The organism is Haloarcula mannanilytica (assembly GCF_005406125.1).
Lineage (GTDB): Archaea > Halobacteriota > Halobacteria > Halobacteriales > Haloarculaceae > Haloarcula > Haloarcula mannanilytica.
This window is the reverse complement of sequence record NZ_BIXZ01000002.1, coordinates 496,664-551,904: the sequence shown is the minus strand read 5'-3', so window position 1 is coordinate 551,904 and position 55,241 is coordinate 496,664. Positions and strand designations below refer to the sequence as shown.

The following is a 55,241-nucleotide window of genomic DNA, read 5'->3' as shown; positions in this document are numbered from 1 at the left end:
TGGTGGTGTTCAGCAGGTCAAGGTCGTCGTTGTCGATGAATGAGCAACAGTGGTATGAAATCCGACAGCACGGCAGACGGTTCTCTCAGAGATGGGTTCTCTGTGTTAGAAATGGGCCCTGCCGGTTTCGCGGTACTGTCTTGCGGTTACTAAAAGTAAGTCGGTAAGTCATTGTTACACCTCTGGGAGATAATCACGGCGCTGTTCGGACTTCTCACGCTCGCCGCGTCGGTCGTAGTGCTTGTCGAGAATCTGGTCGCTCGCGTCCAGCCGGTCTGACACCACACGGCGTGGGACATCCTCCCGCCGATACGCCGTCACTCTGCCACTCCGAACGTCGTGTGGTGACCGAGCGGATGGACACGTCGAAGCCTTCACCGTCTCCGTTGCTTCGCACTCTTCCGGATCACGGTCATGCGGGCACTCCGCTCCCCGCCAACATGGGCGGGAAACCCTGTACATTGTCGTTCGGAACGTCGACGTGGAGGCACGACCCTGTTGAGTCGTGATGAGTGGACGGCGGCCGTGTTCGTCGAAAACCGACTCACGGGGGCCGTTGATGTAGTCCTGTACGACGTTGGCAACGTGTTCGCTGATAGCGTTCCAGCGTTGCCCCTTCTCGCCGTTCTTCAGCGGCGTATCTGACTGTGGACGATGGACGAACTCGATACCCGGATCGCTCCCTTCGAGTTTGCAATCATCGATATCCAGCCCACGGATCGCGCCCATGCGCGCCCCGGTATGCCACAACAGAAGGACGATGACATGCGTTCTTGACGCGTACTGGTACAGCTGAAGGTAGTCGAGAATCGTATCGGCACGCTCCGGGTCGAGCGTAGACGCACTCACCTCGCCAGCGCCGTTGATAGTCGGCAGCGGGACTTTAGTCCGAAGATCTTCCGGAACTGCATCCACTTCGGCAGCGAAGCGAAGGAACGAGCGGACTGTCGCCAGCTGGCCTCGAAGAGTGATGGGCTCGATACTCTCGCGTTCCTTCCCGTTCCCCTCTCGTCGCCAGACGCGATAGGCGTACAGATCCCGCCCCGATAGGTCATTCAGGTTCTCAATCCCTTCTTCGCGGCAGAACTGTTCGAAAGCTTCCAGACGATACTCCTGTGACTGTATCGTCGATTCGGTCAGTTCGTCTTGCCGGGCCTTGAGGTACATATCGATGGCTCTGCCCGGTTCCAGCGGTTGGAGACTATCACTCACGCTTTCTCACCCCACGCTCCGACCGGCCACCGTCAGAGCGGCGGGTCGCGCACTCCGCGCAACTCGGCTCGCGGGTTCGTGCATCGATCCCGTCAGCATCACCTCGACAGGTGGCACAACTGCCGTCGTCAGAACTATTCGATTGCGATGCTTCGGTGTTTGTGCGGGGCTGTAGCCCCGTAATGGTGGATTCGCTCATCTTCCCATAGAGCGCGAAGCCACCTTTTCGGGCGGTGTTCCAGCACCGCCCGTTCGTCACAAACCAAGGAGAGTCATCTTCGACCGAATCGGGTGCTTCGCATACTTACCAATTAGCTACTGTTGCATAAATGCAACGCTGTCTCAAGAACAGTATTTTATGGTAGAATCGTAACATTGCCAGCACAAACAATATGCTATCCCATACGGGAAACCAATGAGACAGTCTGGCTCGTGGATGACCATTTGGGATGATAGAATCCTTGAAATCATCCACGAGGAAGGAAACGGCTCGCCGAAGGAACTGGAAGATCGCGACGAGGTACGGATCTCGAAGTCGTCAGTCTCTCGAAGACTGAAGAAACTCGCCGATCACGACCTACTCCAACCCTTAGCGAATGGAGTGTACATAATCACTGAGGAAGGGGAGGCATATCTAAACGGAGAGTACGACGCAGGTAAAGAGCGGTACATCAACCGTGGAAATTCCGCTGATGAGGAGAATGGAACTGACGCCCATGACGGTCCCGGTATCAACAGTTGACGACGTTGCCCTGAATCATGTCACGTAAGCCCGCCAAATGGATGGTCCCGCTCGATGAACGAATCCTCGAAATACTGAAAGCCGAAGGCTGGTCATCACCGCGATACATCGCACAGAAAGTATCGCTCCGTGCCTCTGTGGGCCGCGTGCGTGAGCGCTGCAAGATGCTCACCTACGCACAGATGATCGAACCCTTGACTCAACAGTTCCAGAACTACGACATCACGGGCTATGGACTGCGGTACCTGGAAGGACGGTTAGATGCCAATAACCAGCCGAGGCCGTCGGCGAAGAAAGTTCTGAGAGGTTAGTGCCACGGAAGCCTATATAATCTCTATTATCAACCCGAAATAAGGGTACTAACTATTTATCAACCAATAATAAGCAAATATTTTATTCGTTATTGTTTTGTTAGATGTGAGCTTTAATATAAGTATATCTGGTCAGATACCCATGGTGCATATCACCCAGAAGCAAAAGAGCATGAAGGAAATGATAGTACACATCGGTAGTGAATAGAATGACCGAGCATATGTTTTTAGAAATGTTGGTGTTTGTTTATGTGTCATTTATTCTAATTTGCCTTTATTTCATCATAAAAGATGGTCAGGAAACGCGTTTGATGAGTTTTATTAACTATCGTGGCAAGATGCTCGGTATTACATTCTTGTTTAAACAGATCTTAGTTCTCTCTTTTTTACCATTTATTACTATTGGATATATTTGCTGGGTTGTAATACCCCCTATCGTTAGCTGGTTATTTTCTCGGTCTGATGAAAGTTAGTTCAATTTTTGTTCTGTTATTATTGACCGCTCGTGAACACGAGGTCAAAAGAGAGATACTCTCGACTAACTCGAAGCCGATTACTGATAAATATTGCCGCGGACCATGGCAATCGCTCGCCGATAGCTTCCACTCAGCCCATGACACTCACCGAATATGCACACGGTTAGATCCACCTCGTGTGCATATCGCGTCGAGTGCGATCTTCGAGTTGCGACCCCATGGTTGCACGCAAAAATCGAATTTGTAGCGTCGAAATCGAGTTCAAGGCCACCTTGTAGCATTTTGAAATCGGAATTAATATTAGAGAATCTGTCGAGGAAACGTATGCGGGTTGGTTCCCGCTGAAATCTAAAGGATAATACTGGTCTCCAGACCAGGGGGTCAAATCCAGGCCCCCCTTTTGGCGCACACTTTCAATTCGGTCTATACCGGTTTCAAGTCAAGTTTGAAGGATAAAATGTTAACTTAACATTGAATTGGTTTTAATGTAGTCTCTCGTTACTGAATAGTTGCAATGGATTTGAAACAGCTGTTCCATGATGATGACGCCGTCTCTCCGGTTATCGGCGTTATTCTGATGGTCGCAATTACAGTGATTCTTGCGGCTGTCATCGCATCGTTCGTGCTTGGTCTCGGCGATCAGGCCCAACAGGCAACTCCGCAGGCCAGTTTCTCATTCGAATACGACGCTAGCGCAGGCGATGAGTCTGACTCTGGCCTCCTAACGGTCACACATGATGGTGGCGATACTATCGAGGCAGGTAGCCTCTACATGAGAGGAAATCGAATGGTTGCAGATGGTGACCTGAGCAATGAAGGTATATCTCCAAGCGATTCGGAGACTGCAGATTACGACGCTGACGATGGTGCTTGGTCTGATACTGGGGCTTACGGTGCCACCGACAGTGAGGTCTCGGCTGGACAGAGTATTGATGTAGGTGTCTACAGTGATTATGATGTCCGTGTAATCTACGAACCGCCAGAAGGCGATTCCTCCGCAACGCTCGGATCTGATACCGGTCCTGAAGCATAACCGTCTCCTCAATTTTTACATTTATTAGAGTTCACAGAGACATCAATCGGCTACTACCTGTCTTTTACCGACACACACGAGCCTGTTTCTCGTCCGCTTTGAGCGGATGAGTACTCTATGTTCGGAAAGATAGACATCGAAGACGCCCTGGCCGGTGTGATTTTCACCGCCAGCGCGTTCGTCACCAACGGTATCGCCTCGATCAGTCTGCTCGGCTACGACCTCGGCGCGTCTGTCGCCACGGTCCAGAACACGAGCATCGATCTCGCCTTCCTCCTCTCGCTCGGCGCGCTCGCCGCCGCCTACGCGACTAACCGAGTCAATCAGAGCCGCAACAAGTCCTATGAACTCGACACCGACCTCGCGAACATCGCCAAGGGTTCGGCCACTGTCGAAACCTACCTCGCGCTCGGAACGCTTGTCATCGTGCTGTTCACCGGCTTGAACATCCTCGGCGCGCAGGATATCGTAGTTGGCTCAGCTGCTATCGGTCTTACTGTCGTCGCCATCGAGGCCGCTGGCTACTACGTCATCAGCTACCTGGGGTGAATCCGATGGACCGAATACTCAGCTACGGGCTTATGGGCGTCATCGGCGTCTCCGCGTCCACAATCGCCGCCGCGGTCATCGGCTCCCCGCTCCCTGTGGTGAGTCCCACCGTCGTCGCCGGCGGCGTGATCGCCGCGCACCACGTCCGCGAACAGGAGACCGACGAGGCCAGCGACCAAGACGTGCGCGATCACGTCGAGCAGGTCGAGGCCAACGGAGGCCGCGAACTGTGACCCGCGCTCGCTCAGTCTTGCTCGCCGCGGTCATCCTGGTGTCCACAGTCGCCGTGGGCTTTGGACCGGGACTCGCCACCGCTCAAACAGACACGTACGCACAAGAGTTCACCACCGGCCCGCATAAGGTCAAAATTGACCTCTCGAACGTCACTACCGAAACGACGATCTCGGTGATTACCTCGGAATCTCCGGCGGGAGACAACGCAACAATCATGCGAAAGACAATCTCCGGGACTACGCCATCGGCACATTTCCGCAACGCTGGCGCGTATCAAGAGTTCACTATTCAAGTCGAGGGAGCCGACGCGAAACCCAGCTTCTCGAAAGGCGGCCCGACCGCCGCGTGGACGCCGGGTGACTCTGGCAAATTCCTCGGTGACACGGGTGGTGACGCCGATTTCACCTATGACATGAGTGAGCGTATCGGCGAGTCTGTGATGCCTCAGATTGTCCAACTCGACAGGACCGGGCTTCCAGACAGTACGACCGTCGATACTGACGGCACTGACGCCTCACAAACCAAGCTCGACCTGTACTACGCCGCGCAAAACCAGCAGTCCAGCGCTCAGAACCACCGTACGACGTTGGACAACTACCTCTCAGATACAAAAACACAGGCTCGTATTATCGGGAAAAATGCCTATATCAAGGCTCTCAACAACGGAGACAGCAAATCCGCGGCCAAGTCCAAGGCCAAAACAGCAGTTGACGACTACTACGCGGTCAAGCAGGTCCAACTCCTGAACACCTGGGAAGCTGTCGCTAACAGCCATATGTACTACGTTGAGGTGTCACAGAACGAATCCGGGATTGCCAATGACTATGCTGAACTTGATGTCACTGGCGATTACCCCGAAGACGCAAACCCGCCCGATGGAACCACTCAGCGGACGGTGACCCTGACCAACGGCACGACGACCGAAGTCACCACTATCGACGTATCTACCGGCGGCTACAGTGCCGAGGACGCCAACCGTGCCCAGTGGCTCGGCCCAACTCACGGACCCATTGAGTACAGCAACAACGGCTACTCTGACACAATACACGGTCTCAAAATGCAGGGCCCGACCAGTGACCATTCCCCACTCACCTACGGAACGGTCACCGAGTACAAGACCCACTGGGACGAAATCGAATCCCAGAGTACCTCCGTCCAAAACGACATGGACACGCTAGCAGAGAACACGTACAGCGCATATCAGTCCGGCGAAATCAACAATAGCGACCTTGTTGACCCCTACGTGCTGGCAAACCAGCAGTCCGCAGGCGAGGACTTCCAGGGCTGGACCGCCGCCCAGCTCACCCTGCTCGGCACGAACTCTCCGGAGAACTTCGACCAGATCGGGAGCTTCAACGTAACCACCGGTGACGGCACGCAGTACGAGGGGGTCCTGTTCTCTCAAGAAAACCCGGCCAGCGGCCAGTTTGAGAACGGCACGACCTACAACACATCCAACATCGGCGGCACACAGTACGTCGTCACCAGCGACCACATCGTCGAACTGGACGGTGAGTTCACCATCGACAGAATCACCACCACCAGCGGTGAGACGACCGAGAATGTCACTATCCAGAAAACCACCTACGAGACAACGAACGTCACCGAACTGAAACAGCAGTACGAAGACCTCGCTTACAGGCGCGCACAGATTGAGGCCCGCGAACAGGCCATGAAGCAGTCTGCAGGCGGTGGCTTCCTCGGTGGCAGCAGTGTCTCACCTGTTGTGGCATTCGCAATCATCGGCACGCTGCTGGCTATCGTCGTGCTTCAGAACTAACACCTATGCGCTCCATTCTTTTCGCCGCGCTGCTCGTGGTCAGCCTCGGCTGCGTCAGCGCCCCGTCCGTCGCACAGTCCGCCGGCAATCAGCCGGCCGAAGTTCCCAGCCCACAGCCCACGGCCCAAAACTCGGAACAGACAGCCAACGCCACCGAAACCACCCGCATTGACGGGAACACCGAGATTGTCGCCTCGGAATACCGACCGGATGAGGGAGTGGCCCGCATCACCCTCCGGTCGAGCGCGGTCCAGACGGTGACGATCTCCGACGCCGGCCGCTTCCAGGAAGGTGGAAAGATTCCCGTCCGCACCGTCGCCCTGCGCTCAGATGATACTGCCACTATCGAGATTCCCGTCACCGAGAAAGACGGCTACGTGGGTGTCGCCATTTCTACTGACAACACCCCACTGTACGCCGAAATCGTACAGCAGCCCTCTGGTGGTGGCCTGGACATCCTACGCGCGCTGTCGTCCCTGCAGGCGTGGCTCGCCGGGGCAACTGTCGCGTTCATCTGGATGATCGTAGCCGGCTACAACGTGATTCGTGGCGAGAACGGCCGCCCGGAGGTAGCATGAATCCCGCACCAACCTTCCAGAACAACCGCGACCGGCTTGTCTACCTACTGGCTGAGTACAAGCTACTAATCGGCGGGATGTTCATCGGTGCGGCCGTGTTGTTCGCTTACTACCAGCCACAACTGCCCACGCTGCCGACATGGATTCCCGCTATTGCCGTCGGCTGGCTTGTCTTGGCGATTCCCTGCTATCTTGTTGGCGCGAAAATCGCCCGCTGGCTCCGCCGCCGGAACTGGGTTGAAGTCCATCACGTCAACGCCGTCGAGGACACCACCGAGAAGTACTACGTCCCGCCGGCACTCTGGCGTGAGAAAGAAATCGATGGCCCGGACCCGTACCCCGTTAACGGCGGCAGTGCATGGGCGGTCCGCGAGTACGAGTATCTCGAAGACATCGACCAACTCCGCGTCGAGGGCGTCTGGCTCGAAGGCTGTCAGGATACGCAGCTCATGACCAGCAAGAAGCAAATGCAGGACATCCACGGCTGGCTCATCGACCGCGCCGAGGAACTCGCCGCCATTCGCGGCCGCTGGTCCCGTGGCTCCGTAGAGTTGCAGCAGAAACTCGTCACGGCCGAAGCCGAGGCGAACGAGCGTGGCCAGATGATCCAGAAGACCGCCGCGAAGGACACTTTCGGCGACCTCATCGAAGACGGCGAAGACTTCGAAGACGCCCCGACGATCCACGACCTCACCGACGCACCCGACCCCACAGCAGACGCCGCTGTGGGCGATGGGCCGGCAGTCCCGACCAATCACAACCAAGACCCGCAGATGAACGATGACTGACGACAGCACCGACCTCTACACGCCCGCACAGTTCCGCGAGTATCAGGATGGCTACGGACAGCGCGACCCGGACGAGGTACACGCACACGCCGGTATCGTCCGCGACGAGAAGCTATCTCGCTACCTCTCGATTCTGGAAACACACTACGATCCGCAGCGCTGTGACCGCCCGGAGAAAATGCCTGGCGAGGCCAAAGACCTCCGGCACGTCCGTGACATCATCCGTATCGAAGGGACCGAAACCGCACGTCGGGCGATGGCCAACGGCGATATGCAATCGCTCAAGCAATTCACCGGTGACGCCGGCCAGCGGGCCGATATCTCCGGTATCAAAGCCATCGACCAGCTCCGGGCACAGATGACCGGCCCCGCGCCGATGTTCTACCAGTGGGCCGAACCCGGCACGGGGAAATCGAACTTTGCCTGTTTGCTCGGCCAACTCTGGAAAGAACAGCAGGGTTCGGACGCGCTGGTGGCTTCGAACATCCGCACGCTCGAAGAGACTGACGAGTGGACGGACAAGCAGGGAGATCGTCGCGACGGCTGGCTCGCCAACTACGGCGAACTGAATGAATGGCTCAAACAGGACGGCGATCCCATGCACAACGAACAGTCTCCGAAGCTGTTCATCTTCGACGAGGCCAGCAGTAACGCCGGTGGCGGAGGCAAGGACGGCTACGATACGAAACAGAAACTCGGTCCGCTCACGTACAAGATCCGCAAGTACGGCGGCTCACTCATCGTCATCGGGCACGACGGCCGCGACGTGCATCCGCTGGTTCGGGAACTCGCCGTCTGCGTCCACAAGGAAGGCCTGAAAGAAGCCACCTTCTACGAGGATGTGAAGGGACGGAAGGGCGTGAACCCGATTTTCTCGGTGTCGGGAATCCCCGAGACGGACTGGCGCTACGACGATAAGGAACCGACTACGTGGTCCTGGTCCAGCGGCGAGGAAGACGGCGATGAAGTGGACCCGGCGGACCTCTCGCGGAAACTCGCGATCTACACGGTCATCACGGCCAAGGAGGCTGACCCGGACAGACCAAACCACGAAATTGCCGATTTCGTCCCGTACAGCGCCGAATGGGTCAGACAACGCTGGAACGAGTACGAACACGACGGTGACCACCGCAACGTGGTTGGTGAAGTGACGGAGCTAACCGCATGACAGCGACGGGATACACGGAAACCAACAACAACCAACCCCCCGGCGTACCCTCCCTATTGGCCCATAGCCGGCGCTCGCTATCGCTCGCTTCGAGAGCCATGGGCAACGGCGGCGAACAGGCCGGAGGAGTATCTATATATGACGCACGCGAGGTGCGTGAATGAGTCGAAGCCACAAAGCCAATCACTACGGCACGCTCGTCGAGCGAAAAGCCGCCGAGCGGTACAACCTCGATCTCGATAGGTGCAGCTGGCACGACGCGAAGCGAGCGGACGGAACGCCGGTCGAGATCAAATCGGCGATGCATCGGCACGCCGACGGCCAGCCGGGGACGTTCAAACTCTACGACCGGTATCACGAGCGGCTACGTGCTGCGAACGGGTGGTATGTCTTCGGCGTGTATCGGGTCCGTGGGAAAGGCGTAGAACTGTTAGAATGGGAGATGCGTCACTCGTCGCGGCTACCTCAGTTGGACTGGCATGGCGGGGGAGAGCATAGAGATGCACGGCAAGCAAAGTTGGATATTACAGACATATTCGGATAGACCCATCTCTTGTAATAAATTGAATGACTATTTATCATTCAACATTTGTTGAATCAAGTATATTTCTCGGTGGCGGGAGTTCTTCATTTCCTTCAATTTTGTTTCATCATTACGCCCAGTATTCAAAACAAATTCAAAGTCGGTAATATCCCATTTTTGTCGAAATTCCACAAATAACATGATGAGAGCTTCAAGCACCGTTTTCAATAATTTCAGGTCATCATCCTCAACTTTTGTCTGGCGACCCTCATGAACCAAGTTATTTCGGATTAATCGTACTCGTTGAAGTCGATATTTGAATATTTCTTTGTTTTCTGGCTCGAATAGAGAGGCTGTTCTAGAAGGTATCTCAGTCATCCTTTCTTGTTCATTTGTAAGTGTCATATTTTCAATTCCACGCCAATAATTCAAGAATGCATCTTGTTGATCTGACTCCGCAATCCCAGATTGATATAGATATAAACCGTCAACTAGCACTTGATCAACGTCATCTAATTCTCGCGGGATATCTGGTAAATATTCCATTCCAAACACATATCGCTCCTGTTTGTTTGACGACACTCGGACAGTCTTTCTGGGTTCAGGATCAGTACTATAAAAATAGGAATTGTATTTCTCTCTTTTGTAGTATCCTAAGTGAATGCCTTCTTTAAATACAAAGTAGATGAATGGTGGTCGTAATTGTGACCACCGATATGGCCATGGACCAGTAGATGCGTGAAAATCTGGAGCTCTTCCTTGATGGAGAGAAAAGTTGATTTTAGCACACAATAATTCAACAAGTTCAGAAATTCGATTCATAGCGTATCGTTGATCAACAGCCTCCACTTGATATTTCCAGTAAGAGAAGTTATTTGAGTTGATACTATTAGGTGATTTTTCTAAAACTCGTTTTATATTTCTTTTATTTTTAATTGACGGCCAATACTGCGTTTTCCATGTGCTATTAGCAATCCTAATGAGGTTTTCTTCCTGAATAGTGAAACTATCTGGCCTATCACCCATTGCTGTGAATTTTATATTCAAAGGAAAAACGATAGTATATTTTAGATGAGGTTCGGAATGGAGGCTTTTTTGAACATCTCCTTTGCTATTATGGAAGTATTGGACTGGATTCTTGTATCTCCGGGCTTTCCTCAGCACTTCTCGGGCTTTTCGACTAATTGTTTTATCAGAGACTCGAAACAGATCGTTATCAATAGACCACTCTTCTACAATCAATTGAAGGAGTTTATTGAATTTTGATATATTTTGTCCACTCAATGACCCATCAGTTTCAAAACAGTCTACCGCTTCCTCTACCCAGAGATCTAAATTTGAATTCACAACTAAGCATATAAGTGGGATCGAGTAAGTAACTTTAGCCCTCATTGGCAGAAGAAATTGAGAGAGGTTCGCATCCCTGTGTCAGAATTCTGTATCGGCGGGTAGTGTAATGCTATGCGGTGTATTTTGGAGAAGTGGCCTTAGCCACACGACTAAGGGGAACCCGGAAACTCGCTTTCCGGGTTCCCCCTGGTCGCGCGGCTGGGTGACGTGACCAGCGGGAACGAACCCAGCCGCGCGACACGCGATTTTCGGGAGAAAACGCACAGTATTGCCGCTAAAACAGTGTGAGAGATAGTGATGCCTCTATCCGGGGGTGTGGCTACCCGCCGCGCCACTCATCAGCCGGCGGACAGCCGGCCGCTTTCCACGCCTCGAAGTCGAACCCGTCGCGGGCACTCTCAGCGGCGCGTTCTTCCCGTCGGTAGTCACCTGACCGGTAGGCCGTCTGGAACGCCTTCGACAGGTCACGGAACCGCTCACGGCCGCCGTCGGCCGTCTCAACGATCACGTGGACGCCGTAGGTGTTGTCTTCGACACACTGCGTGTACGCCGTCTGGATCTCACGCAGGATGTTCCGCGCTTCCTCGAAGTCAGCCGGCGTGTATCCAACCTTCAACAGCTTCCGGCAGTCGTCAGCATCCGTCTCCGTAATGGCGTACTCGCGACGAACCTGTGCCCATCGTGACCGCGCACGTTCCTCCGCGGCGTCGGCCAGTTCCATCGCGGCGCTGCCGATCTCCTGCTCGAACCGATCACCGGCGGCGCGAACTCGCTTCAAGAGTTCCTGCTGGATCTTCTTCGACGACAGCTCCAGTTCGCCGTAGGTGTGTTCGATCAGCCCTTCCATCCGGTCGATCACTGTCCTGATCGTTCGGTACGTATAGCCCGTTTGCTCAGCTGCCGCCTGGGGCGAGACCTTCCCGCCGTCGGTTAGCAACAATTCTGTCACGTCCCGGTCTGCGGTGGTCATGTTGCCCCACAGTTGCATCACGCGGTGTTCCTGGTCATCTTCGATCTTCGGCAGCGGACACTGCACGAACTTCCGGGCTTCCGTCGTATCTCGCACGTCCCAGAACGGGTCGAAGTCGACGAACACACTGCTGTCGGCGCTGGTCGCAAGCCCACACCAGTCCAGACAGTTCAAGATCGTCTCTTCCAGTTCGCGCCGCGCGTCGTCGAGGTCGTCCCACCGCACGGTCTCCTCAGTTCGGCTGGTCTGGTAGGCGACTTCGAACTTCGGGTGATACAGCGCATGATCCGGCTCGTAGTTCTCCGGGTGGTTCGGGTAGTAGTGCTTGAGTTCCTTCCCCAGCCCATGCCCACGGACCAACTGGTCGGCCTTCTCGTCTTCAACGGTGGCAGTGACGTAGTAGCCCGGAACTTTCGTGTTGTCTTCGACGTGCTTGCGGTAGCCCGACCGGTCGCCCTGAATCAGCGTGTGACACCGCGCTATCGGTCCATCTGGCGCGTACAGCGGCCCACTGTCTGCCCGGTACAGCCGGACGTAGTACGCGAGGTCACTGATGTGGCTGTCCGGGTGCGGCTGGTCGAAGTACCGCGCGGCAATCCCGTAGGCGTCCATCACGCGCTTGACGAGGGTTAGATACTCCTCGTGGGGCAAGTTCGAAGCCTGCACCTGCACGTCGATATATGGCGCGCCGTAGTCCGGCACCGATACTGGTTCGCCGTCAGAAGTGAGATTCGGCCACCGTGGGCGGACGGTGATCGTTCCACCCTTCACGCGCTTGTCCCGATCTGCCCGTTTCCCCTCGTAGGTCGGGGAGTCCTTCGCGACGAAGTAGAACTGGAACTCTCGAACCGTCTGGATCTGGAACTCCGGGTTGTCCCACGCATCCAGCCCGCTCTCGGAGTAGTCGAAGCAGGTGGCCCACGTCTCACCGTTGAACTCGATGTCTCTGGTCGGCTTCCCTTCGGTTTCCCAGCGGTCGCCCCACTCCTTGATGAGCGAATCCATCGCGTAGTAGGGCTTCAGTCCGTAGTCTGGCACGCTGGGGTCGGGATGCACACCAATCGTAAAGCGCACGTCGCCCTCATGAGGGGCACATTTGAGATGCCGCGACATCCCTACCTCCCGCCCTCAATCTCCGCGACGGCCTGCTCAACCTCAGCTTGACTCTTTGAAAGAGGTTGGAAGTTTGTCCAGTCGAAATGAAGGGGCTCGCCCGCTTCTACGTCGTACAGTTCTGAGGCCCTGACGAACCCCTTCACGCGCTGGTCACCTCGGTTTTCTCGCGGGCTCGCCGGAGCAGATTCCCGACAGTACCGGGTGCGCGGTCGGTCTTTCGGGCGTACTCACGGGGCCCATACTGGCCCATGCCCACAGCCTCGTACACCTCGCGTTCGGCGTCAGTGAGCGGCGACAGGTCGGGCTCGTAGTCGAAAAGCGAGGACTGGGGACTCACCGCCAGTCACCTCCGAAACACTCCGGGTTCCCACAGAGCTTGTAGTGGGGTCGATACGCGGCGATAGGAACGTCCGTGAACTCAGCGTCACTTCGGTACTCGGCTTCGGGACAGGCGGGTTGTGGCTCGTCAGCGTCCGGATCGAGGCGATGCAGCGTGTCCGCGTACTGCGAACGGTTCCGTACGCCCTTCTCAGGGATCGTAGTGGGCGCTGACGCCTTACTCATCGTTCGCACCTCCGAATCGCAAAACCGCCAGACAGCGGCGACCCCCAACAAGAGGCTTGTTGAACTCAGGTTTCAGCGGGGGTGTTCGAAAGCGGCGGAAACATGGATTACCGCACGCTCGTATACCTGATGCTGTCGAACTGTTTCGGTCACGGAACGGGCAGAAACGGGATGGGCCCTGCCGGATTTGAACCAGCGCTCAATCGGTTATGAGCCGATCGCTTTAACCAGACTAAGCTAAGGGCCCTCAGAATAGTGTTGATGAGTCCGCATCTTTAGCCTGTCGGGTTGGAGTGGTGTGATTTCGAAACGCAAGTCGACAAGAACCAGGACGAGTACTCACAGCGCTCGTCAATTTCGGAATGAAAGAATGACGCCACCGCCAGGGCTCGAACCTGGGACAACCTGGGTAACAACCAGGTGCTCTACCAACTGAGCTACGGCGGCGCGAACGCATCTATGGATTGCCAGAGTTGGTAATTAGGGCTTTCGTTTCCAGTCGGCATCGACACGCTTTCACGCACTTGTGCATAATCGGCGGTATGAGCGAGGAGTTCGATGCCGTCGTCGACGAAGTGCGAGCGCGGGTCTCGCCCACTGACGACGAGCGAGCGCAGTTACAACGGGTCGCCGACGCGGTGATTGCCGACGCCGAAGCGGCTGTCGCCGATCTGCCGGTCGACGCCGAAGTCATCCAGGTCGGGTCCACAGCCAGAGGCACGTGGACCGCCGGTGACCGGGACGTGGACGTGTTCGTCTGTTTTCCGCCGTCACTCGACCGCGAAGCATTGGAGGAGTACGGCCTGACAGTCGGTCACGAGGTCTTGCCCGAGGGGCGTGAGGAGTACGCCGAACACCCATACGTCGTCGGCGAGCGCGAGGGGTACGCCGTGGATCTAGTGCCCTGTTACGCCGTCACGGACGCTACCGAGATCCAGTCTGCAGTCGACCGGACGCCGTTTCACACAAGATATCTGCAGGAGCGGCTGGACGACGACAGCGCGGGCGAGGTGCGGGTGGCAAAGCAGTTCTTGAAGGGTATCGGTGTCTACGGGAGCGACCTCCGGACCCGCGGATTCTCCGGCTACCTGACGGAGCTGCTGGTGCTGGAGTACAGCGGCTTCCAGGCGTTCGTTGAGGCGGTCGCGGACTGGCACCCGCCGGTTCGGCTGGACCCCGAAGATCACGGGACCGAGACGTTCGACGACCCGCTGGTCGTCATCGACCCGACGGACCCCGAGCGCAATGTCGCGGCGGTGTTGTCCGCCGCGAACGTCGCCACGCTCCAGCACTACGCACGGGACCTGCTCGCCGAGCCGCGGGCGTCGCTGTTCACCGAGCGCGAGCCGGACCCGTTCTCGCCGGCGGACATCGAAGCCGCGGTGTCCCAGCGGAACACGACGCCAGTTGCACTTCGCTTCGCGGCTCCGGACATCGTTGACGACCAGCTCTGGCCCCAGCTCCGGAAGTCCCTCGATGGGCTTTGCAGTGAACTCGACCGTCGTGGCTTCGAGGTGCTACGGTCGGCTGCGTTCGTCGAGGACAGCGGCATAGAACGCAAGAGCCGGAATATCGACGGTGTACCGGCCGGTGGCGACGGCGAACTGCCGGCACAGCGCGACGCCGTCCTCCTGCTCGAATTCGCCGTCGCCGAGCGACCGGCCATCGAGCGTCACGAAGGGCCGCCGGTCCACGTCCGCGAACACGCGAGCGGGTTTTTCGAGAAGTACGACGACAACCCCGAGGTGGCCGGCCCCTTCATCGACGGGGACCGCTACGTCGTCGAGCGGCCCCGGACAGTCACCACAGCCGTCGAGTTTCTGTCCAGCGACGCTGTCTTCGACGTGGGACTGGGGCCGCGGATCGAATCGGCACTGGAAAATGGCTACGAGGTGCTGGTCGGGACAGAGCTTGCGGCACTTGCTACCGGCTTCGGCGGCGACTTGGCCGACTATTTCGACCCGAAGCCCTGAGCGGCGAGTTCATCGAGGACATCGCGGGCGTCGTCGCTGACATCGTCGTCCGGCTCCATGGGCTGGTAGCCGTCGAACACCTCGTGGACGGTCGTAATCGAATCCGCGAGCGTGTCCAATCCGTAGCCACCTTCGAGCACGAATCCGAGCGCAGCGCCACAGGCGTCCGCGAGCGAGCGCATGCGGTCGGTCATCGCCCCGTACCCCTCCGTCGAGACGCGCATTCGTGAGATCGGATCGTGTTCGTGGGCGTCGAACCCGGCACTGACAAGCAGCAGATCGGGGGCGTAGTCGCGGATCGCCGGCGCGATGCACTCGTCGATGGCGGCGAGATAGTCGGCGGTGTCAGCCCCCGGTTTGTACTTCACGTTGAGGGTCGTGCCGTCGGCATCGCCCGTGCCGGTCTCCGAAATGTCGCCGGTGCCGGGGTACAGCCCGTCTTCGTGTATCGAGGCGTAGAACACGTCCGATCGATCATAGAAGATGTCCTGTGTGCCGTTCCCGTGGTGGACATCCCAGTCGAAGATCGCGACGCGCTCGGCGTCAGCGTCGAGGGCGGCCTGTGCGGCGACAGCCGCGTTGTTGATGAAGCAAAAGCCCATGGCGTCGTCACCGACAGCGTGATGGCCCGGCGGCCGTCCGAGGGCGAACGGCGTATCGCGGCCGGCGTTGCCATCAAGCGCGGCTTCCGCCGCCCAGACCGAGAGGCCGGCCGACGCGAGCGCGGCGTCCCACGTTTCCTCGACAGCGACGGTGTCAGCATCCCAGTTCCCGCCCCCGTCATCACAGAATTCCCGGAACTCGTCGATGTAGTCGGTGTCGTGGACCTCGCGCACGAGGTCGATGTCGGCGTCGTTGGCGGCAACGTACTCGACGCTGTGGTGTTCCTTGAGCGCGCGCCGTATCGCTCGAAGTCTGTCAGGACTCTCCGGATGTCGCGGCCCGGTGTCGTGGTCCAGACAGACCTCGCGGTAGCCGAAGTTCATTCAGTAGTACTGTTCGAGTTCGAAGTACGTTTCTACGTCAGCTGCCTTGATCGTCCGGCGGTCAGCGTGACGAGCCAACGTGGCGGCCGCGGCGGCCGTCTCGTCGGCGTACGTTTCGAGGATAGACGCGAGGGCGACGCGGGCGTCCATCGCGACGCGGTAGTCGTCGTCGATGTCGAGCCGCGCGATCCGGTCGACGGGGGCGACGGGGAGTTCGAGGCCGTCCTTTTCCGGGACCTGCTCGATGCCGAAATCAGCCGGCATCAGCGTCTTCCGTCCATCGGTGGTGGCCTCCGTGGCTGCCGTGACGGCCAGGGAGGCGCCGTGGTCCTGTATTCGACGAGCCAGTTCCTCCGCAGCGTCGGCACTCACCCGGAGTCCGTCCGCGTTCCGCCGAATGACAGCATCCACCGGTGCGAACGGTAGCTCGACACTCATACCCAAACCCGGGAGTGTTGCGGTCTTAAGAGTTTCCGTAGCGTCGCTCGCCGACTCAGAACACGTCCTCAGCGTGAAGCCGGTCCTCGCGGAGCTCACCGCGGACCGTGATCTCCTGGCCTAACTGGACGCGCTCGCCGGTCTCGACGCTCATCGTCTGCTCGCCGTCGTCAAGCACCACAGGATCACCGGTCTGGACGACGGTGCCCGTGAACTCTACCTGCTGGCCGGCGCTCTGTGCGCTCCCCTCCGAAGAAGTATCGTCGCTGCCAGCGCTGACAGCGGCCGCCTCGTCGCCGCTGCTGTCAGTGTTATCTGCACCATCACCGAAGGAGGACAGGCCGGCGTGTTCGGCGTCGGTCGACTCGGCGCTGGCTCCCCCGCCTACGCCACCAGTCGCCAGGTCCGCGCCGTCGTCAAGCACGACGATGGTGGAGTTCCAACTGGCTGAGGCCTCCAGATCGTCCTGCCAGCCGTCCTGGATTTCGACATCGGCCGCAAGCACTTCGTCGCCCGGCGCGATGTCCTTGTCCGCCTTGTCGCCCCACAGCGCCACCCGGATGTCGCCCGTCGCGTCCTGAATGCGGACGTTCCGGACCTGTCCCTCGCTGCCGTCGTCGCGGTCGAACGTCCGCTTGGGGTCGGCCGAGCGGACGACGCCGGCGATGTCGACCGTCTCGTCGATCTCGACCTCCGCGATGGGGTCGGCGTCGGGCTCGAAGGCCACGTCGTCCTCGACTTCGTCGACGGCCCCCTGATCGCCGACGTGGAGTTCCAGCGAGCCGTCCCGCTCCCGGACGTAGCCGTCGACGATCTCGACGGCCGCGCCCGCGTCGAGTTCCTCCGCGCGGTCGGCCCGGTCGTCCCACAGCGTCACTCGGATACGTCCTGTCTCGTCGCCAAGCGTCAGGTTCGAAACGCGGCCCTCGCTGCCGTCGTCGCGGTCGAAGGTCCGTATCGAGTCGGTGTCGAGGACGAGCCCGCGCAACGATACGTCGGACTGGCCCATCGTCAGCGCGTCGATAGAGGAGCCGGCGCCCGGCTCCACGTCGATTGTGGCGTCCTCGTCCGGCTCCGCCTTGTCGACGGATACCTCCAGCCCGTTGTAGCCGTCTTTGGGCCGACCCTTCACCCGGAGCACGTCGCCGACCTCCAGTTGCCCCTCGTCGATGTCGACGGCCTGACCGTCCCAGAAGGCGAGCCTGACGCTGCCGCTCTCGTCGGCGGCCTCGACGTTGATGACCCGACCATCCTCGTCCTCGTCATCGCGTTCGAAGGTCTTCAGGTCGCCGATGGCCATCACTTTGGCGAGGAACTTCACCTCGTTCATCCCGGGTTCGATATCGGCGATGGCGTTGACCTCGTTCTCGTTGAGTTCGTGGGCCAACAGCATCGCGGCCGTCTCCTCGTCGGCGAGCCCACCCATCTGCTCGACCTTCTCCTCGACGGCCTCGCGGAACTCCTCCTCGGAGACGTCCGTCTCTAAGTCCTCGTAAATGTCCTCTATCGCACCCATCTATCTATGGGATGCTGGGCTGTGGCGCGCTTAAGCGTTGTCGTTGTGCGGACGAGCGGGCGCTGTCTGGTGATTTCGGTGTCGTTTCGTCCATCGATTCGCAATGGTCCCGGGATCGGTTATAAATCCTCGTCCACAGGAGGTGCCGGTTCGTCGTGTCGACCTACCGCGGCAGTCACGGCCGGACGACCCGTCAGCGCGTCGCCGTCGCCACGTCCGTCGGGCCGTCACCGCTGTCGTGAGTAACGACCACAGTGCCCGGGCGTCCGTTTGCAAGAGTTACGACGGCCCGATAGTTGATTTCCATAACCGCCTGCGTGCACATGTCGCCGGCGTCCGGCATGTCCGTGGTCCCGACGGCAACAGTCAGTTCGTCGGCGTCGGCATCGTACACTGCATCGGTCAGTTCGGCCGTCTTACACCCGTTCGCGCCCCAGATGGTGCCCTCGACAACGACCCGCGCTCCGTCGAACGAGACGGTCGCCGTATTCGCCTGGGTGCCGGCGGTCCGCTTAGTGACGCTGAATGCGGTCTCGGTGACACCCGGAGCCTCGCCCGCGCCGTCCGTGGGCGATTCCTCGTTGCCGGGGCCGGTACCGAGACAGCCGGCGACGGCTGCTGCTCCGGCGAAACCGCCACACTGCAGGAACCGTCGGCGCTTCATACCCGACCTGCTGTCGGCCACTTGCATGGCAGTTGCGATGACTCAAACGCGCCTTGCAGCGAGGTATGTCGACCCACCGCGTGACGGCACGCGAACCGTCACCCTTTTTAGAAGCACCACCCTCTCTGGAGATGAGTCCGGATAGGGTAGTGGACTATCCTCTTGGCTTGCGGAGCCAGGGACCGGAGTTCAAATCTCCGTCCGGACGTTTCTGCCGACACCAAACCGCGAGCGACAGGTGTCGGCGAAACTCGACGCGGAGATTTGAGCAGACGAGGAACGCGCAGCGAAGCGAGCATTTCTCGGCGCGTTCAAATCGCCGTCCGGACGTTCACTTCGTTCACGACCGGCGAGCTCCACGCTCGCTTTGCTCGCGTGGAACTCCGTCCGGACGTAATTCTCTCGAAGCGACCCCGCGAGCGACAGCGAGCAGTCAGGGCTGGGAGCCGTATCTACCGACACTGAACGCGGACAAGGCGAAACGCCGATGTGGTTTTCCGATACCGTACCCAACCCACCGTGTGCGCGACTATCTCCGTGCCGGTATCGCAGTGTACAACGCGGGGCGCTACCACGCCGCCCACGACGCGTGGGAGGAATACTGGCTGGATCTCGATTCTGGCGACGACGAGCGGTTCCTGCACGGCCTCATCCAGTTCACAGCGGTCGTTCACCACGCCAGCGAGGAGAACTGGTCGGGCGCGCAGGGGTTGGCCGAGAGCGCGACGGAGTACCTCGATGGCCTGTCTGACCCCTACCGCGGCGTGGCCCTGGCCGAGGTGCGGTCGTTCCTCGCGGCGACGGCGGCTGACCCGCACCGTGCAGCGGAGGGCGACCCACCAACACTGACCCACGGAGGAGAGGCCGTTGGGTACGACGACCTCGACCTCGATGCGACAGCGGTCGCCGCCGAGGTGCTGGCAGAAGACGGCCGCTACGACGAGTCCGTCATCGACGCTGCTGTCGGGTACGCACGCAAAGAGATCGACACCGCCGGCGGGTCGCAGTTCGTCGGGATGCTGTTTTCGTTCGTGCGCGAGCGCGACCAGCGCCCGGTCGTGTATCAGCGGCTCCGGGACCACGTCGAACTGGAACAGCAGAAAGACGACGACGTGCGGGGCCTATTCGACGCTTCTGACTAAGACCAGCTCAGGTTACGCGTCCGGTTCCGCGACCCGCTCCTCGCCCTCGAAGTGCGCGGAGTTGTCCATTGGCTCGTAGCCAAGCACTTCCTTGGCGCGCTCGATGGAGTAGTACTTGCGGTCGTTGTCGGAGATGCCGTAGACGATCTCGTATTCGTAGTCGGCCTGGAGCGCGCAGTCGTGGATGTGGGCGCAGTCACGGTAGGAGAGCCACATCGCCTGGCCGCGCTCGTAGTCGATGGGTGGGTGACCCCGCGTGAGGTTGCCAATGCGGATGTTGCAGACGGAGAGCCCGTGCTGGTCGTGGTAGTAGCGGCCCAGCACTTCACCGGTGGCTTTCGAGACGCCGTAGAGGTTGCCAGGGCGGGGGAGTTCCGACCCGTCGAGGCGGTACTGGTCGTCCGGGCGATACATCTCGGGCGTGCGCTCGTCCGTTTCGAAGGCACCGACGGCGTGGTTCGAGGAGGCGAAGACGAACTTCTCGACGCCCTCGTCGATGGCGGCCTCGTACATCTTCTGCGTGCCGTCGATGTTGTTCGTGAGGACGGAGTCCCAGGGGGCCTCCGGCCGAGGGTCGCCGGCCAGGTGGATGACAGCGCCGACGCCGTCCATCGCCGCAGCCACGTCGCCCTCGCTTGATACGTCCCCGATGAGGTACTCGTGGTCGGGCTCCTCGGCGGGTGGGCTGTGGAACATAAGCTTCCACTCGTAGGCGTCCTCGAGGCCTTCGAGGATGGCCGCCCCGACAGCGCCGCCAGCGCCGGTGAGTAGAACCGGGTCGTCCATTCGTATGAGAGGATACGTCGCCCCCAATAGGTAGCTTGCGGTTCGCTTTTCTGTCGCCCAGCCGAGCCGATTGTATGGACCCCACAACCCCACAGCAGGCGTGTTTCGAGGCGGGCATCAAGTTCGGATCGCTGTATCACCAGTTCGCCGGGACGCCGATTAGCCCGGCCAGTGCCGACTCGCTCGCGGCGGCAATGGAGGAGGCCATCGAGAACCAGCCCTTCTGTGAGGACGTGACCGTCAGCGTCCGGACGGAGGCGCTGGAAGCCGCTATCGCCGAAGCGGGCGCGGACTACACGGAGCTGACCGGCCGGCTCATCGAGGTCGAGATGGTCATCGAGTACGAGGGCGTCACGGTCGAGACGAGCATGGCGATGGACGACGGTTACCCGCTGATGCAAGTCGACGCGGTGCAGGAGTGAATGGCTGGAGGGCAGCCTGAATCTCTGCCACAGCCCCGAAAATTTTACCAGAGGTGGCTGTGAGGCTTCCGACATGGCCCTCCACGCAGTCGACGACATAGACGACGCTATCGACGCGACGAAGTCGTTCCTGTTCCCCTTCGAGAAGGGAACGTGGCTCCGAATGGCGTTTGTCGTGTTCTTCATCGGTGGCGGTGGTGTCGGACTGAACAACGTCCAGTCGTTCAGCAACTTCGGGGATTTCACTGGCGACGGCGGTCCCAGCGGCCCTGGAAGCGAGTTCCAGCTGGCCGCCCCACTCGAAACGGTGGCCTCCCTGCCAGGAGACCTCGCCTCGCAAGTCTCCGGCCCCAATGTCCCAGCCGGCGCTCCAGAGGAAGTGCTCGCCGGAGCCGGACTCCTCCTGTTCGCCGTTATTGGCCTATTCATCCTGCTCGCGCTCGCCTACGGTATCCTGAGTAATTTCATGGAGTTCGTGTTGACCCAGGCGCTCATCGACCGCGAGATCCACGTCCGTCGGTATTTCAGCGACCACGTCGGGAACGGACTCCGGCTGTTCCTGTTCCGACTCGCACTCGGCGTTATCTGGCTCGGCGTTGCGTTCGTGATCGGTGCGGCCGTGTTCTTCCTGGCGCTCGGCGGCGAGGCCGCGAACATCGGCACGTCGAGCCTCTTCGCGCTGTCGGGCCTGTTCATCGCCGTGTTCGCAGTGCTCGCGATAAGCTACGGTATTGTCTACGGCTTTACGACGGTTTTCGTCGTCCCGCTGATGACGGCGGACGAGGACGGCGTCCTCGCCGGCTGGTCGCGGCTCTGGGGGTCGATGAAAAGCGCGCCGAAACAGTACCTCGCCTACCTGTTTTTTTCCATCGTCCTCCAGATCGGTGTCGGTATCGTCAGCGCGATCCTCGGTATCATCGCATTCATAGCCGTTCTAATCCCGTTCGGTCTCGTTGCGGTTGCGCTGTATCTCGCGCTCCAGAACACTGTCGGCGTGGTCTTGGCCGGCATTGTCGGGCTGCTGGGACTGCTGGTCCTGATGGTCGCCAGTGCGCTGATCCAGGTCCCGCTGGCGACGTTCCTGCGGTACTATGCGATGCTCGTGCTGGGTGACATCGACGCTGACATGGACCCGATTCCCGAAGTCCGCTCGGACATCCGGGCCGAGTAACGACAACGGCTTTTCGGTTTCGAGAATTGCCACCCCGTCACGTCCTGCGGTTTTACTTTCACTTTCAGGCGGGCTTTTAATCCCTCACCGCGCCAACGGTTCCGTATGAGTCAGTCAAGTCTGGACGACGACGAACTGTTCGGCGAGGCCGCAAACGAGATGCGAACGGATGTCGAGGACTCGCTCGCGAAGGCCCGCGACGCGCTCCCCGAAGCCGATTCGGTCTGGGACGTGGAGGCCGACAACACGCTCGGTGTCCTGAACGCACTCAAAACGGCGCTTGATGTCGGGGACGCCGAGGAGCACCTGCGGGACGCGAAGAAGTGGTACACGATGGGCGAACGCGCCGACGCCTTCGAGGACGCCGACGACCTCGCCGAGGAGATCGAGACCATCGCGGACCTCATCGAAGATGTCGAGGACGCCCGTGAGCAGGTCGGTGACCTCACGTCGACGATTCCGCAACTGCGCAGCACACTCGAAGCGTTCGAGGGCGAAGACGGCGCGGACGCCGAAGCGGACGGCGACGCCGACGCGGAAGCCGAGGCCTGATCGCTCGTCGGTCGGTACGTACCCGAAGTACCGCCGCCAGCGCGTCGCTCGCGTCGTCCAGCGGCGTTCGTTCCGCGAGCCTATCGGTTCTGTTGTGAAAGGCTGCAGAAACAGGACAGGATAGCGTCTGACTTCTGACCAAGTGACAATCTCTCGAAAGGCGACTGTGAGCCGGTTCGCTCGCATACGACAGTCCGTCTCAGACGATTGAGTCCGGGCGCGTCGAGAAGTAGTTGAAGACCGCTCCGAGGCCGATCCCGTAGACGACGTGAGCCACGAGCGTCAGCACCACGTACAACACCAGCGTCAGCCCGGACTGGCCGGTGTAGAAGGCCAACACGAACCCGGTCCACATCGCGCCACCGAAGAAAGCCCCGCTAATGTGGTCCGACTGGCCCGGGAGATACGCCTTCAGCGAAGCGAACAGCAACGGCCACGGGAACATCCCGCCCCCGAGGAAGATGAAGAAACCAAACAGCACCTCGGGAACGTAGCCGGTCAGGCCGACGAGTTCGGTGAGGATGGCGAAGTCATCGAGGTTGAACGCGCCCAGCGATTGCGCGATGAGGAAGACGACGGTCATCATCGCTGTCCCAACCAGGCCGCCGGCCGCGCCGACGACGCCGTCGGCCAAGATGCCTGCGAGACTGTCGAACTCCTCGACATCGGTGAGGCCCTCGTCGTTGATCGGGGGATCCTCGACGCCGGATGATGTATCTTCCATGCTGTGTTATAACATACCAGTGGGTAAAAAGGTTCCCGCACACGTTAGGGACGAGAAGGTAGTATGTCAGAAATCTGTCCGCAATACCTATTACAGGGTGGAAAGAATCATGAAGGAAATGGCGGGAAACATGTTGGCACTTACCGTGGCTGTGTTCCCCTTGCATGGCGGGGATGTTAGGGCACCCAGCGCGGTATTCGACCAGATATTCGAGGTGTTTCTCCTGCTGGGGACGGCAGTCGGAGTTGTCGTCGTGGCGTACACGATGTACCACGCGCTCAAGTACCGCGACGACGGCGGCGAGTCGGACCCGTACGCGGACAAGGTCGAGCGCCCACAGATGGGCGAGAAGCCGACCGGCGGCTCCGGCGGGCGGAAGGTGTTCTACTCCTTTAGCATCAGTGCCGTCATCGTCGTGTCGCTGATCGCCTGGACGTACTCGCAGTTGCTGTACATCGAGCAGGGACCGGACCCAGCACAGACTGACGCGCTCGAAATCGACGTGGAGGGGTACCGCTTCGGCTGGGATTTCATCTACCCGAACGGGCACACGACCAACACGCTCTACGTGCCACAGGACCGGGTGGTCAGATTACAGGTGACCTCGACGGACGTGTTCCACAACTTCGGGATACCGGAATTACGGGTCAAAACTGACGCCGTCCCGGGCCAGTACACCTCAGCCTGGTTCACGGCCAACGAGACGGGGACCTACACCGCCAAGTGCTACGAACTGTGTGGCAGCGGCCACTCGCTGATGACGACTGAGGTGACCGTGATGCCACAGGACGAGTACGAGGACTGGTACGCACAAACCGAGGGAACGAACGAGACGGTCGAGGGCAGCAACGAGACGGCGACCGCTACCGAAACGGACCAGCGAATCGCGGCTGACGCGCCCGCCCTCGGAGGTGCCCCGGCATGAGTCAGGACCACGAACACGGCCTGCCGCCGAAATCGTCGGTCAGTCGGTGGTTCCTCACGACCAACCACAAGGACATCGGCGTCCTGTATCTCATCACCGCGCTGTTCTTCCTGCTTTTCGGCGGCGTGCTGGCGCTGCTGTTCCGTCTCGAACTGATATCATCGGGCGCTGATCTCCTTGGCTCGATGGGGTACAACCAGGCGGTGTCGACCCACGGGCTGCTGATGGTGTTTTGGTTCATCTCGCCGTTCGCCTTCGGCTTCGCGAACTATGTCGTCCCGCTGCAGATCGGCGCGGACGACCTCGCTTTCCCGCGGCTGAACGCCCTGTCCTATTGGCTCTACCTGTTCTCGGGCATCCTGATGGGCGTCTCCTTCTTCCAGGGCACCACCTTCGCGGGCGGGTGGACGATGTACGCTCCGCTGAACACGCCGGCGTACATCCCCGGCGAGGGGCTGGGTGCCACCTCCGTCGTGCTCGCGCTCATCATGTTCACCGCCGCGGTGACGCTGGGGTCAGTGAACTTCCTGACGACGATGTACCGCATGCGCGCCGAGGGACTCCGGATGCGGGACATCCCCATCTTCTCGCTGTCGATCAATCTCACCGTCTGGATGATGCTGTTTGCCTTCGCGGCGCTGCTCGCGGCGCTGATGATACTCGCCTCCGACCACATCCTCGGGACGACCTACTTCCAGTACTCCATTGACGGGACGACGATGGCGACCGACGCCGACAACCCGGGGGCGTCGCTGTTGTGGGCCCACCTGTTCTGGTTCTTCGGCCATCCGGAGGTGTACATCGTCTTCTTCCCCGCACTCGGTGTGATGGCCGAGTGCTTCCAGACCTTCACCGGCCGCCGGCTGGTCGGCCGCAAGTGGTTCATCATCTCGATGGTGCTGGTGGCGCTCCAGAGCTTCGTCGTCTGGATGCACCACATGTTCCTGACCGGCATCAACCTCCCCATCAAGACCATCTTCATGGCGACGACCATCGGTATCTCGCTGCCCTTCGACCTGATGGTGTTCTCGCTCATCTACACGATGGCGAAGGGGCGGGTCCGGTTCACGACGCCGTTCCTGTTCTCGCTTGGCGCGCTCATCCTGTTCATCATCGGCGGCATCACCGGCGTGTTCCTCGGCGCAATCGTGCTGGACTACCAGTTCCGGGGCACCTACTGGGTCGTCGCGCATTTCCACTACGTGATGGTGTCGGGCGCGACGGCGCTGTTTGGCGGCCTCTACTACTGGTACCCGAAGATAACGGGGAAAATGTACAACGAGCGCCTGGGGAAGATCCACTTCGGCGTCTACTTCCTCGGGTTCAATCTGCTGTACTTCCCGATGTTCATCGCCTGGGAGACGCCCCGGCGCGTGTTCGTCTACCCCGAGGGCCTGCAGATCTGGCACTCAATGGCGACCGTCGGCGGGTTCATCCTCGGGGCCAGTTTCCTCATCATGTTCTACAACCTCTTCGTGAGTCTCTGGCGCGGTGAGGATGTCGGCCCGAACCCCTGGGAGTACGCCACCTCCGCCGAGTGGGCGGTGTCCTCGCCGCCGCCGCTTGAGAACTTCCCCGGCATCCCGAGCTACGCCACCGGCAAACTGGAGTTCCTCGACGACGAGACAGTTGCCGAGCGGACCGAGAGCACTCCCGGGGCCGCAGCGCACGGCCACGCCGCGACGGACGGCGGGACCGCCACGGACGGGGGCGCGGTAACAGCGAGGGCCGCGGTGACGGCCACCGAGATGGAACCGGCCCACGAGGTCGGCGGCGAGGAACACGCCAGCCACGCCAGCTTCTGGCCGTTCCTCATCAGCCTCGCCGGGTTCATCACGTTCCTCGGCCTGTCGGGCGTGCGGACGGGGAGCGTGTTCTACCTGTCGTTGGCGGCCGTCGGCGGTCTGGGGACGTTCGGCTCGCTGCTGGGGATGACTCGTGAGCTGTTCCACGCACCGGAGATGGCCATCGCCGAGCGGTGGCCCTTCGAGCGCGTCGAGAAGATGAAACTCGGGATGTGGACGTTCCTCGCCAGCGACATCGTCCTCTTTGGCGCGTTCATTGGCTCGTATGCCTTCGTTCGGGTCGCCTACGGCTGGACGGCCTGGCATCACGACCTCATCCCCGCCGAGCACGTGACGATGCCCGGCCTCATCAACACGTACCTGCTGCTCACGTCGAGTTTCCTCGTCGTGATTGCGATGGTCGCTGCCGAACGCGAGAGCAAGCGGGGGACCGTCGCCGCACTGGTCGGAACGTTCGCGCTCGGTGTCGGCTTCCTCATCAACAAGGGCCTGGAGTGGCAGCACCTGTTCCACATCAGCACGGAGTCGTTCCCGAACGGGTGGACCCTCTCGACGAACATCGCGTCGTCGACGTTCTACCTGACGACGGGACTGCACGGCGCTCACGTCACCATCGGGCTCATCATCTGTGCGTACATGACCGTCAGGGCCTGGAACGGGGCCTACCAGGGCGATGACAGGGCCATCGAGTACTTCGGCCTGTACTGGCACTTCGTCGACATCGTCTGGCTGTTCCTGTTCCCGCTGTTTTACATCCTCTAGAACAATGGACTGGAAAGGCTACACCGCGATATACGTCGTGTTGTTCGCGTTCGCAACCGCCCAGGCCGTCGTCGAGTTCGCCGGCCTCGTCGACAGCGCCTACTGGGTCGCCTTCGCGCTCATCATGGTGCTGTCGGTGGTCAAGGCCGTCGGCGTCGCCGCATACTACCAGCACCTGCGCTGGGAACCGCGGGCCGTCACGTATCTCGTCCTCGGCGGCACCGTCGCCGCGCTCGCGCTGACTGGTGCGGCGGCGTACTCGATACTGTGACCGGCGGGACAGAACTGCGTGCAACGGGAAAATCAGGCCAGCAGTTGGAGGCTGACAGCGATGAGAAAGAGCATGCCGGCGACAGTCGCGGATTCGGCGACGGCCAGCGAGCGGGGGTGGCCCCGACGAGTCGCCGACAGATACACGCCAAACAGGAGGTAGCCACAGAGGACCGCGCCGCCGGCGACGGCGACCGCAAGTCCGGCTATCGCCTGCGTCTCCACGGGACCGGAGATAGACGCGACAACCCCGACCAGCAGGCCGACGACCAGCACGGCGAACGCACCGACCCAGACCATCGGCTGGTCAGCGAGCGCTTCGGACTTGCTCTCGCGCTCGACCGCTGCAGATCTGTTACTCCCCGATGCTCGTGGACTGTACTGATACCAGGCGCGCCCGCGGACCATCCATGCTACTACCGCTATCACCAGCACGCTCATCAGTGCCATGCTAGCGAGGTACGCGGTTGTCATGTGATAGCATTACAAGACAATGCGTAATAATCGTTTGTGCCCGCCCGACCAGAAAGCGGCGCTGACATAGCGTCCTCACCGGTTCAGTCATCAGCAACTGCCGACAACTAACGGCTCGGACACGAAGTCCTCGCCGATTTAGTCGTCGGCATCCGTCCGCGCCCGTCGCTGAATCGCCCGCTCGACGAACTCCTCGGGGAGCTCGTCGATTTCGCCGGCCTGGACCGCCCAGAGGTTGGCGTAGAGGCCGTCGGCGGCCAACAGCTGGTCGTGGGTCCCCCGTTCGACGATGCGGCCGTCCTCGACGACGAGAATCGTGTCGGCGCCTTTCACCGTCGAGAGGCGGTGGGCGATGGCGAACGTCGTCCGGTCGGCGGTCAGGTCATCGAGCGACCGCTGGATGAGCATTTCAGTCTCGGTGTCCACGTCGCTGGTCGCCTCGTCGAGAATCAGGATTTCCGGGTCTTTCAGAATCGCGCGGGCGATGGCGATGCGCTGGCGCTGGCCGCCCGAGAGCTTGACGCCGCGCTCGCCAACCATCGTGTCGTAGCCGTCGGGGAGGTTACGGACGAACTGGTCGGCCTCGGCGGCCTCCGCGGCGGCGACGATTTCCTCGTCGGTGGCGTCGAACGTCCCGTAGGCGATGTTCTCGCGGACGGTGCCGTAGAACAGGAACGTCTCCTGGCTGACGTAGCCGATTGCACGACGGATGCTCTGTATCTGTACGTCCTGAACGTTTTGGCCGTCGATGCGCACCGTACCCGAGTCCACGTCGTACATTCGAAGGAGGAGCTTCAGGACGGTAGATTTCCCCGCACCGGTCGGGCCGACGAGCGCAACCGTCTCGCCGCCGTCGGCCTCGAAGGAGATATCGGAGAGTACTGGCTCGTCGTCGCTGTCGTAGCTAAAGGACACGTCGTCGTACTCAACTCGGCCGTCGGTCACGGCAAGCGGCGGTGCGTCCTCTGCCTCTTCGAGGCGGCCAGGGGTGTCCATCAGCCCGAACACGCGCTCGGCGGAGGCATAGGCCCGCTGATACATGTTGATTATCTGCCCGAACTGTGCCATCGGCCAGACGAACCGCTGGGTGTAGATGATGAAGGCGACGAACTGCCCGCGGGAGAGGCTCGCCGTGAGCGGCCCGGGAGCCTGGCCGGTGACCATCAGCCCGCCGACGATGAACGTGACGACGAAGCCGATGCCCGAGACCAATCGAAGGCCGGGGAAGAAGGTGATTCGTGTCTCGATAGCGTCCCAGTTGGCGTCGAGATAGTCTTCTGACGTGCCCTCGACCCGGTCGGCCTCGTACGGTTCGGTGTTGGCCGTCTTGATAATCTGGATGCCGCTGAGGTTGTTTTCCAGCCTGGAATTGAGCTTGCCGACCGTCGACCGCACCTCGGCGTATTTGGGCTGGATGGTCTCGATGAACCGCTTGGTGAACACGGCGATGAGCGGGACCGGCAGCAGGGCCACAAGCGCGAGCTGCCAGTTCATGTAGAACAGGTAGGCGGCGATGCCGACGACCATAATTATCATCCGCGAGGCGGAGTTGAGGCCGTCGTTGAGGAACTTCTCCAGTCGGTTCACGTCGTTCGACAGCACCGACATCATCTCGCCGGTCTGCTTGTCGGCGAAGAAGTCCATGTTCAGCCGCTGCATCGTCTCGTAGGTGTCCGTGCGGACGGAATGTTGGACGTGCTGGGCGAACTTGTTCCAACCCCAGTTTCGGCTCCAGTGAAAGACAGCCCCGATACCGAACGATGCGGCGATGATGCCTGCCGTGAGCCATAGCTGTGGCCCTTGCCCCTCGGGAATCCAGGCATCGGGCACCAGAAAGAGGCTGTAGGCGGCTTCGTCCAGAAAGATGGCGTCGATAGCCAGCGCCAGGAGCATCGGCGGCAACAGGTCCAGCATCCGAGCCACGATAGAACTGAAGAGGCCGGCGACGAACGCACCCCACTGGCCCCGACCGTAGTCGGTGAACAGTCGGAGCATCGGCCGGTCGACGCGTTCCCTGGCGTCCTCGAACACGTCGTCGTCCGAACCCGCGTCGAAATCCATTGTCGGACCCAGGAGCCGAATCCGCAAAAGGCCGTCGGGCTACGTGACTTCGGGCGGGAGTTCGACCCGGTCACCGACCTCGACGCCGGTCCGGTTGGTCCACCCGCGGTTCACTTCGAGGACGTACTTGCCATAGCCCGGATACTCCTCGCTGTACTGCTCGCCCTCTGGAGGCGTCGGCGCGTGGTGAATGGTCGTGATGGTCCCGTTGGCGTCGATGAAGATGATATCGAGTGGGAACGACATGTTCCGCATGACGTAGGTGTGTTGGCTCTCCTCCTCATGGACGAACAGCATTCCCTCGTCGGGGCCAAGTGATTCCGTCTCGCTTAGTCCGACGTACCGCTGACTCCGGGTAAACGATATATTGACCGAGACAGTCGCCAGTTGCCGGGAGTCAGAACAGGCGACCACCTCCGTCGCGTCGGGCGAGCGATCACATGACAGCGGGGTCGCCGTCTCGGGTGTGGTATTGTCGTGGATGGTCACTGTGCCCTGTTCGTACTCGCCGGTCCCCAGCACCTCAACCCAGAGCCCGGTCTGGAGGACCACAGCAGCAGCGACGAGCAGGCCAACGAGTCCGAGAACAATCACGGCAGGGCGCTGCATACTCCGTGTGAAGGGCAGACCGTGGGTAATACTGTCGGTGCCCACTGCCGACCGAGAGAGAAAGGGTTATTCCTGCCGATGGAAAACGGTGGCATACGGGTCCGTGGTCTAGTTGGTTATGACGTGGCCTTTACAAGGCCGAGGCCGGTGGTTCGAATCCGCCCGGACCCACTTCTGACACCGACTGCGACGAACGAAGTGAGGAGCCAGCGGTGTCTGTGTGGAACAGCGGATTCGAACTCTGGAAGACGAACGCAGTGAGTCTTCCTTCGGTTCGAATCCGCCCGGACCCACTTCTGACGTGGTTCGAATCCGCAGAGAGAGCACCGCGCTCCTGAGCCCTCGTTTCGCTTCGGACACGAAACCGGACCCGCTGTGCTTCTCGCGGCGTCGAGACTGAGCGCCACGGGTTCATCTAGCAAATAATCACGCTCTACCGACAGGTCCCGAAAGACATTTATTGAGTGTTGTGTTACCGCAGGCCATGATAGATGGCTCGACGTGTCCGGCCTGCAGCGGGACCGTCTCGACGGCTAACGGGACGGAATACGAATGCGAGGACTGTGGCAAGACGTTCGACAGCGCGGATTTGTTTCTTCCGTAGCCGGAAGTAGCCCTCACAGTTAGCATCACCGCAACCTCCGCCGGCTTTCGAAATCCTTTTTTCTACCCTCGTCGTCGCTTGGAGTGCGCGCCGCCTTAGCTCAGACTGGGAGAGCACTCGACTGAAGATCGAGCTGTCCCCGGTTCAAATCCGGGAGGCGGCATATCTTTTCCGCGAGGCAAGCACGCCGAGCGGAAAGTCTGCTCCGAGCGGATTTGAACCCTGGAAGACGAACGGAGTAAGTCTTCCTCTGGTTCACAACCCGGGAGGCAGTATTTCTCCTGCAAACTGACGGCAAGCGTAGTAACTCCCTACTTCTCGCTGGCTCCGTCCAGGCGTCACCTAACTGTGGGGTTCCCGAACATATTTATTCAGCCCTATGAGTTACGGAACAAGATCATGGCGGGGGATGACATCAGATTCCATCCGGTCGTCGCAGCGCTGTACGACCCCGTTCAGACGGTCTTCGAGCGGTATCAGGCGCCAGAGCATCGAGAGTATCTGGCGGCGGGGCTGGATGGAGAGGTCCTCGAAATTGGTGTCGGAACTGGGCCGATGGTTCCGTACTACGAGTCAGAGGCCGCGACGACGGCGTCGTTTCACGGCGTCGAACCGGACCCGGGAATGTGGCAGCGGGCACAGGACCGAATCGCGGACAGTACAGTCGAGATGGCACTGATCAGTGGGCGTGGGGAGACACTACCCTACAGTGACGACACCTTCGATTACGTCATCGAGTGTGGCGTCTGCTGTTCAGTCCCGGCCATTGAGCCGATGTTGGCGGAAGTCGCTCGGGTGCTTCGACCCGGCGGTGAGTTCCGGTTTCTGGACCACGTTCGGTCAGATGGGGTAGTCGGCCGGAGTCAGGACCTGCTGACGCCGCTGTGGCGCAGAATCGGCGGCAACTGTCACCTCAACCGGCGGCTCCAGCCAACAATTGCAGCCTCACGCCACCTCCAGATAACCGAGTGTACGACACCGACAATCGGCATCTGGCCGATTCGGGAGTTCGTTCGCGGGACGGCAACGCCGAACGACTGAGCGACACTTGCGATACGTGCAGTGCCGACGAGTCGATTCGACACAGTCGCCGGAACAGGTAATTCGGTGGCGACACGTGCCATGGGTATGCCGGAGGAGCCAGCACACGAGCAGATGGAGCGCCACGCGGCACTGACCGACGAACTCACAGCCCTCAGCGAGGAGCAGGACGCGGTCGCGGCGTCGGTGCGGGACCGCCTCGCAGATGCCATTGCGGAAGCGACAGTCGACGCGGGCGCGAACATCGGGAGCCTCGGACAGTCGACAGACGGCAAACGATTTCGGTTCGAGGCGCGACTCGACCGGGCGGCGCTGGTGGCGGCGGTGACGGAGACGTTGCCGGACGGCTTTGTCGTCTCCCACGTCAACGAGGACAGGACGCTGAGCGTGGACTGGACCGGCGACAACACCACGCCGTCGAAGCGGGAACACGGAGCCATCCTGAAAGCCATCATCGCCGAGGAGACGGAGACGGACAGCGACGGTTTCATCGAATCCGTGCCGAGCCGAGACCGAGTGCTGGCGCGGGCGGTCGAACTGGGCGTCGACGAGGATGACGCGGCGGACCGCCTCAGCCGACTGGCGACGCTGGATGTTGTCGATATCACCGAAGACGGAGTCTACCCTGACGAGAACTTCTCGCGGTACTAGCGGGCAGAGCGAGTGTCGGCCGACGGCAACTGGCGGACACAGGCAACCCGAGTCAGCGTAACCGACGTTTATTACTTTGTGCGGTCTGTGCTGTCAGATGAAATGGCAGTTTTATCGACAGAAGACGAGGGGAAGTTCCTCATGGACGCACAGGGCGAGCAGATCGGCATCGTGACCGAGGTCGACCCGGAAGAGCAGGTCGCGTACATCGAACCGGAGCCGGACCTCACCGAAGCCTGGGTGCAGGGGCTCGGATTCGGTGACGCCGACGAGGACGATATCGAGGTCGCTGCCGACAGCATCGAGACGATAACTGACAGCGAACTGCGTGTGGCTGTCGACCTGTAGTCACACCACGGAGTCAGGGCGCTCGCCCACCACGAACGTCCACCATTTGACGAACTGGGTCCGTTCATAAAGGTCGAGTAGCCGTGCTGACGCGTCGGATTCGGAGATACTCGCAAGCATCAACGGTGAGCCGAGCGTCCGTTTCTCGGCGATTTCGAACGATTCGGATACGAGGTCAGTGACGGCGTCTTCCGAGAGGTGGCCGTAGATATCGGTGTCCTCCGCCAGCAGCCCCAGCCGGAATGCAACACCCTTGGTGAGTTTCCGGTACAACCCGGGCGTCCCTTCGAGCAGGGCGACGCGGCCGCCGGGGCGGAGAACCCGGGCAGTTTCCCTGAGTATTTCGGGGCGGTCGGCGGGCGGAACGTGGTGGAGGAACCGGCGACCGACGACGGCGTCGAAGGCATCGTCGGCGAACGGCAACGTCCGGGCATCACCGGCTATCGCCGGCTTGTGGACGGTTTCGGCGTTCGACGGCCAGCCTTCCAGCCCGATATCAGCCTGGGGGTGCATGTGCTGACCGAACGCTATTTCGAGTGTCCGGCCGGCCGGGAGCTGCTCGGCGATGAGTTCGTCGTGGCGCTCGTAAATTCGGTCCAACAGCGGGTGTTTCCTGACGTTCCGCGGTCGCTCGACGATAGCGCCGTCCTGAACGTCCCACGTCGCTTCCGACATGTTACAGCCTCACAGCACACAGTGGACAGCGCCCGTATGAGACTATTGAGCCGGTAAAGAGGACTATAGAGGTGGTAAAAACGGAAAATAGCGGATTAAAAACGGCAGATAGGCACCCGAGAGACCTATTCGATCTCGATTCGGTGCGAGTCGTCAGCGTCGTCCGCACGCGGGAGTGTTATTTCGAGAACGCCGTTGTGGTAGGTGGCGGTGATGTCGTCGTCGACCACGGGGTCGGGAACGGCAACCCGTTCGGCGACCCGTCGGCTGTGTCGGCGAGCGCCGCCGTCGGTGTCTTCTGTGACCGCGGTTTCACCCTGAATAGTGAGAACGCCGTCCTCGAAGCGAACGACGAGGTCGTCCCGTTCGAACCCCGGGAGGTCGACCATCACGGCGTACTCGTCGTCGGTCTCGTCGACGTGAAGGTTCGTGTCGATGCCGTGTCGGCCGTGGCCGCTTCGGACAGTGTCTGTCGGTCGGTCGGCGCGGCGTCCGGGGCTGTCGTTCAGCTGGTGTCTCGAACTGTCACTCGTCCGGCGTCCCGGCTCACCGGCTATCCTGTCGTCCATCATCGTCCGTCGCGTCTGGGCGAAGAGTCGGAGCATCGTCTCGAACGGGTCGTTGCTGTGTGTCATAATCACCTTATATAGGCTAGTACTGATATTAACAGTTGCGTAACACGTGCTATCACGGGGATGCGGAACCGCCGTACTCGGTCGGCATTGGGCTGGACCGAGAGTGCGTGATGGGATACCGTAACGGAACTATTTTGACAGGCGTAGAGCTAGAACAGCCACAGATAACCGCCGAGTGCCCGGTCCGTCGGTGGCCGGGCGACTGGACACGAAAACACACCATGGCAACCGATTCCGGCACCCGGATAGACCCGTCGGCCGACGAGGTATCGAACTACGACTACCAGAACGACAGCGTCGCCCGGTCGGGCCTCGTCGACGATTTACAGACACGGATCGACGGCGAGGTTCGGTTCGACGAGTACTCGCGGCAGTTGTACGCGACCGACGCCAGTCTCTACGAGGTGCTGCCCATCGGCGTCGTCTATCCGCGCTCGACCGAGGACGTGGCCGCCGTCATGTCCTACTGCGCCCAGCGGGAGATTCCAGTCCTGCCACGGGGCGGCGGGACGAGCCTCGCCGGCCAGACCGTCAACGAGGCGGTCGTGCTGGATTTCTCCCGGTACATGAACGATCTCGTCGAAACTCGGCCGGACGACCGACGAGCGCGAGCGCAGCCGGGCATCAAACTCGGCGACCTGAACGGGGCACTGGCCGACCACGGGCTGAAGTTCGCGCCGGACCCTGCGTGGGGCGACAAGAGCGTGCTCGGCGGCGCTATCGGCAACAACTCCACCGGTGCCCACTCCCTGCAGTACGGGAAGACCGACGCCTACATCGAGGAATGTGAGGTCGTCCTCGCGGACGGCACCGTCACCACCTTCGGCGAGGTCACCCGCGAGGAACTGCGTGACCGAGCGGACCCAGACGGTGACCTCGAAGCCCGCATCTACGCCGAAATCGAGCGGATACTCACCGAGGAAGGCGAGGAAATCGAGAGCCACTACCCGGACCTGAAGCGTAATGTCTCGGGGTACAATCTGGACTGGGTTCTGGAAGACGCAGCGGACGGCACCGTCAACGTCGCCTCGCTACTGGCCGGCAGCGAAGGGACGCTGGCCATCGTCACGGAGGCCGAAGTCTCACTGGAGCCGATTCCCGAGACCAAGTCGATGGCCCTGCTCGCCTACGAGGGGCTCATCGAAGCGATGGAGGACGTTGCGGACATCCTCGAACACGACCCGGCGGCCGTCGAAGTGCTCGACGACGTGCTCATCGACCTGGCCCGGGACACCGCTGAATTCGAAGACGTAGTCGGGATGCTCCCCAACGGGACCCGGGCGGTCCTCATCGTGGAGTTCTACGCCGACGACGAGGAGAGCGGCCGGCGGAAGGTCGCCGACCTGCTGGCGGACCGAACCGAAGGCGTCGGTTCGGTCGCCGAGCCGACCAACGACCGGACTACCGTCGACGCGCCAGTGCGAGCCTTCGACGCCATGGAGGCCCACGACGAGGCGAAACGCGAGAAGTTCTGGAAGATGCGAAAGTCCGGCCTCCCAATACTGCTCTCGCGGACGACCGACGAGAAACACGGGTCGTTCATCGAAGACACCGCCATCCCGCCGGAAAATCTCCCGGAGTACGTCGCGGACTTTCAGGCGATTCTGGAGGAACACGACACCTTTGCCTCCTTCTACGCCCACGCCGGCCCCGGCGTGCTCCACATCCGCCCGCTCATCAACACCAAGACGGTCGAGGGCGTCGAGACGATGGAGTCCATCGCCGACGCGGTGACCGACCTCGTGGTAAAATACGGGGGCAGCGTCTCTGGCGAACACGGCGACGGCCGCGCCCGCACGCAGTGGAACGAGAAGCTCTACGGCCCGGACCTCTGGGAGACGTTCCAGGGGCTGAAATCGACGTTCGACCCGGACTGGCTGCTCAACCCCGGGCAAGTCGTCGGCGTCGACGCAGGCGAGGTCGAGTCCGGCGCGAAACCTGAGCGGGCGCGCACCGTCGACATGACCGAGAACCTCCGATTCGATCCGGAGTACGAGTTCAACGCCGGCTTCGACACTGCGCTGGAGTGGGACAACGACAACGGGATGCAGGGGATGGTCGAACTCTGTCACGGCTGTGGCGGCTGTCGCGGCCCGCAGGAAACCACTGGTGGCGTCATGTGTCCGACCTACCGCGCGTCCGAGGAAGAGATTACCGCGACCCGCGGCCGGGCGAACATGCTCCGGCAGGCCATGAGCGGCGACCTCCCCGAGGATCCCACCGACGAGGAGTTCATGCACGAGGTGCTCGACCTCTGTATCGGCTGCAAGGGCTGTGCGAAGGACTGCCCGAGCGAGGTCGACATGGCGAAGCTCAAAGCGGAGGTAACCCATGCCCACCACCAGGAACACGGCTCCAGTTTCCGAGACAAAATCTTCGCCAACGTCGACGCACTGGCCGGTCTCGGCAGCACATTCGCGCCGCTGTCGAACCTCGCGACCAAAGTTCCGGGCGCTCGAACAGTGCTGGAGAAGGCGGTGGGCATTGCCCCGGACCGCACGCTGCCGAGCTTCCGGCGGACGACGCTACAGGACTGGTTCGACGAGCGCGGCCCGCAGGTCCCGGCCGACGAGGCCGAGCGCCGAGCACTGTTGTTCCCCGACACGTACACGAACTACAGCCACCCCGAGGTCGGGAAAGCGGCCGTCCGCGTGCTCGAAGCCGCGGGCGTCCACGTCCAGCTAGCTAACCGGACCGACAGCGGGCGACCGGCCCACTCGAAGGGGTTTCTGGACCAGTCCCGAGCGACCGCGCGGGACAACGTCGACGCGCTCGTCCCCGCAGTCGAGGAGGACTGGGACGTGGTGCTGGTCGAACCCTCTGATGCCGTGATGTTCCAGTCGGACTATCTGGACCTGCTCGCCGGCGAGGACGTGGAGACGCTTGCGGCCAACGCCTACGGCGTCTGTGAGTACCTCGACACCTTCCGGCTTGACGAGGGGGCCGACTGGGACGCGCCGGGCGAGACGCTGACCTACCACGGCCACTGCCACCAGAAGGCGACGAAGAAAGACCACCACGCCGTCGGGGTCCTCCGGCGGGCCGGCTACGAGGTCGACCCGCTAGATTCGGGCTGCTGTGGCATGGCCGGCTCGTTTGGCTACGAGGCCGAACACTTCTCGATGAGCAAGGCCATCGGTGAGATACTGTTCGACCAAATCGGCGACAGCCGCGGAGACACCGTCGTCGCGCCCGGCGCGTCCTGTCGCACCCAGCTAGAGGACTGGGAGGCAAGCGACGGCGAGCCGCCCCATCCGGTAGAGAAACTCGACGCGGCTCTAGCCTGACGGCGTTTCACCCGGCTGGCGAACCGCCTGGACAATGCCGGCCGTCTGGCCGACCAGCGCGAGCGCGATGCCGGTGAGTAACGCAGATTCTGACGCCGGAAACAGCGCGCCGGCGTAGACCGCCGCACCGATGACGCTCAGCGCAGCCCCGACCGTGTACGCCCGCTGGCCTGCCGAAACGTGCTTGCCGGTGTAGTAGAGGCCGATTCCCGGGACGACCATCCACCCCAGTATCGTCGTCGTCAGGAACGGGTCCCGAAGCGGGGAATGGAGCAGGCCGACGATGCCGCCGACCGTCAGCAGCAGTCCGACAAGCAGAATATCGCGCCAGACCCGGAGGACGCCTGTTTCCATTTCGTCCCACGAGAGAGCGGCGAAGGCAGCGATGAGGACGGCAGCGACGACGTGGAAAATCAGAACGGCTCGGTCGGATACCACGTCGCGGTGGGCCAGTCCCACGACCGTCCACGCGAGCGGGACAAGTACGGCCGGCCCCTGGGCACGCAGGCGAGGGAACATACCACTCACTGTGCCCCCCACAGTCAAGAAACGTCGGTCGTGCGGACCCCTCTCACGCCCGCGGGAGTTCGACGACGAAATGCGCGCCATCGAGGTCGCTGCCGGGGTAAGCCGCGTTGACTCCGGTAACGGCGTCGGCGAGGTAGATGTCGCCGCCGTAGCTCTCGACGAGCGTCTGGACGAGGTGGAGGCCGCCGCCGTGGGTGTCGCCCGCCCGCGGGTCGAAGATGTTGTCGCGTTGATCGTCGGGGATGCCCGGGCCGTCGTCAACGATGTGGGTTTCGACGACAGCGTCGGTTTCACGGATCACGACGAGTACCGACGGGTGGCCGGACTCGTCTGCCGTCGGTCGGGTCGTGTCCATCTGTTGCCCGTCGCCCTGTACCGCGGACCCGTCTGTCGCGGTCCCCTCGGCAGGGAGTGCGGCTGCCGGCGTTCCGTGTTCGATGGCGTTTTCGAGGAGGTTCCGGAGTATCGGCCGGGTGGCCTCATTGGCGTACACCATCGCGCTGTCCGGGCCGCGGAGTTCGATAGCGACGGTATGTGTTTGCTCGATTCCCTGAATCACCGTCTCGGCGACAGTGACGATGTCAATCGGCTCGAACTCCGGGTCCGAACTGAGCGTTTCCGCGACGGCCCCAGCGTTGTCGACTAAGCTATCGAGTTCGGTCACCTGATCGCGGATCGCGTCCGCCGCGGCTTCGACTGTTTCAGACTCGGCGTTGCGCTGGAGGATCGTCGCCCGACCGTCGATGACGACCAGCCCGTTTGCGATATCGTGTCGAAGTAGGTCGTTGACGAACGACAGCGTGTTCGTGGTTCGGGTCGCACGACGCGCATCCTGGCGAGCCCGGATGGCGAACGTACCCGCGGTGAGGCCCGTGACAGCGCCCGTCTCAATCGCCAGGAGCGTGACGAACACCGACTCGGCGATCACCCGCCCCTCTATCGTGCGAATGAGAACGCTCAGGCCGATGAGAGTCCCGACCGCGAGGCCTCCGACGACACTCCAGACAAACACTGTCCAGATTTGCTCTCTCGGGGTCGACGATGACACGAGCCGGTAACTGCCATACACGAGCACCAGCGGGAGCAAGCCGTCGAGGGCCAGTGCGAGCGTGGGGCCGCCGAGCTGGCCGATGCGCTGTGTCTCGATACCGAGGTGCCAGACGACGGCCACGGCTGCAAGAGCGAGACCGAAGCCGGCAAGCAACCACGGCGCGAGACGGGCCCGCACGCCACTGTCCATAGTTTCGATTCGAGGGCACACGCCTAATTCCATTTGGTTAGTCAGACGGTAAGACCGAACGCCACATTGGGTGGAGACGATGGCTTGCTCAGAATCCGCCGTCGTGTGTGGCATGCCAGTATTACACACTGCATAATCGCCAGACTGCAGCCGATTCGGTCCGGTAGCTACCCGATAGTCGTACCGACACTGTTATCCGTGGTGCTGGCTTCTCTTTGGTTGCAATGGCGAAAGGAACGGTTGATTTCTTCAACGACACTGGCGGTTACGGTTTCATCGATACTGAGGACGCGGACGAGGACGTCTTCTTCCACATGGAAGACATCGGCGGCCCGGACCTCGAGGAAGGACAGGAGCTCGAATTCGACATCGAGCAGGCGGACAAGGGTCCGCGAGCCAACAACGTGGAGCGGCTCTAACGATGGCGGAAGGCACTGTCGACTTCTTCAATGACACCGGCGGGTACGGCTTCATCGAGACTGACGATGCGGACGAAGACGTTTTCTTCCACATGGAAGACGTCGGCGGCCCTGACCTCGAAGAGGGGCAGGAAGTCGAGTTCGACATCGAGCAAGCGGACAAGGGTCCGCGAGCGACCAATCTCACGCGACTGTAAGACGGCTTCTGTCTACAGTCCAGCACTATAATCACTTGTCAGCGACCGCCGTGTACGCATACACGGCAGCGTTGCTGGCACGCAACTAACGTACTGTGAGCTACTGGTACGGCTGGCTCAGGGCGCGACCAGTGGCGACGCCGCCCGATAGACGATCTCCATGGGCAGCCCCGTCGCGTCTCGGGGCGGCTCCGACGGGAGCGTGTACAGCTCTCCGTCGCCGGGCTGAGCCGTATAGGCGAGGGCAACGGCGTCCAGTACATCGTCGACAGTGACACCCGTATCACCCATCGCTTCGGCGGCTTTCTGGACCGTGGGTGCGGCGTCGCGGTCGTAGTGTGCGAGAATCCGCATCCGCTCGGCGTACCCGCCCGCAGTTCGCTTCGAGTAGCTGAGCGGCTCCCCGGCGAAGGCCCGAAAGCAGACTTCCGGGTGGGACTCACGGATGACGGCGGCGGCCTCGGGCAGTTCCTGCAGGAGTTCGTCGACCCGTGCGAGACTGTCACTGAGCGCGAACGCGTGTTCGGTGAGTTCCCGGCCGCTCTTGCGCTTGTGGACGCGCTTGGCCGTCGAGTAACGCTGTTTCCGGGTCGCCTCCCGCACCGGTGGCGTGCGAACCGTCGCGCTGCGCTCACCGAGCACCGACCGAGCGAGGTCGTCACACCGGCGAACCGGGTCTCCCGACTCCACAAGTCCGATTGGGACGCCAACGAGTATCCGGCGGGCGCGCTCGTCGTAGGCTGACCAGCACTCGCCGATGCCGTCGAACACCGACGCGTGGTCAAAACCGTCGTCGGTGAACGCGACAGCGACCCAGCCCCCGTCGCTCCAGTCGACGCCGACGTACAGCGGTTCGGCCATTACCGATACTCGGTCGGACGGGCGCAAAAGTGTATCCCGAGATGTCTCCTGAGCGAATAGTCGCGCCCAGCGCACTGCCGCCCGAGGTTCCTATGTGTGGCCCACATAGTCCGAGATGTAATGGCAAACGCTGCGTTCATCATCTTCGCCGGAACGGAATCGCCGTCTGACCTCGGTCGCGTCGTCAACGCACTCGAAGGCGCAAAGGAGTTCGCCGAGACGGAGGGAGACAACGTCGAAGTCATCTTCGACGGCGGCGGGACGCAGTGGATTCCCGAACTCGAAGACGAGGACCACGACTACCACGACCTCTACGCGGCCGTTCGGGACACCGTTTCAGTGTGTGATTACTGTGCGAGCGCCTATGACGTGTCCGAAGCCGTCGACGAGGCCGGTCTCGCAACGCTCGCCGAATACGACGGGCATCCCAGTATCCGGTCGCTGGTCGACGACGAGTACGAGATCATCACGGTCTGACTACGTCCCCCCGAACTTCGTGAGGTCCTTGAGCGGTACCAGCCGGTGTTCCATCGCCGGTTTGGTGTAGCCGGCCGACTCCTCGGAGACGCCGCTTGTGAACACCAGCAGCTTCTGCTGGAGGACGTGGGGCACGCCGTCGTTGTCCCGGATGATTTCGACCGAGCGCCACGCTTCGTCTTCCATGCTACGACAACACACGCCAGAGCCACCTGTCTCTTTCCCCGTCAGGAGTCCGGGCCGACGAAGACAGTCCGGAGTCGGGCACCGCAGTCCGGACAGCACAGCGTCTGCCAGCGGTCGCTATCGAGGTCGCCGACCGTCTCCCGGCGGATCGCTTCGTCGACGGTGACTGACCGGCCGCAGGTATCACACTCCTCAGCCATAGGTCGAGGTTGGCAGGCCACGGCCAAAACCCGCTCGCCCACAGGCATTTAGCCGGTGCGAGTGTGGGGCCAGCTATGGACGGCGTCGTACTCGCTGCTGGCGAAGGGACGCGGATGCGACCGCTCACTGCGGACACGCCGAAAGGGTTAGTCGAAGTAGCGGGGCACCCGCTACTGACACACTGTTTCGAGGCGCTGCTGTCCGTCGGCGTCGACCGCTTGGTCGTCATCATCGGCTACCGCGGCGACGACATCGTGGCCCACTACGGCGAACAGTACCGTGATACCCCGATAGTGTACGTTCGGCAGGACGAACAGCTGGGGCTTGCCCACGCACTCGAACAGGCCCAGTCGGCCGTCGACGGGACCTTCGTCGTCCTGAACGGCGACAACGTCTGCCGGGCGAACCTGGGCGATGCGGTCGAGCGCCACCGCGAGACCGACGCCAGCGCGACGCTGCTCGTCGAGGACGTGTCGCGGGCCGAGGCCAGGACCACCGGCGTCGTCATGACGGACGACGAGGGGCGGGTGACCGGCCTCGTCGAGAAGCCGTCGGACCCGCCGTCGACGCTGGTCACGCGGGGCTTTTTCGTGTTCGAATCGGCCATCGGCCACGCCTGCGCGCTGACCCAGCCCTCCGAGCGGGGCGAGTACGAACTCCCCGACGCAATCGACCTGTTGCTGAGTGCCGGTCACCGCGTCGAGGCGGTCGAACTCGACGGCTGGTGTCACAACGTCAACGAACCGAGCGACATCGACGCGGTCAAGGAGCGACTTGGCGATGGCGTGGACCGCTGAGAGCGAACGCACGTCCGGCACCGGCGACAGAACACCGAAGGCGATGCGCGCCAATACGTGGGTATGACAGCCGTTCGCCCCCTCGTTCTCGTCGCACTTGCCGCGCTCGTCACACTGGCAGGCTGTGGCGCGTTTTTCGGTAGTGGCGACTCGACGGGGTCAGAAGTGACGATTACGCCTGCCAACGTGCCGACGGAGGACGCGCAAGCGGTCGAACCGGCAGGGGCCGAGCGGGAGTACTGGGGCAACGTCTCCGTTGACGCCAACCGGTCGGTGGTGACACAGCCGCGGGTCCTCGAACTGCGGCCGAACTGCGAGCGGCCGCCGGGGCTGGTCGTCCACATCCAGGTGCTAGCGCTCCAGAACAACGACCCGACGACGAACGAAGGCATCAACACGACCTGGCGGTTCGCGTCGCCGTCGAACCGGGACCTGACAGGGCCGTACTCGAACTTCGTCCGGACGATAACGGACGGGTTCGAGCCGCTGTTGAACGCGACCGGCGTGCGGTACGGGCCGCTGGAACGCGACGGCGACACCGCGTCACAGCCGGTGACGGTCGTCGACGGGAACGGAACGACGACGAGCTACCGGTGGACGGTCGAAAAGCAGACCCAATCGCCCTACGAGGGCTGCTGGATGACGGCCGGCGTCGCGCCGGCCTAGCCCTCCATCCCGCTGAAGGAGAGTCCCCCCTCGATGTAGCGCTGGGCGAACAGGTACGCCAGCATGATCGGCGAGGCGAAAGTAAGCGCGAACGCGGAGAAGCGCGCCCACGGGATGGAGTACTCGTCGACCATCGCGTAGAGGCCGACCGGCAGTGTGTAGTTCTCCGTCCCGAGTAGCGTCTGGGCGACAACGAACTCCGTCCACCCGGTGAGGAAGACGAAGATGAACACCGTCGCCAGCCCGGCCGTCGACATCGGGATGATGACCTCCGTGACGACCCGCCACGGCGGCGCACCGTCGACGACCGCGGCCTCCTCGTAGGAGACGGGAATGCCGTCCATGTAGGTCTTCAGCAGCCACGTGTTGAACGGCACGGCGGTCGCAGCGTAGTACACTGCTAGCGCCAGCTTGCTGTCGTTAATGCCGAACTGGACGTACAGTGCGTACATCCCGATGAGTAGGGCGACCCCCAGGCCACCACCGACCTGCGTCATCAGGACGTAGAGGAACAGGATTTTCCGGCGGAAGAGGAACTTCCGGCGTGAGAGGGCATAGGCCGCCGGAATAATGAGCGACATCGCTATCAGGACGGTCGGAATCGCCACCATGAGACTGTTCCAGAGGAAGCGCTTGAACTCCGACGGGCGGTCGACGCCGTAGTCGGAGGCATCCAGAATCTCTATCCCTGGCGTCTGGAACACGAAGGCGAGATCGGTGAACGGAATCCCGACAGAGATCGAGTACGCCGGCACGATGAGATCACCGATAACCCAGATGAACGGCTGTATCGTCGGGTCTGAGGGCAGCAGAGAGAAGCTCTCAGAGGTGTATAGCGAGCTTCCGGAACCGGAGAGGGCCGCCATCAGAATCCAGTAGATTGGGAAGAGGAGTGCCAGCACCACCAGCGTCGCCCCGATAGTCGAGAGGATTACCTTCAGGACTTCCGAGGCTGGCAGTTCGCCCCGACGGACCGCCTGGACGGTGTAGGACCACTTCCGGATCGTCCGGGCGGGCATCGTAGCGACCGTCTTCACGTCCTCGGAAAGCTTCCGTGCGATTGCGCCAAGCAGCATTATTCGTTCACCCCGTCAGCGAGTCGGCCTTTCTTGACGTTGAGCCACATGAACGCGCCGATGAACACGAGCGCGATGATGCTGATGGCCGCGCCGCGGCCGTACTGCTGGAACGACAGCGCCTCACGGTAGCCGTAGACGACGATGAGTTCGTTCGCCCGCGCCGGGCCGCCCTGGTTGAACACGAACGGGATGAGGAACTGCTGGAACGACGCCGCCGAGGTCAGGATAGACGCGAACAGCACGGGACGTTTGATCGACGGGAGCGTGATGTGGGCAAAGCGTGCGAGAAAGCCCGCGCCGTCGACGACAGCCGCCTCGTGGAGTTCCTCGGGCACATCTTGGAGCGCGCTGACGGTGATAATGACCATGAACGGGTACGCCAGCCACGCCTCCGTGACGTTGTACGCAACGAAGGCAGTCCAGCGGCCCGACAGCCACGCGACCGAACTCGCCCCGAAGGCGGTCAGCAGTTGGTTCATCAGCCCGAACTCGGCGGAGCTGAAGATGCCGCGCCAAACCGTGATAGTGAAAATCGGCGGCAGTCCCATCGGGAAGATGATGAGCGAGCGCAGGACGCGCTTGCCGCGGACGAGGTCGCTGGTCACGGTGAGCGCAATAGCCAGGCTCGCCCCGATTTTGAGCGTGACGCTCGTGGCGACGAACAGCCAGGTGACCCCGAAGGAGTTCCAGAACTGGCCGTCGGTCAGCACGTCGGCGTAGTTCTCCAGGCCGACGAACAGCGCGTCACCGAACGTGAGCACGGCGACGACGCCCTCGCCAGCGAACAGGTTCGCCGGTTCGGCGTTGGTAAAGGAGATACCCAGCAGGTAGAGGACCGGGAACAGCATGAACGCCGAGAACACGAACAGTCCCGGGAGCACTAACAGTAACGACGCGTCGTCCCGCGTCAGAAACGGGACCGACTCGATCCGGTCCGCCGCTCGTGAAACCGTACTCATGGGCCAGTGGTCACTCCCAGTTGCTACGGATTTCCTCAGCGGCGGTCGTCAGCGCGTCTTCAGCGCTCGCGTCGCCGTTGAACGCCTCGATCAGGGCGTTTTCAAGCGGTGCCCACACCTTGTTCATGCGCGGGTCGGTTGGCATCGGAATCCCCTGGCTGACGGTCTGTGAATACGTCTGGACGTGGGCGGGGAGTTCGTCGCTGCCGACGAGGCTATCGAGCACCGGGATCGCACCCTGCTCCTCGGCGAGTCGCGTGGCGTGGTCTTCGTTGGTGGCGAACCACTCGACGAAATTCCGGGCGGCCGTGGCATTGTCCCCACCTTCGCTCATCGTGTCCGCGAAGTACCACATCGAGATGCCGGTGTATGGCGTCACCTCGCCGCCGTCGATGGCAGGGAACGTCGCCACCTCGTAGTTTACGTCGTTCTGGTTCAGCGTCGCGAGATACCACGGGCCGTTGACCGCGAAGGCGGCGTTCCCCTCGGAGAACGTCGCAGCCTGTGGTTCATAGGTCGGGTCGTCCGGCATATACGGACGGAGGGTGTCGAGAGCGAACTGGAGTCCCTCGATAGCTTCGTCGGCATCCAGTCCGAGCGCCGGGTCCTGTTCCGGGTCGAAATAGTAGCCACCGAACGCCTGAATCCAGCCGCTCGTGAAGTACGGGTTGAACGGCGCAGCGATCCCATACTGGCTCTTGTCGGGGTCGTGGTACTCCTCCATCACCGACACCATGTCATCGATGGTCTCGGGCGCTTCGTCGACGATATCCGCGTTGTAGATGAGCGTCACCGTCTCCGCAGAGTGCGGGAGTCCGACGACAGCGTCGTCGAACTGGACGGCAGAGGCGGCGGCGTCCGTGAACTGGTCGAGGCTCACGGAGAGCTCGTCGGACTGGTCGACGACGAACTCCCGCTGATAGTAGTCGCCCACCCAGTCGTGTGCCCACTCGAAGATCTCCGGCCCCTGCCCGGCCGGAATCGCGCTCGTGGTCTTCTTTTCCATGTCAGAGATGTCCGACCCTTCGATGCCGAACTCCGTCTCGCTCTCGAAGGTCCCGATTGCGTCCTGGCGGGCGGGCTGCTCCGAGTCCTGGAGCTGGTACCACGCCGTCGCGGTCCCGCCGGACTGCTGGGTACCGCTGCTTGCCCCGTCGCCCGAACCGTCGCCGGATGCCGTTCCCCCATCCGAGCCGTCACTGCCCTGCTCTTGCACGCTACAGCCAGCCACGGCCGCAGCCGCACCAACGCCACCGATCCGCTTGAGCACCGCCCGTCGTTCCATTGTCATGGATAGATATTGGATGAAATAGTCCTTCATAACTTAAATCATTCGGAAATCGAAGGAGACAATGATGATAGATTCCGGAAATCGACCTGGAATGGCCCCGATGCATGGCGGTTTCAGCGACACCGGAGAGTAGATTATGTATGAGGTAATAATCATTCTTGAATTCATACAGAAGCGTAACACTCACGGTACCGACCCCGCACCGTAGGCGTATGCACCATCCAGGACCGCCGCGGTTCGTCGCCGTCGGCGAATCGGTCGAACTGGCCCCGCGGCAGCCCGAGCCCGACATGGCTGCCGAGTGGCGGCTAGTCGAACGACCAGCAGCGAGTACGGCGGCGCTTGGCGACGGCCCGGTCTGTCATCTCGAACCCGACGCACCGGGCGTCTACCGAGCCGAACTGACCGCACCGGACGGAACGCACGAGCAGGGCATCCGAGCGTTCCCGGCAGTCACCGAGACGGTCCGATTCAGTGTCACAGCGGACGACTTCGAGGTCGACGATACCGACGACCTCGCCGTGGCCGACCGCGCTATCGTCATCGGGAAGTTCAACGACTTCACGATGGGCACACACTGGGCCGAGCGCGACGGCGATGAGTGGGTCATCGAGACGGACCTACCGCCGGGGACCCACCACGCCATTTTCAGCTTCGACGGCTCCTTCGAAGCGACCGCGACCGACGAGGTCACCGTCGAGGGCCCCGGTCGGCCGCGGGTCGAACTCATCAGTGAGACGGTGGACGGCGACCTTGTCGTCTCGGCAGACGCCCGCGCGGCCCCATCCGGAAGCGAACCGGCAGTTGAGTTCTACCTCGACGACCGCGACGCACTGGAGGAGTCCGCGGTGACCATCGACTGCGACGAACTCCGGGTACCGCGCGAGGCCCTGCCCGAGACGGCCCGGATTCACGCGGTCGCCGTCGCCGAGCGCCACAGCGTCGCGGACACGCTGGTCGTGGAGAAGGGTGGCGAGACCACGAATCGCCCGGCGACTGTCTCGCGACCCGCCGACCCGCCGACCTGGGCCAGCGACGCCACCATCTACGAGATATTCGTCCGGTCGTTCGCCGGTGAGACCGTCGACACGACCTTCGAGGCCATCGAGCGGCGGGTCCCCTACATCGAGTCGCTGGGCGTCGACGTGGTGTGGCTTACGCCCATCCAAGCGAGTCCGACCCGGCACGGGTATCACATCACAGATTTCTTCGACACCGCCGAAGACCTGGGGACGCGCGCGGAGTTCGAATCGCTGGTCGACCGCCTCCATGAGGCCGGTATCCGCGTGGTCTTCGACCTGGTCATCAACCACAGCTCGCGGGACCATCCGGCCTTCCAGCTCCACCGGGCCGGCGTCCCCGAGTACGCCGACTACTACGAGCGGATACCAGCGTCGCAGGACATCTCAGATGTCGACTGGGCAGGCGAGGACGCGCCGGGCCACTACTTCAACTGGACGCGGATTCCGAACCTCAACTACGACTCGCTGGCCGTCCGGCGCTGGATGCTCGACGTGGTCGATGAGTGGCGCGACGTGGTCGACGGGTTCCGCTGTGACGTGGCCTGGGGCGTGCCACACGGGTTCTGGAAGGAGGTCCGTGAGCGGGTGAAAGCCGACGATCCAGAGTTCCTGCTGCTCGACGAAACGGTTCCGCGTGACGCCGCCTTTGCCGAAAACGAGTTCGACATCCACTACGACACGGACCTGTTCGATACGCTCCGGGACATCGGGACCGGCGAGACGCCAGCGTCGGCGCTGTTCGACGCCCTCGACACGTCGGTCGAACGCGGCTACCCCGACCGTACGGGTCACATGCGGTACGTCGACAATCACGACGAGGACCGCTACATCGATGAGTGCGGGGCTGCGCCGCTGCGGGCGGCGGTCGGGGCCACGTTCACGCTCCCCGGAACGCCGATGATATACGCCGGTCAAGAGCGCGGCGTCGAGCAACAGCGGGGAACGATGCGCTGGCACGACGGCGACAACGCGCTGACCGACTTTCACCGACGACTGGTGGCGCTGCGCGCGGATCACGCCCCGCTGCGCTCGCCAGCGGTCCATCCGGTTCCCCACACCGTCGAGACGGGCGCTGCGGACAGCGTTGTCGCCTACGAACGCACGGACGGCGACGAGACGCTGGTCGTCCTCCTGCACTTCGGTGACGGAACGGCAGAAGTCTCGCTCGATACCGCAGTCGGGGACACTGACCTGCTCAGCGGCGACCCAGTCGGAAGCGATGGGACAGTAGCGGTCGACAACATCGCTGTGGTGTCGGCAACGACCGACAGCTAAGCCGGCAGCCCTCACGGACACAGCGTTAGTCTACAGCCGGCTAGAACTTCTATGAAAAATCCCATCAAACTTATTATCCGGGGGTGTGAGACTCTGTGTAATGGCGAGTCTCGAACTAGACGGTCTGCGCAAAGAGTTCGACGGTGGCTCCATCGTGGCGGTCGACGACATCGACCTGTCCATCGACGATGGGGAGTTCGTAACGGTGGTCGGCCCGTCGGGGTGTGGGAAATCGACGACGCTGCGGATGATTGCTGGTCTTGAGCGGCCGACGAGCGGGCGCATCCGTGTCGGTGGCGAGGACGTGACAGACGTTCACGCCCGCAAGCGCGACGTGGCGATGGTGTTCCAGAACTACGCGCTGTACCCACACAAGTCCATCCGGCAGAACATGGCCTTTGGCCTCCGGATGAGCACCGACCTCTCGAAGGAAGAGCGTGACCAACGGGTCACCGAGACGGCCGAGATGATGGGTATCGGCGACCTGCTCGATGATACACCAGACCAGCTCTCGGGCGGCCAGAAACAGCGAGTCGCGCTCGGGCGCGCTATCGTCCGCGAACCAGACGTGTTCCTCTTCGACGAGCCGCTATCGAATCTCGATGCGAAGCTCCGGACGACGATGCGGACGGAGATCCAGCGCCTGCAGGAAGAACTCGGCATCACGGCCGTCTACGTTACCCACGACCAGGAGGAAGCCATGACGATGGGCGACCGCATCGTCATCCTCAACGACGGGAAGCTCCAGCAGTCCGGTCGGCCGAAGACGGTGTACGAGAACCCGACGAACCAGTTCGTCGGCGGCTTCGTCGGCTCCCCCTCGATGAACTTCCTCGACGTGACCGCGGAGCCACTCGGCAGTGGTGTGCGACTCACCGGCGCGAACGATGACTTCTCTTATGACCTCACGGGCGGCCGTGCCAGTGCCTTTGGCGACATCCAGCGCGGGTCGTACGTGCTGGGCGTTCGGCCGGAACACGTCTCCGTCAGCGACGGCGGCGACCAGAACGCCGTCCCGGCAACGGTCGACGTACTCGAACCCGTCGGCAGCGACAACTACCTGTATCTCGACCTGGGCGATTCGAAGACCGGGTTCGAGGGCGACGGCGCGCCGGATTTCATTGCCAGGGTGAGCACTGACGTGGAGCCGGCCGTCGGCGACCGCGTGCAGGTATCGTTCGACGAATCCGCCGTCCATCTGTTCGACCCGGAGACCGGACAGGCGGTCACGGCCGATGAGGACGCGGCCGTCGCAACACCGCAGTAGGGCAGCCGTCAGTGATCCGTTCCCGGACGTAGTCGCTGTTTTCGAAGTTCTACACACCAACCAGCAATCCGCGGCGTCTTCGAGCGTCGAGTAGCGCGGTCCGACTACAAGGAGTACCCCGGCACTCAGTTCCGCAACGGTTTATTCGCGGACACTCGCCGGCTCAGCAGTGAGCTCTCCGGCATCGGAGAGATTGGCAACCGTCGCAAGCCGCAGCGCGTGGGGCCAGCCAAGCGGCGTGCCACAGTCCGGCGTGCCGTCGTCGAATAGCTGTTCGGGGAGGTAGCCACTGGACTGGACGAGCGAGCCGCCGGGGAGGATTTCACGGAGGAGGTCCCGGGACCGAGCGTAGGCCGCCGCCGCTCGGCTGTCGTCGGCGTCACGCAGGAGTGCACCCAGCTGGGCGGCGCTGTTTGCCCCCCACGCAGTCGAGACGGTCCAGATCTTCTCGTGGTCCTGCGAGCCGCGCCGCCAGTCGTCGCCCTCGAAGCGGATGAGGCCGCGGATGTCGCCGGTGTCCCGTTCCAGCCCGTCGAGTGTCGTCTCGACGTGGGTACAGAGCCGTTCTCGGGCTTCCGCCGGAAGATCGACCACTTCGCCGGCGACTCGGCAGGCGGCAGGGAGGGCCAGCGTCGCGGAGTCCAGACGGTCGTCAATGGTCCCGTTGTGTTCGCGGAGGGCATAGCGGTCACCAGTCCACAGGGCGTCAAGCGCGGACAGTACCGTCTCTGCCTGTGACCGGGCGTGGTCCCGGAGCGCGGCCGAGACGGGTGCGCGGGCGACGGCCGCGTAGGCGTGTAGGAAGGTCGCGGCGGTGTGGGTAAACCGGCCTTGCATGTTCTCCCAGGCGTTCTGGCAGGCGACGGGGAGCCCGTCGTCGGCCAGCGTGTCGTCGATGCTCTCGACGGCGCGCCCGAGCGTGGCTTCGATGCGCTCCGGGTCGGCTGGCTCGCCCGTGTGGAGGTACGTCGCCAGGAAAGAGGTGACACTCGCGGTCTGGTCGGCCTGATAGTCGGCGTCCGAGCCGCTTTCGAGCCGGGCGTTCGCCCAGCCCGGCGCGAGCGTCTCGTCGCCGGGCCAAACTCGATGGGGCCAGCTACCATCCGGTTGCTGGGTGCGACAGTAGAATTCGGCGGAGCGCTGGTGCCACGAGTCCAGTCCGAGGTCGAACGTTCCGTCGGCTTCGAGCAGGAACGCCGATATCTCGGCGTCGTCGCGGAACCACGTGTAGCCGTAGCCGCCCGAGGTGACGTAGTACGGGTCGAAGTCGGGCGCGGCGATTCTGGCCCCGTTCGTGGCCGAAAGCAGCGAGAGGACGCGGAGGTCGGCGACGACGCTCTCGCGGTTCGGCGTCTCAGCGGGCACAGTCCACTGTCGCTGTGCTTTTCCCGCTTCCAGTAGCGTCTCGGCGGTGTAGTGGTCGCTCACCAGACGGCTAATAGTCGACAGTGCCGCGTCGCGGCCGGTGTCGTCCGTGTCCGTCAGCAGCGTCGTCAGCGTGACGCCACCGTCGACGAACGGCGCTGCTAGCACGACGCCACCGGTCAGCGTCGTGTCCTCGTACCGTCGCTCACCGGTTGTCCGGGGGAACGAAACCGGGTCCTCGTCGATGAGTTCGGGGAACCGCTCGGGTATCTGGCCCTGAACGGCGTCGAGGGCGGTTGAGACACCAACGAAATCGTGTTCGGACCGGTGGTAGGCCTCGACAGTGGTACCGTGCATCAACAGGCTCTGCTGGCTGTCGCGCCCGTCGGGTGCGAAGTCGACGAACGCCCGCAGCGACACGTCCGTGGGTGCGTCACCGCGGAGTTCGAACCGGGTGACGTGTGCGCGTTCGATGGTACAGTCCGTCTGGACGACGGCCCAGTCGCCACAGTCATGAATGGTCTCAACGACGCCGGCGTCGCCGCGATACCGCTGGTCGGCGTCGGCACTGAACCACGTTGTCGAATCCGTTTCGACACCGAATCGCGAGCGGTCGATGCCCGTGAGCCCACACAGCGGATAGGAGTAGTCCCGCAACGAGCCGTCGTTCTCTACGTGAACCAGTCTGCTGTCGAGTCCGGAGAAAAAGCCCGTCGTAGAGCGTAGTTCACCCGGGAACTGACGGCTACGGTCCCGCGTTCGCTTGAAATCGGTAAGCGCCGTCCGGAGCGTCATTGGAGGAAGTCACCATCGCAGGGGATATAAAATATGGTGTAATAGTTTTTCACTCTTGTAACTGAGAGATGCCCGGTCGGTCCGACATCGAGAACACTCGATGGGGCTGTGCGTGCGTTGCCGGGCTACACAGCACCGAAACACAGTTATCCGCCGCCGATGCCAGATGTGAACAGATGGACGATTCGACTCTCAGGGACAGGCTGGGGCAACTGGGCCTGTCGGAGAAAGAAGTCGACACGTACCTGTCGATCCTCGGCAGCGGCGAGGCCACAGCGAGCGAGATCGCCGACGACACCGGCGTCTCCAAACGGTACGTCTACAGCATCAGTGAGTCGCTCGAAGACCGCGGGTTCGTCGAGGTCAACGACCACGTCGTGCCGACGACGATACGCGCGCGACCGCCCGAGGAAGTCATCGACGCGCTGACCGACCGACTCGAAGAGATGAGCGGGGCGCTCGATTCCCGGTACTCGGCGAGCGCGCGGGAACCCCAGCAGTTCGATGTCATCAAATCACGGGTGACGGTCATCAAGCGGCTCACGGAGTATATCAGGAACGCGGAGCGCGAAATCATGCTGTCGGTCCCGCAGCAGTATCTCCCGGAGATTTCGGAGGAACTGGCGGCGGCCATCGACCGCGGCGTGCTCGTACTGCTGGTCGTCAGCAGCGCCGACGACCTGCATGCCGACGACGTGAGTGGGCTGGCCTCAGTCACCCGGTCGTGGGACCGCCCGATGCCGATCATGCTCACCGTCGACGCCCAGTTCGGGCTCGTCTCCCCGGCGGAGATGGTGACACGAACCAACTCCGACCAGCAGGCCATCGCCTTCGTCCAGCAACAGCTCGTCCCGGTGCTGTCGGGGTCGTTCCTCGGGAACTACTGGCTGATGGCCACCGAGGTGACCGTCACCGACCCGGCCCCGCTCCCGGCGACGTACCACGACTTCCGCCACGCCGTCTTCCAGGCGACGCTCCACCTGCGTGCCGGCCACGACGTGCGGGTCTCCGCGGAAGTGCGGCCGGTACAGGCCGAGGACGACACCACCCACATCGAAGGGGCCGTCGTTGAGACGAAACAGGGGGTAGTCGAGCCACAGACCAACTCCTATCCCATCGAACACACGCTGCTCGTTGACATCGGCGACCGGACCGTCTCGCTGGGCGGCTCCGGGTCGTTCATCGAGGACTACGAGACCGACGAGGTCACACTCTCGCTGGCCGAGTAGCGAGAGCGGCCGCAGTGTCTCCCGGAGCCGAAACGGCCGCTCAGTTGCGCTGGCTCGGGTCTGGCCACCGGTAGATGACGTACGTCTCCGATTCCGGTTCGTCCGCGGGATTCCAGACGAGGCGAAGCGTCGCGTCGCTCAGGTCCAGATGCTCGCTCTCGGCCCCGGTAAAATGGTCCTGATGGATCGTGATCCGGGTTCCCGACGTAATCCGCGTCGACGCCTGTGTCTGTATCGGATCGGCGTCCAGCGTCACGTCGCTGCCGTCGGAGCGTTTCACATCGGCCATGACGACGGAGAGGGTGTCCTTATAAACGGTCTCGCCGCTGCTGAAGCTGAGATTCAGATACTCCCCGTTGCCGGTGGTTCGCTCGCTGTAGTCGGCCACGATAGCGACCTGCGGGGCCTGCGTGGGCTGTTGCTCGCTGAAACCGAGCGCAAACACGCCGATGGTGGCGGCGAGAATCGCGACGATTCCGACCAGAATGACGACACCGATGACTGGGCTGACACCCCGAGTTCGCTCCCACACCCGACTCATTGTCCACACTGGGAACCGGGTATAGAAAAGGCACAGCGTCGACTCAGTGCTCGATATCCGACCGCGGCACCGTCCGGTTAGGCCGTCGGGAGCAGCGTCTCGGGGAGGGCACCCGGCAGCGCGTCGCGGTCGTGGTCGGCCTCGAAGTCAGGGTCGGGACCCATCGGAACGATGCGCTTCGGGCTCACGTCGGGGTGGGTGGTGTAGTAGTGCTCCGTGATGTGGTCCATATTGACCGTCTCGGCGACGCCGGGGAGCTGGTACAGGTCACGCAGGTACGGCCAGAGGTTGTCGTACTCGCGGATGAGCTTGTGGTTGCACATGAAGTGGGTGTGATACACTTCGTCGAAGCGCACGAGCGTCGTGAACATGCAGATGTCCGCCTCGGTCAGGCGGTCGCCGGCGAGGAACCGCTGGTCTTCGAGCACGCTGTCCCAGTGGTCAAGGGCGTCGAACAGCTCCTCAACGGCCTCGTCGTAGGCCGACTGGCTGTTGGCGAAGCCACACCGATAAACGCCGTTGTTGATGGGCTCGTAGATGTCGTCGATGATTCGGTCGACCTCGTCCTGGTAGCCTTCGGGGTAGAGGTCAACGTCGTTGGTCGACACGTCGTCAAACTCCGTGTCGAGCATCCGGAGAATCTCCTTGGACTCGTTGTTGACGATGGTGTCTTCCTGCTTGTCCCACAGCACCGGGACCGTCACGCGACAGGTCGCGTCGGGGTCGGCCGCGACGTAGACCTCGCGGAGGTAGTCCGATCCGTTGACCGTATCCGGCGTACACCCCTCCTTCTCGGGCGTGAACTGCCAGCCGTCCTCGGCGCGGAACGGGTCGACGTAGTCGACGGTGATGGCGTCTTCGAGTCCCAGTAGCTTCCGGGCGACCAGAACCCGGTGGGCCCACGGACAGGCACGGCAGGCGTAGATGTGAT

Annotated in this window: 60 protein-coding genes and 5 tRNA genes (2 of these 65 running past the window's edge); 35 read left to right on the top strand and 30 right to left on the bottom strand. The window is 61.9% G+C overall.

Features of this window, described 5'->3' with window-relative positions; translation table 11 throughout:
- Positions 1–43: the final stretch of a nickel-responsive transcriptional regulator NikR gene (nikR, locus tag Harman_RS10000; protein ID WP_137683633.1), read on the top strand. 368 nt of this gene lie to the left of the window's left edge; only the last 43 of its 411 coding nucleotides appear in the window; the start codon falls outside the window, past its left edge; the stop codon is at positions 41–43.
- Between the two features lie 131 nt (positions 44–174).
- On the opposite strand, the gene Harman_RS09995 is transcribed toward nikR, so the two are convergent.
- On the bottom strand, positions 175–1,167 hold the full coding sequence (locus tag Harman_RS09995) for a tyrosine-type recombinase/integrase (RefSeq protein WP_137683770.1): 993 nt from the start codon (positions 1,165–1,167) through the stop codon (positions 175–177).
- A gap of 460 nt (positions 1,168–1,627) precedes the next feature.
- On the opposite strand from Harman_RS09995, the gene Harman_RS09990 reads away from it, so the two are divergent.
- From Harman_RS09990 to Harman_RS09945, 10 genes are all read left to right on the top strand, one after another.
- Positions 1,628–1,954: a PhiH1 repressor gene (locus tag Harman_RS09990; RefSeq protein ID WP_137683632.1), complete on the top strand. Its 327-nt coding sequence runs from the start codon at positions 1,628–1,630 to the stop codon at positions 1,952–1,954.
- 17 nt (positions 1,955–1,971) lie between these two features.
- A complete protein-coding gene (locus Harman_RS09985) occupies positions 1,972–2,265 on the top strand; it encodes a winged helix-turn-helix domain-containing protein (protein WP_137683631.1) in 294 nt (97 codons plus the stop codon).
- Between the two features lie 990 nt (positions 2,266–3,255).
- Entirely contained in the window at positions 3,256–3,774 is a 519-nt protein-coding gene (locus Harman_RS09980; RefSeq protein ID WP_137683630.1) for a type IV pilin, read from the top strand.
- A gap of 117 nt (positions 3,775–3,891) precedes the next feature.
- Positions 3,892–4,323: a hypothetical protein gene (locus Harman_RS09975; protein WP_137683629.1), complete on the top strand. Its 432-nt coding sequence runs from the start codon at positions 3,892–3,894 to the stop codon at positions 4,321–4,323.
- A 5-nt stretch (positions 4,324–4,328) separates the two neighbouring features.
- A complete protein-coding gene (locus Harman_RS09970; RefSeq protein WP_137683628.1) occupies positions 4,329–4,556 on the top strand; it encodes a hypothetical protein in 228 nt (75 codons plus the stop codon).
- The gene (locus tag Harman_RS21520) at positions 4,553–6,337 is read left to right on the top strand and encodes a hypothetical protein (RefSeq protein WP_200830874.1); all 1,785 of its coding nucleotides are present in this window, start codon (positions 4,553–4,555) and stop codon (positions 6,335–6,337) included. The genes Harman_RS09970 and Harman_RS21520 overlap by 4 nt, the downstream gene beginning before the upstream one ends.
- Positions 6,338–6,342: 5 nt before the next feature.
- Complete coding sequence (locus Harman_RS09960) at positions 6,343–6,915, top strand: hypothetical protein (protein WP_137683627.1); 573 nt, start codon at positions 6,343–6,345, stop codon at positions 6,913–6,915.
- Positions 6,912–7,703, top strand: coding sequence for a hypothetical protein (locus Harman_RS09955; protein WP_137683626.1), 792 nt, complete (start codon positions 6,912–6,914; stop codon positions 7,701–7,703). The genes Harman_RS09960 and Harman_RS09955 overlap by 4 nt, the downstream gene beginning before the upstream one ends.
- Positions 7,696–8,871, top strand: a complete 1,176-nt coding sequence (locus Harman_RS09950; RefSeq protein WP_137683625.1) for a hypothetical protein — start codon at positions 7,696–7,698, stop codon at positions 8,869–8,871. Before Harman_RS09955 ends, Harman_RS09950 begins: the two co-directional genes overlap by 8 nt.
- Positions 8,872–9,031: 160 nt before the next feature.
- Positions 9,032–9,415, top strand: coding sequence for a hypothetical protein (locus Harman_RS09945; protein WP_137683624.1), 384 nt, complete (start codon positions 9,032–9,034; stop codon positions 9,413–9,415).
- 27 nt (positions 9,416–9,442) lie between these two features.
- Here the strand turns inward: Harman_RS09945 and Harman_RS09940 are convergent, their stop codons facing one another.
- The 7 genes from Harman_RS09940 to Harman_RS09915 all read right to left on the bottom strand — a co-directional run bounded on the left by Harman_RS09940 (position 9,443) and on the right by Harman_RS09915 (position 13,841).
- A complete protein-coding gene (locus Harman_RS09940) occupies positions 9,443–10,741 on the bottom strand; it encodes a HEPN domain-containing protein (RefSeq protein WP_137683623.1) in 1,299 nt (432 codons plus the stop codon).
- 322 nt (positions 10,742–11,063) lie between these two features.
- The gene (locus Harman_RS09935; RefSeq protein ID WP_235007187.1) at positions 11,064–12,827 is read right to left on the bottom strand and encodes a DUF7845 domain-containing protein; all 1,764 of its coding nucleotides are present in this window, start codon (positions 12,825–12,827) and stop codon (positions 11,064–11,066) included.
- Positions 12,828–12,829: 2 nt separating this feature from the next.
- Complete coding sequence (locus Harman_RS21515; RefSeq protein ID WP_200830873.1) at positions 12,830–12,973, bottom strand: hypothetical protein; 144 nt, start codon at positions 12,971–12,973, stop codon at positions 12,830–12,832.
- Entirely contained in the window at positions 12,970–13,167 is a 198-nt protein-coding gene (locus Harman_RS09930) for a helix-turn-helix transcriptional regulator (protein ID WP_137683622.1), read from the bottom strand. The genes Harman_RS21515 and Harman_RS09930 overlap by 4 nt, the downstream gene beginning before the upstream one ends.
- Positions 13,164–13,394, bottom strand: a complete 231-nt coding sequence (locus Harman_RS09925) for a hypothetical protein (protein ID WP_137683621.1) — start codon at positions 13,392–13,394, stop codon at positions 13,164–13,166. The genes Harman_RS09930 and Harman_RS09925 overlap by 4 nt, the downstream gene beginning before the upstream one ends.
- Positions 13,395–13,566: 172 nt before the next feature.
- Positions 13,567–13,641, bottom strand: a tRNA-Ile gene (locus tag Harman_RS09920).
- A gap of 127 nt (positions 13,642–13,768) precedes the next feature.
- A tRNA-Asn gene (locus Harman_RS09915) sits at positions 13,769–13,841 on the bottom strand.
- A gap of 95 nt (positions 13,842–13,936) precedes the next feature.
- Here Harman_RS09915 and cca point away from each other — a divergent pair.
- Entirely contained in the window at positions 13,937–15,367 is a 1,431-nt protein-coding gene (gene cca, locus Harman_RS09910; RefSeq protein ID WP_137683620.1) for a CCA tRNA nucleotidyltransferase, read from the top strand.
- Here cca and Harman_RS09905 read toward each other — a convergent pair.
- The 4 genes from Harman_RS09905 to Harman_RS21745 form a co-directional block, all read right to left on the bottom strand.
- Positions 15,346–16,353, bottom strand: a complete 1,008-nt coding sequence (locus tag Harman_RS09905; RefSeq protein ID WP_137683619.1) for a histone deacetylase family protein — start codon at positions 16,351–16,353, stop codon at positions 15,346–15,348. The genes cca and Harman_RS09905 overlap by 22 nt on opposite strands.
- Positions 16,354–16,791, bottom strand: coding sequence for a histone (locus Harman_RS09900; protein WP_137683618.1), 438 nt, complete (start codon positions 16,789–16,791; stop codon positions 16,354–16,356).
- A 55-nt stretch (positions 16,792–16,846) separates the two neighbouring features.
- Positions 16,847–18,307, bottom strand: coding sequence for a single-stranded DNA binding protein (locus Harman_RS09895; RefSeq protein ID WP_137683617.1), 1,461 nt, complete (start codon positions 18,305–18,307; stop codon positions 16,847–16,849).
- Between the two features lie 193 nt (positions 18,308–18,500).
- The gene (locus tag Harman_RS21745; protein WP_235007186.1) at positions 18,501–18,971 is read right to left on the bottom strand and encodes a hypothetical protein; all 471 of its coding nucleotides are present in this window, start codon (positions 18,969–18,971) and stop codon (positions 18,501–18,503) included.
- A 135-nt stretch (positions 18,972–19,106) separates the two neighbouring features.
- Between Harman_RS21745 and Harman_RS09885 the strand changes: the two genes are divergently transcribed.
- The 3 genes from Harman_RS09885 to Harman_RS09875 all read left to right on the top strand — a co-directional run bounded on the left by Harman_RS09885 (position 19,107) and on the right by Harman_RS09875 (position 20,113).
- Positions 19,107–19,179: transfer RNA gene (locus Harman_RS09885), tRNA-Arg, on the top strand.
- Positions 19,180–19,235: 56 nt separating this feature from the next.
- A complete protein-coding gene (locus Harman_RS09880) occupies positions 19,236–19,436 on the top strand; it encodes a hypothetical protein (RefSeq protein ID WP_137683616.1) in 201 nt (66 codons plus the stop codon).
- A gap of 56 nt (positions 19,437–19,492) precedes the next feature.
- The gene (locus Harman_RS09875; protein WP_137683615.1) at positions 19,493–20,113 is read left to right on the top strand and encodes a DUF309 domain-containing protein; all 621 of its coding nucleotides are present in this window, start codon (positions 19,493–19,495) and stop codon (positions 20,111–20,113) included.
- A gap of 12 nt (positions 20,114–20,125) precedes the next feature.
- Here the strand turns inward: Harman_RS09875 and azf are convergent, their stop codons facing one another.
- Positions 20,126–20,899 (bottom strand): NAD-dependent glucose-6-phosphate dehydrogenase Azf, encoded by a 774-nt coding sequence (gene azf / locus Harman_RS09870; RefSeq protein WP_137683614.1) that lies wholly within the window; start codon positions 20,897–20,899, stop codon positions 20,126–20,128.
- A gap of 74 nt (positions 20,900–20,973) precedes the next feature.
- On the opposite strand from azf, the gene Harman_RS09865 reads away from it, so the two are divergent.
- The 3 genes from Harman_RS09865 (at position 20,974) to Harman_RS09855 (ending at position 23,044) form a co-directional block, all read left to right on the top strand.
- A complete protein-coding gene (locus Harman_RS09865) occupies positions 20,974–21,321 on the top strand; it encodes a dihydroneopterin aldolase family protein (RefSeq protein WP_137683613.1) in 348 nt (115 codons plus the stop codon).
- A 73-nt stretch (positions 21,322–21,394) separates the two neighbouring features.
- Positions 21,395–22,492 carry a DUF7544 domain-containing protein gene (locus Harman_RS09860; protein WP_137683612.1) on the top strand — a complete coding sequence of 366 codons (1,098 nt, stop codon included), beginning with the start codon at positions 21,395–21,397 and terminating at the stop codon, positions 22,490–22,492.
- 105 nt (positions 22,493–22,597) lie between these two features.
- A complete protein-coding gene (locus Harman_RS09855) occupies positions 22,598–23,044 on the top strand; it encodes a DUF5790 family protein (protein ID WP_137683611.1) in 447 nt (148 codons plus the stop codon).
- A 199-nt stretch (positions 23,045–23,243) separates the two neighbouring features.
- On the opposite strand, the gene Harman_RS09850 is transcribed toward Harman_RS09855, so the two are convergent.
- Entirely contained in the window at positions 23,244–23,768 is a 525-nt protein-coding gene (locus Harman_RS09850; protein WP_137683610.1) for a DUF6789 family protein, read from the bottom strand.
- Positions 23,769–23,877: 109 nt separating this feature from the next.
- Between Harman_RS09850 and coxB the strand changes: the two genes are divergently transcribed.
- Genes coxB through Harman_RS09835 form a run of 3 tightly spaced genes read left to right on the top strand, consistent with a single transcriptional unit; the run spans position 23,878 to position 27,531 of the window.
- Entirely contained in the window at positions 23,878–24,693 is an 816-nt protein-coding gene (gene coxB, locus Harman_RS09845) for a cytochrome c oxidase subunit II (protein ID WP_394347816.1), read from the top strand.
- Entirely contained in the window at positions 24,690–27,260 is a 2,571-nt protein-coding gene (locus Harman_RS09840; RefSeq protein WP_137683608.1) for a cbb3-type cytochrome c oxidase subunit I, read from the top strand. The genes coxB and Harman_RS09840 overlap by 4 nt, the downstream gene beginning before the upstream one ends.
- A 4-nt stretch (positions 27,261–27,264) precedes the next feature.
- Entirely contained in the window at positions 27,265–27,531 is a 267-nt protein-coding gene (locus Harman_RS09835) for a cytochrome C oxidase subunit IV family protein (protein ID WP_137683607.1), read from the top strand.
- A gap of 32 nt (positions 27,532–27,563) precedes the next feature.
- On the opposite strand, the gene Harman_RS09830 is transcribed toward Harman_RS09835, so the two are convergent.
- The 3 genes from Harman_RS09830 to Harman_RS09820 all read right to left on the bottom strand — a co-directional run bounded on the left by Harman_RS09830 (position 27,564) and on the right by Harman_RS09820 (position 30,674).
- Positions 27,564–28,004, bottom strand: coding sequence for a hypothetical protein (locus Harman_RS09830; protein WP_137683606.1), 441 nt, complete (start codon positions 28,002–28,004; stop codon positions 27,564–27,566).
- 138 nt (positions 28,005–28,142) lie between these two features.
- Complete coding sequence (locus tag Harman_RS09825) at positions 28,143–30,065, bottom strand: ABC transporter ATP-binding protein (RefSeq protein ID WP_137683605.1); 1,923 nt, start codon at positions 30,063–30,065, stop codon at positions 28,143–28,145.
- Positions 30,066–30,104: 39 nt separating this feature from the next.
- Positions 30,105–30,674: a DUF192 domain-containing protein gene (locus tag Harman_RS09820; RefSeq protein WP_137683604.1), complete on the bottom strand. Its 570-nt coding sequence runs from the start codon at positions 30,672–30,674 to the stop codon at positions 30,105–30,107.
- A gap of 97 nt (positions 30,675–30,771) precedes the next feature.
- On the opposite strand from Harman_RS09820, the gene Harman_RS09815 reads away from it, so the two are divergent.
- The 5 genes from Harman_RS09815 (at position 30,772) to Harman_RS09795 (ending at position 33,318) form a co-directional block, all read left to right on the top strand.
- Positions 30,772–30,845: transfer RNA gene (locus Harman_RS09815), tRNA-Val, on the top strand.
- A 522-nt stretch (positions 30,846–31,367) separates the two neighbouring features.
- Positions 31,368–31,441: transfer RNA gene (locus Harman_RS09810), tRNA-Phe, on the top strand.
- 236 nt (positions 31,442–31,677) lie between these two features.
- Entirely contained in the window at positions 31,678–32,319 is a 642-nt protein-coding gene (locus Harman_RS09805) for a class I SAM-dependent methyltransferase (RefSeq protein ID WP_137683603.1), read from the top strand.
- A gap of 81 nt (positions 32,320–32,400) precedes the next feature.
- Positions 32,401–32,970, top strand: coding sequence for a hypothetical protein (locus Harman_RS09800; protein WP_137683766.1), 570 nt, complete (start codon positions 32,401–32,403; stop codon positions 32,968–32,970).
- Positions 32,971–33,072: 102 nt separating this feature from the next.
- Entirely contained in the window at positions 33,073–33,318 is a 246-nt protein-coding gene (locus Harman_RS09795; RefSeq protein WP_137683602.1) for a hypothetical protein, read from the top strand.
- On the opposite strand, the gene Harman_RS09790 is transcribed toward Harman_RS09795, so the two are convergent.
- Entirely contained in the window at positions 33,319–33,993 is a 675-nt protein-coding gene (locus Harman_RS09790; RefSeq protein WP_137683601.1) for a class I SAM-dependent methyltransferase, read from the bottom strand.
- 125 nt (positions 33,994–34,118) lie between these two features.
- Positions 34,119–34,628 (bottom strand): Hsp20/alpha crystallin family protein, encoded by a 510-nt coding sequence (locus tag Harman_RS09785; protein ID WP_137683600.1) that lies wholly within the window; start codon positions 34,626–34,628, stop codon positions 34,119–34,121.
- Between the two features lie 221 nt (positions 34,629–34,849).
- Between Harman_RS09785 and Harman_RS09780 the strand changes: the two genes are divergently transcribed.
- On the top strand, positions 34,850–37,915 hold the full coding sequence (locus Harman_RS09780) for an FAD-binding and (Fe-S)-binding domain-containing protein (RefSeq protein ID WP_137683599.1): 3,066 nt from the start codon (positions 34,850–34,852) through the stop codon (positions 37,913–37,915).
- Here the strand turns inward: Harman_RS09780 and Harman_RS09775 are convergent.
- Positions 37,907–38,434: a hypothetical protein gene (locus tag Harman_RS09775; protein WP_137683598.1), complete on the bottom strand. Its 528-nt coding sequence runs from the start codon at positions 38,432–38,434 to the stop codon at positions 37,907–37,909. The genes Harman_RS09780 and Harman_RS09775 overlap by 9 nt on opposite strands.
- 52 nt (positions 38,435–38,486) lie before the next feature.
- Positions 38,487–39,683: an ATP-binding protein gene (locus Harman_RS09770; protein WP_137683597.1), complete on the bottom strand. Its 1,197-nt coding sequence runs from the start codon at positions 39,681–39,683 to the stop codon at positions 38,487–38,489.
- A gap of 224 nt (positions 39,684–39,907) precedes the next feature.
- Between Harman_RS09770 and Harman_RS09765 the strand changes: the two genes are divergently transcribed.
- Together Harman_RS09765 and Harman_RS09760 are read left to right on the top strand one after the other, a co-directional pair.
- A complete protein-coding gene (locus Harman_RS09765) occupies positions 39,908–40,102 on the top strand; it encodes a cold-shock protein (protein WP_137683596.1) in 195 nt (64 codons plus the stop codon).
- 2 nt (positions 40,103–40,104) lie between these two features.
- A complete protein-coding gene (locus tag Harman_RS09760) occupies positions 40,105–40,299 on the top strand; it encodes a cold-shock protein (RefSeq protein ID WP_004515391.1) in 195 nt (64 codons plus the stop codon).
- A gap of 117 nt (positions 40,300–40,416) precedes the next feature.
- Here the strand turns inward: Harman_RS09760 and Harman_RS09755 are convergent, their stop codons facing one another.
- Positions 40,417–41,160, bottom strand: a complete 744-nt coding sequence (locus tag Harman_RS09755; protein WP_137683595.1) for a DUF429 domain-containing protein — start codon at positions 41,158–41,160, stop codon at positions 40,417–40,419.
- A gap of 120 nt (positions 41,161–41,280) precedes the next feature.
- Here Harman_RS09755 and Harman_RS09750 point away from each other — a divergent pair, with 120 nt between their 5' ends.
- A complete protein-coding gene (locus Harman_RS09750) occupies positions 41,281–41,637 on the top strand; it encodes a DsrE family protein (protein WP_137683594.1) in 357 nt (118 codons plus the stop codon).
- Here Harman_RS09750 and Harman_RS09745 read toward each other — a convergent pair whose 3' ends face one another.
- Together Harman_RS09745 and Harman_RS21510 are read right to left on the bottom strand one after the other, a co-directional pair.
- The gene (locus tag Harman_RS09745; RefSeq protein WP_137683593.1) at positions 41,638–41,823 is read right to left on the bottom strand and encodes a hypothetical protein; all 186 of its coding nucleotides are present in this window, start codon (positions 41,821–41,823) and stop codon (positions 41,638–41,640) included.
- Positions 41,824–41,864: 41 nt separating this feature from the next.
- A complete protein-coding gene (locus Harman_RS21510; RefSeq protein WP_200830872.1) occupies positions 41,865–42,023 on the bottom strand; it encodes a hypothetical protein in 159 nt (52 codons plus the stop codon).
- Between the two features lie 75 nt (positions 42,024–42,098).
- Here Harman_RS21510 and Harman_RS09740 point away from each other — a divergent pair, with 75 nt between their 5' ends.
- Together Harman_RS09740 and Harman_RS09735 are read left to right on the top strand one after the other, a co-directional pair.
- Positions 42,099–42,821, top strand: a complete 723-nt coding sequence (locus tag Harman_RS09740; RefSeq protein ID WP_137683592.1) for a nucleotidyltransferase family protein — start codon at positions 42,099–42,101, stop codon at positions 42,819–42,821.
- Between the two features lie 63 nt (positions 42,822–42,884).
- Positions 42,885–43,487 carry a DUF4864 domain-containing protein gene (locus Harman_RS09735; protein WP_137683591.1) on the top strand — a complete coding sequence of 201 codons (603 nt, stop codon included), beginning with the start codon at positions 42,885–42,887 and terminating at the stop codon, positions 43,485–43,487.
- On the opposite strand, the gene Harman_RS09730 is transcribed toward Harman_RS09735, so the two are convergent.
- The 3 genes from Harman_RS09730 to Harman_RS09720 are packed head-to-tail and all read right to left on the bottom strand — an operon-like array spanning position 43,484 to position 46,816.
- On the bottom strand, positions 43,484–44,563 hold the full coding sequence (locus Harman_RS09730) for a sugar ABC transporter permease (RefSeq protein WP_137683590.1): 1,080 nt from the start codon (positions 44,561–44,563) through the stop codon (positions 43,484–43,486). The genes Harman_RS09735 and Harman_RS09730 overlap by 4 nt on opposite strands.
- Entirely contained in the window at positions 44,563–45,525 is a 963-nt protein-coding gene (locus Harman_RS09725; RefSeq protein WP_137683589.1) for a carbohydrate ABC transporter permease, read from the bottom strand. The genes Harman_RS09730 and Harman_RS09725 overlap by 1 nt, the downstream gene beginning before the upstream one ends.
- 10 nt (positions 45,526–45,535) lie before the next feature.
- Positions 45,536–46,816, bottom strand: coding sequence for an extracellular solute-binding protein (locus tag Harman_RS09720; protein WP_200830871.1), 1,281 nt, complete (start codon positions 46,814–46,816; stop codon positions 45,536–45,538).
- A gap of 212 nt (positions 46,817–47,028) precedes the next feature.
- Between Harman_RS09720 and Harman_RS09715 the strand changes: the two genes are divergently transcribed.
- Positions 47,029–49,113: an alpha-amylase family glycosyl hydrolase gene (locus tag Harman_RS09715; RefSeq protein WP_137683587.1), complete on the top strand. Its 2,085-nt coding sequence runs from the start codon at positions 47,029–47,031 to the stop codon at positions 49,111–49,113.
- 100 nt (positions 49,114–49,213) lie between these two features.
- Entirely contained in the window at positions 49,214–50,380 is a 1,167-nt protein-coding gene (locus Harman_RS09710) for an ABC transporter ATP-binding protein (RefSeq protein ID WP_137683586.1), read from the top strand.
- Between the two features lie 141 nt (positions 50,381–50,521).
- Here Harman_RS09710 and Harman_RS09705 read toward each other — a convergent pair whose 3' ends face one another.
- Positions 50,522–52,540 carry a glycoside hydrolase family 15 protein gene (locus Harman_RS09705; protein ID WP_137683585.1) on the bottom strand — a complete coding sequence of 673 codons (2,019 nt, stop codon included), beginning with the start codon at positions 52,538–52,540 and terminating at the stop codon, positions 50,522–50,524.
- 176 nt (positions 52,541–52,716) lie between these two features.
- On the opposite strand from Harman_RS09705, the gene Harman_RS09700 reads away from it, so the two are divergent.
- The gene (locus tag Harman_RS09700) at positions 52,717–53,769 is read left to right on the top strand and encodes a TrmB family transcriptional regulator (protein WP_137683584.1); all 1,053 of its coding nucleotides are present in this window, start codon (positions 52,717–52,719) and stop codon (positions 53,767–53,769) included.
- 40 nt (positions 53,770–53,809) lie between these two features.
- Here Harman_RS09700 and Harman_RS09695 read toward each other — a convergent pair whose 3' ends face one another.
- Together Harman_RS09695 and Harman_RS09690 are read right to left on the bottom strand one after the other, a co-directional pair.
- Positions 53,810–54,310 (bottom strand): type IV pilin, encoded by a 501-nt coding sequence (locus Harman_RS09695; protein ID WP_137683583.1) that lies wholly within the window; start codon positions 54,308–54,310, stop codon positions 53,810–53,812.
- Positions 54,311–54,387: 77 nt separating this feature from the next.
- Positions 54,388–55,241: the 3' portion of a glutathione S-transferase family protein gene (locus Harman_RS09690; protein WP_137683582.1), read on the bottom strand. The gene runs 145 nt beyond the window's last position; only the last 854 of its 999 coding nucleotides appear in the window; its start codon lies off the right edge, out of view; the stop codon is at positions 54,388–54,390.

Bases quoted from the DNA above. Each gene is read 5' to 3' on its own strand.
- Harman_RS09995 (WP_137683770.1), bottom strand. From the start codon at position 1,167: ATGTACCTCAAGGCCCGGCAAGACGAACTGACCGAATCGACGATACAG.
- Harman_RS09990 (WP_137683632.1), top strand. From the start codon at position 1,628: ATGAGACAGTCTGGCTCGTGGATGACCATTTGGGATGATAGAATCCTT.
- Harman_RS09985 (WP_137683631.1), top strand. From the start codon at position 1,972: ATGTCACGTAAGCCCGCCAAATGGATGGTCCCGCTCGATGAACGAATC.
- Harman_RS09980 (WP_137683630.1), top strand. From the start codon at position 3,256: ATGGATTTGAAACAGCTGTTCCATGATGATGACGCCGTCTCTCCGGTT.
- Harman_RS09975 (WP_137683629.1), top strand. From the start codon at position 3,892: ATGTTCGGAAAGATAGACATCGAAGACGCCCTGGCCGGTGTGATTTTC.
- Harman_RS09970 (WP_137683628.1), top strand. From the start codon at position 4,329: ATGGACCGAATACTCAGCTACGGGCTTATGGGCGTCATCGGCGTCTCC.
- Harman_RS09960 (WP_137683627.1), top strand. From the start codon at position 6,343: ATGCGCTCCATTCTTTTCGCCGCGCTGCTCGTGGTCAGCCTCGGCTGC.
- Harman_RS09955 (WP_137683626.1), top strand. From the start codon at position 6,912: ATGAATCCCGCACCAACCTTCCAGAACAACCGCGACCGGCTTGTCTAC.
- Harman_RS09950 (WP_137683625.1), top strand. From the start codon at position 7,696: ATGACTGACGACAGCACCGACCTCTACACGCCCGCACAGTTCCGCGAG.
- Harman_RS09945 (WP_137683624.1), top strand. From the start codon at position 9,032: ATGAGTCGAAGCCACAAAGCCAATCACTACGGCACGCTCGTCGAGCGA.
- Harman_RS09935 (WP_235007187.1), bottom strand. From the start codon at position 12,827: ATGTCGCGGCATCTCAAATGTGCCCCTCATGAGGGCGACGTGCGCTTT.
- Harman_RS09925 (WP_137683621.1), bottom strand. From the start codon at position 13,394: ATGAGTAAGGCGTCAGCGCCCACTACGATCCCTGAGAAGGGCGTACGG.
- cca (WP_137683620.1), top strand. From the start codon at position 13,937: ATGAGCGAGGAGTTCGATGCCGTCGTCGACGAAGTGCGAGCGCGGGTC.
- Harman_RS09905 (WP_137683619.1), bottom strand. From the start codon at position 16,353: ATGAACTTCGGCTACCGCGAGGTCTGTCTGGACCACGACACCGGGCCG.
- Harman_RS09900 (WP_137683618.1), bottom strand. From the start codon at position 16,791: ATGAGTGTCGAGCTACCGTTCGCACCGGTGGATGCTGTCATTCGGCGG.
- Harman_RS09895 (WP_137683617.1), bottom strand. From the start codon at position 18,307: ATGGGTGCGATAGAGGACATTTACGAGGACTTAGAGACGGACGTCTCC.
- Harman_RS21745 (WP_235007186.1), bottom strand. From the start codon at position 18,971: ATGAAGCGCCGACGGTTCCTGCAGTGTGGCGGTTTCGCCGGAGCAGCA.
- azf (WP_137683614.1), bottom strand. From the start codon at position 20,899: ATGGACGACCCGGTTCTACTCACCGGCGCTGGCGGCGCTGTCGGGGCG.
- Harman_RS09865 (WP_137683613.1), top strand. From the start codon at position 20,974: ATGGACCCCACAACCCCACAGCAGGCGTGTTTCGAGGCGGGCATCAAG.
- Harman_RS09860 (WP_137683612.1), top strand. From the start codon at position 21,395: ATGGCCCTCCACGCAGTCGACGACATAGACGACGCTATCGACGCGACG.
- Harman_RS09855 (WP_137683611.1), top strand. From the start codon at position 22,598: ATGAGTCAGTCAAGTCTGGACGACGACGAACTGTTCGGCGAGGCCGCA.
- Harman_RS09850 (WP_137683610.1), bottom strand. From the start codon at position 23,768: ATGGAAGATACATCATCCGGCGTCGAGGATCCCCCGATCAACGACGAG.
- coxB (WP_394347816.1), top strand. From the start codon at position 23,878: ATGAAGGAAATGGCGGGAAACATGTTGGCACTTACCGTGGCTGTGTTC.
- Harman_RS09840 (WP_137683608.1), top strand. From the start codon at position 24,690: ATGAGTCAGGACCACGAACACGGCCTGCCGCCGAAATCGTCGGTCAGT.
- Harman_RS09835 (WP_137683607.1), top strand. From the start codon at position 27,265: ATGGACTGGAAAGGCTACACCGCGATATACGTCGTGTTGTTCGCGTTC.
- Harman_RS09830 (WP_137683606.1), bottom strand. From the start codon at position 28,004: ATGACAACCGCGTACCTCGCTAGCATGGCACTGATGAGCGTGCTGGTG.
- Harman_RS09825 (WP_137683605.1), bottom strand. From the start codon at position 30,065: ATGGATTTCGACGCGGGTTCGGACGACGACGTGTTCGAGGACGCCAGG.
- Harman_RS09820 (WP_137683604.1), bottom strand. From the start codon at position 30,674: ATGCAGCGCCCTGCCGTGATTGTTCTCGGACTCGTTGGCCTGCTCGTC.
- Harman_RS09805 (WP_137683603.1), top strand. From the start codon at position 31,678: ATGGCGGGGGATGACATCAGATTCCATCCGGTCGTCGCAGCGCTGTAC.
- Harman_RS09800 (WP_137683766.1), top strand. From the start codon at position 32,401: ATGGGTATGCCGGAGGAGCCAGCACACGAGCAGATGGAGCGCCACGCG.
- Harman_RS09795 (WP_137683602.1), top strand. From the start codon at position 33,073: ATGGCAGTTTTATCGACAGAAGACGAGGGGAAGTTCCTCATGGACGCA.
- Harman_RS09790 (WP_137683601.1), bottom strand. From the start codon at position 33,993: ATGTCGGAAGCGACGTGGGACGTTCAGGACGGCGCTATCGTCGAGCGA.
- Harman_RS09785 (WP_137683600.1), bottom strand. From the start codon at position 34,628: ATGACACACAGCAACGACCCGTTCGAGACGATGCTCCGACTCTTCGCC.
- Harman_RS09780 (WP_137683599.1), top strand. From the start codon at position 34,850: ATGGCAACCGATTCCGGCACCCGGATAGACCCGTCGGCCGACGAGGTA.
- Harman_RS09775 (WP_137683598.1), bottom strand. From the start codon at position 38,434: ATGTTCCCTCGCCTGCGTGCCCAGGGGCCGGCCGTACTTGTCCCGCTC.
- Harman_RS09770 (WP_137683597.1), bottom strand. From the start codon at position 39,683: ATGGACAGTGGCGTGCGGGCCCGTCTCGCGCCGTGGTTGCTTGCCGGC.
- Harman_RS09765 (WP_137683596.1), top strand. From the start codon at position 39,908: ATGGCGAAAGGAACGGTTGATTTCTTCAACGACACTGGCGGTTACGGT.
- Harman_RS09760 (WP_004515391.1), top strand. From the start codon at position 40,105: ATGGCGGAAGGCACTGTCGACTTCTTCAATGACACCGGCGGGTACGGC.
- Harman_RS09755 (WP_137683595.1), bottom strand. From the start codon at position 41,160: ATGGCCGAACCGCTGTACGTCGGCGTCGACTGGAGCGACGGGGGCTGG.
- Harman_RS09750 (WP_137683594.1), top strand. From the start codon at position 41,281: ATGGCAAACGCTGCGTTCATCATCTTCGCCGGAACGGAATCGCCGTCT.
- Harman_RS09745 (WP_137683593.1), bottom strand. From the start codon at position 41,823: ATGGAAGACGAAGCGTGGCGCTCGGTCGAAATCATCCGGGACAACGAC.
- Harman_RS21510 (WP_200830872.1), bottom strand. From the start codon at position 42,023: ATGGCTGAGGAGTGTGATACCTGCGGCCGGTCAGTCACCGTCGACGAA.
- Harman_RS09740 (WP_137683592.1), top strand. From the start codon at position 42,099: ATGGACGGCGTCGTACTCGCTGCTGGCGAAGGGACGCGGATGCGACCG.
- Harman_RS09735 (WP_137683591.1), top strand. From the start codon at position 42,885: ATGACAGCCGTTCGCCCCCTCGTTCTCGTCGCACTTGCCGCGCTCGTC.
- Harman_RS09730 (WP_137683590.1), bottom strand. From the start codon at position 44,563: ATGCTGCTTGGCGCAATCGCACGGAAGCTTTCCGAGGACGTGAAGACG.
- Harman_RS09725 (WP_137683589.1), bottom strand. From the start codon at position 45,525: ATGAGTACGGTTTCACGAGCGGCGGACCGGATCGAGTCGGTCCCGTTT.
- Harman_RS09720 (WP_200830871.1), bottom strand. From the start codon at position 46,816: ATGACAATGGAACGACGGGCGGTGCTCAAGCGGATCGGTGGCGTTGGT.
- Harman_RS09715 (WP_137683587.1), top strand. From the start codon at position 47,029: ATGCACCATCCAGGACCGCCGCGGTTCGTCGCCGTCGGCGAATCGGTC.
- Harman_RS09710 (WP_137683586.1), top strand. From the start codon at position 49,214: ATGGCGAGTCTCGAACTAGACGGTCTGCGCAAAGAGTTCGACGGTGGC.
- Harman_RS09705 (WP_137683585.1), bottom strand. From the start codon at position 52,540: ATGACGCTCCGGACGGCGCTTACCGATTTCAAGCGAACGCGGGACCGT.
- Harman_RS09700 (WP_137683584.1), top strand. From the start codon at position 52,717: ATGGACGATTCGACTCTCAGGGACAGGCTGGGGCAACTGGGCCTGTCG.
- Harman_RS09695 (WP_137683583.1), bottom strand. From the start codon at position 54,310: ATGAGTCGGGTGTGGGAGCGAACTCGGGGTGTCAGCCCAGTCATCGGT.